General features: G+C 32.7%; 33 protein-coding genes, 1 tRNA gene and 1 pseudogene (1 of these 35 running past the window's edge). 9 read left to right on the top strand and 26 right to left on the bottom strand.

Going from position 1 to position 57,671, the window contains the following annotated elements; translation table 11 throughout:
* The first annotated feature begins 1,549 nt into the window (after positions 1-1,549).
* Positions 1,550-3,052: a signal recognition particle-docking protein FtsY gene (gene ftsY / locus RGRSB_RS01440; protein WP_119259519.1), complete on the top strand. Its 1,503-nt coding sequence runs from the start codon at positions 1,550-1,552 to the stop codon at positions 3,050-3,052.
* A gap of 1,695 nt (positions 3,053-4,747) precedes the next feature.
* Here the strand turns inward: ftsY and RGRSB_RS01445 are convergent.
* The 10 genes from RGRSB_RS01445 to RGRSB_RS01485 all read right to left on the bottom strand — a co-directional run bounded on the left by RGRSB_RS01445 (position 4,748) and on the right by RGRSB_RS01485 (position 14,927).
* Positions 4,748-6,247: an Ig-like domain-containing domain gene (locus RGRSB_RS01445; RefSeq protein WP_119259520.1), complete on the bottom strand. Its 1,500-nt coding sequence runs from the start codon at positions 6,245-6,247 to the stop codon at positions 4,748-4,750.
* Between the two features lie 53 nt (positions 6,248-6,300).
* Entirely contained in the window at positions 6,301-7,119 is an 819-nt protein-coding gene (locus tag RGRSB_RS01450) for a TIGR03943 family putative permease subunit (protein WP_119259521.1), read from the bottom strand.
* 40 nt (positions 7,120-7,159) lie between these two features.
* Positions 7,160-8,200 carry a permease gene (locus RGRSB_RS01455; RefSeq protein WP_119259522.1) on the bottom strand — a complete coding sequence of 347 codons (1,041 nt, stop codon included), beginning with the start codon at positions 8,198-8,200 and terminating at the stop codon, positions 7,160-7,162.
* A 355-nt stretch (positions 8,201-8,555) separates the two neighbouring features.
* Positions 8,556-9,833, bottom strand: a complete 1,278-nt coding sequence (gene cbiE, locus RGRSB_RS01460; RefSeq protein ID WP_119259523.1) for a precorrin-6y C5,15-methyltransferase (decarboxylating) subunit CbiE — start codon at positions 9,831-9,833, stop codon at positions 8,556-8,558.
* Positions 9,834-9,866: 33 nt separating this feature from the next.
* A complete protein-coding gene (locus RGRSB_RS01465) occupies positions 9,867-10,484 on the bottom strand; it encodes a cobalt-precorrin-8X methylmutase (protein ID WP_119259524.1) in 618 nt (205 codons plus the stop codon).
* 392 nt (positions 10,485-10,876) lie between these two features.
* Complete coding sequence (locus RGRSB_RS01470) at positions 10,877-12,049, bottom strand: amino acid ABC transporter permease (protein WP_119259525.1); 1,173 nt, start codon at positions 12,047-12,049, stop codon at positions 10,877-10,879.
* Positions 12,050-12,193: 144 nt separating this feature from the next.
* Positions 12,194-13,261: an amino acid ABC transporter substrate-binding protein gene (locus RGRSB_RS01475; RefSeq protein WP_119260908.1), complete on the bottom strand. Its 1,068-nt coding sequence runs from the start codon at positions 13,259-13,261 to the stop codon at positions 12,194-12,196.
* A 68-nt stretch (positions 13,262-13,329) separates the two neighbouring features.
* Complete coding sequence (locus RGRSB_RS10385) at positions 13,330-13,683, bottom strand: ATP-binding protein (RefSeq protein ID WP_232014547.1); 354 nt, start codon at positions 13,681-13,683, stop codon at positions 13,330-13,332.
* A 24-nt stretch (positions 13,684-13,707) separates the two neighbouring features.
* A complete protein-coding gene (locus RGRSB_RS10390; protein ID WP_232014548.1) occupies positions 13,708-13,857 on the bottom strand; it encodes a hypothetical protein in 150 nt (49 codons plus the stop codon).
* 632 nt (positions 13,858-14,489) lie between these two features.
* A complete protein-coding gene (locus RGRSB_RS01485) occupies positions 14,490-14,927 on the bottom strand; it encodes a DUF4168 domain-containing protein (protein WP_232014549.1) in 438 nt (145 codons plus the stop codon).
* A 208-nt stretch (positions 14,928-15,135) separates the two neighbouring features.
* Here RGRSB_RS01485 and rsmH point away from each other — a divergent pair, with 208 nt between their 5' ends.
* Positions 15,136-16,050 (top strand): 16S rRNA (cytosine(1402)-N(4))-methyltransferase RsmH, encoded by a 915-nt coding sequence (rsmH, locus tag RGRSB_RS01490; RefSeq protein ID WP_119259527.1) that lies wholly within the window; start codon positions 15,136-15,138, stop codon positions 16,048-16,050.
* Between the two features lie 147 nt (positions 16,051-16,197).
* Here the strand turns inward: rsmH and kaiC are convergent, their stop codons facing one another.
* The 3 genes from kaiC to RGRSB_RS01505 form a co-directional block, all read right to left on the bottom strand.
* On the bottom strand, positions 16,198-17,760 hold the full coding sequence (kaiC, locus tag RGRSB_RS01495; protein WP_119259528.1) for a circadian clock protein KaiC: 1,563 nt from the start codon (positions 17,758-17,760) through the stop codon (positions 16,198-16,200).
* Positions 17,761-17,867: 107 nt separating this feature from the next.
* Positions 17,868-18,182 carry a circadian clock protein KaiB gene (kaiB, locus tag RGRSB_RS01500; protein ID WP_119259529.1) on the bottom strand — a complete coding sequence of 105 codons (315 nt, stop codon included), beginning with the start codon at positions 18,180-18,182 and terminating at the stop codon, positions 17,868-17,870.
* Positions 18,183-18,491: 309 nt separating this feature from the next.
* A complete protein-coding gene (locus RGRSB_RS01505) occupies positions 18,492-19,376 on the bottom strand; it encodes a circadian clock protein KaiA (protein WP_119259530.1) in 885 nt (294 codons plus the stop codon).
* Between the two features lie 1,278 nt (positions 19,377-20,654).
* On the opposite strand from RGRSB_RS01505, the gene RGRSB_RS01510 reads away from it, so the two are divergent.
* Entirely contained in the window at positions 20,655-23,240 is a 2,586-nt protein-coding gene (locus tag RGRSB_RS01510) for an ATP-binding protein (protein WP_232014550.1), read from the top strand.
* Positions 23,241-23,562: 322 nt separating this feature from the next.
* On the opposite strand, the gene RGRSB_RS01515 is transcribed toward RGRSB_RS01510, so the two are convergent.
* The 3 genes and pseudogenes from RGRSB_RS01515 to RGRSB_RS01525 form a co-directional block, all read right to left on the bottom strand.
* Positions 23,563-24,213 carry a lysophospholipid acyltransferase family protein gene (locus RGRSB_RS01515; protein ID WP_119259532.1) on the bottom strand — a complete coding sequence of 217 codons (651 nt, stop codon included), beginning with the start codon at positions 24,211-24,213 and terminating at the stop codon, positions 23,563-23,565.
* 195 nt (positions 24,214-24,408) lie between these two features.
* A complete protein-coding gene (locus RGRSB_RS01520; protein WP_119259533.1) occupies positions 24,409-24,837 on the bottom strand; it encodes a hypothetical protein in 429 nt (142 codons plus the stop codon).
* Positions 24,834-25,431: pseudogene (locus RGRSB_RS01525) on the bottom strand (ParA family protein); the annotation flags it as partial. The gene RGRSB_RS01520 and the pseudogene RGRSB_RS01525, both read right to left, overlap by 4 nt.
* Positions 25,432-28,536: 3,105 nt before the next feature.
* Between RGRSB_RS01525 and RGRSB_RS01530 the strand changes: the two are divergent.
* A complete protein-coding gene (locus tag RGRSB_RS01530; protein ID WP_119259534.1) occupies positions 28,537-29,409 on the top strand; it encodes an energy-coupling factor transporter transmembrane component T family protein in 873 nt (290 codons plus the stop codon).
* 1,633 nt (positions 29,410-31,042) lie between these two features.
* Here RGRSB_RS01530 and RGRSB_RS01535 read toward each other — a convergent pair.
* A complete protein-coding gene (locus RGRSB_RS01535; protein ID WP_119259535.1) occupies positions 31,043-32,545 on the bottom strand; it encodes a UDP-N-acetylmuramoyl-L-alanyl-D-glutamate--2,6-diaminopimelate ligase in 1,503 nt (500 codons plus the stop codon).
* An 829-nt stretch (positions 32,546-33,374) separates the two neighbouring features.
* On the bottom strand, positions 33,375-34,451 hold the full coding sequence (locus RGRSB_RS01540) for a fatty acid desaturase (protein WP_119259536.1): 1,077 nt from the start codon (positions 34,449-34,451) through the stop codon (positions 33,375-33,377).
* A gap of 254 nt (positions 34,452-34,705) precedes the next feature.
* On the opposite strand from RGRSB_RS01540, the gene RGRSB_RS01545 reads away from it, so the two are divergent.
* From RGRSB_RS01545 to RGRSB_RS01555, 3 genes are all read left to right on the top strand, one after another.
* Entirely contained in the window at positions 34,706-35,389 is a 684-nt protein-coding gene (locus tag RGRSB_RS01545) for a Crp/Fnr family transcriptional regulator (protein ID WP_119259537.1), read from the top strand.
* Between the two features lie 2 nt (positions 35,390-35,391).
* On the top strand, positions 35,392-37,170 hold the full coding sequence (locus tag RGRSB_RS01550; RefSeq protein ID WP_119259538.1) for a M61 family metallopeptidase: 1,779 nt from the start codon (positions 35,392-35,394) through the stop codon (positions 37,168-37,170).
* 166 nt (positions 37,171-37,336) lie between these two features.
* Positions 37,337-38,248 carry a branched-chain amino acid transaminase gene (locus RGRSB_RS01555; RefSeq protein ID WP_119259539.1) on the top strand — a complete coding sequence of 304 codons (912 nt, stop codon included), beginning with the start codon at positions 37,337-37,339 and terminating at the stop codon, positions 38,246-38,248.
* 164 nt (positions 38,249-38,412) lie between these two features.
* Here the strand turns inward: RGRSB_RS01555 and RGRSB_RS01560 are convergent, their stop codons facing one another.
* Both RGRSB_RS01560 and RGRSB_RS01565 read right to left on the bottom strand, forming a co-directional pair.
* Complete coding sequence (locus tag RGRSB_RS01560) at positions 38,413-39,930, bottom strand: sensor histidine kinase (RefSeq protein ID WP_119259540.1); 1,518 nt, start codon at positions 39,928-39,930, stop codon at positions 38,413-38,415.
* 1,976 nt (positions 39,931-41,906) lie between these two features.
* Positions 41,907-42,341, bottom strand: a complete 435-nt coding sequence (locus tag RGRSB_RS01565; RefSeq protein ID WP_119259541.1) for a ferritin-like domain-containing protein — start codon at positions 42,339-42,341, stop codon at positions 41,907-41,909.
* A 1,521-nt stretch (positions 42,342-43,862) separates the two neighbouring features.
* On the opposite strand from RGRSB_RS01565, the gene RGRSB_RS01570 reads away from it, so the two are divergent.
* Positions 43,863-45,149 (top strand): TldD/PmbA family protein, encoded by a 1,287-nt coding sequence (locus RGRSB_RS01570; RefSeq protein ID WP_119259542.1) that lies wholly within the window; start codon positions 43,863-43,865, stop codon positions 45,147-45,149.
* Between the two features lie 1,769 nt (positions 45,150-46,918).
* Here the strand turns inward: RGRSB_RS01570 and ald are convergent.
* The 5 genes from ald to RGRSB_RS01590 form a co-directional block, all read right to left on the bottom strand.
* On the bottom strand, positions 46,919-48,004 hold the full coding sequence (ald, locus tag RGRSB_RS01575) for an alanine dehydrogenase (RefSeq protein WP_119259543.1): 1,086 nt from the start codon (positions 48,002-48,004) through the stop codon (positions 46,919-46,921).
* A gap of 3,394 nt (positions 48,005-51,398) precedes the next feature.
* A complete protein-coding gene (locus RGRSB_RS01585) occupies positions 51,399-52,427 on the bottom strand; it encodes an AI-2E family transporter (RefSeq protein WP_119259544.1) in 1,029 nt (342 codons plus the stop codon).
* The gene (locus tag RGRSB_RS09945; protein ID WP_172582010.1) at positions 52,424-52,654 is read right to left on the bottom strand and encodes a hypothetical protein; all 231 of its coding nucleotides are present in this window, start codon (positions 52,652-52,654) and stop codon (positions 52,424-52,426) included. Before RGRSB_RS09945 ends, RGRSB_RS01585 begins: the two co-directional genes overlap by 4 nt.
* A 431-nt stretch (positions 52,655-53,085) precedes the next feature.
* A complete protein-coding gene (locus tag RGRSB_RS09950; protein ID WP_172582011.1) occupies positions 53,086-53,226 on the bottom strand; it encodes a hypothetical protein in 141 nt (46 codons plus the stop codon).
* Between the two features lie 191 nt (positions 53,227-53,417).
* Positions 53,418-53,490 (bottom strand) — tRNA-Ala (locus RGRSB_RS01590).
* A 33-nt stretch (positions 53,491-53,523) separates the two neighbouring features.
* Between RGRSB_RS01590 and RGRSB_RS01595 the strand changes: the two genes are divergently transcribed.
* Positions 53,524-53,817: a hypothetical protein gene (locus RGRSB_RS01595; protein ID WP_119259545.1), complete on the top strand. Its 294-nt coding sequence runs from the start codon at positions 53,524-53,526 to the stop codon at positions 53,815-53,817.
* Between the two features lie 1,304 nt (positions 53,818-55,121).
* Here the strand turns inward: RGRSB_RS01595 and leuS are convergent.
* On the bottom strand, positions 55,122-57,671 hold the 3' portion of the coding sequence (gene leuS / locus RGRSB_RS01600) for a leucine--tRNA ligase (RefSeq protein WP_119259546.1). Its footprint extends 15 nt past the window's final position; only the last 2,550 of its 2,565 coding nucleotides appear in the window; its start codon lies off the right edge, out of view; it ends in the stop codon at positions 55,122-55,124.

Raw genomic sequence — 57,671 nt, forward strand, 5'->3', positions numbered from 1 at the left:
ATTGTTTGCTTGAAAACCTTCTTTTTACTTTATAAAAGGAAAAATCTACCTCTCTAACCACATAGAGTATTTTTCCTTTGTTTATTAAGCCTAAAAATATAACTTTAATTAGGTTTTTTTGACTTTTATATTTATCTTTTTAGTCAAATTTTAAGTGTTTGATCAAAAGTAAATAGTAAATTAATTAAATCACTGCTGAAGGGTTATTCACAAATATCATTCCAAAATAGAATCTATAAATTTATCTGCTTTAACTTCCAATTCATTTGTGATTGTTAAAATCCTCCAGACTTCTTATTTTTTGTAATGCTAAGTTTTCGTTTGCAAAATTAGCATTACTTTAATCATTAAAAGTATTTCACTGCATCCACTTGTTTTATAAACTCATTTCAAAACTGATAGACTTGTTTAAAATAGGTGTCATCACTCATCTTTTTTTTAGAAAATTATTAGAATGGGGAACTAGTTTGAGTGTAACTTTTAAGGATATATTTAAAAGCAACTCGAGCTTTGATCTCGTAAGCTTACGAGATGTATAAGATATTTAAACTATTCTCTCTAGAATCCACCGACACTGTTTCAATAATTTATTAATACTTTTTTAGTAACTTATCCCAAACAGTTTCAATAATTTGAACTTCTGAAATTGTGTCAGGTCTCTACTGTCTATTCTACTGTATTGATTGTCTCTGTATCTAGGGCTAGGAAAATTTTTCTTGGTAAGACTTAAACATCAATCACGAAACAGGGTATCATCTCACCTCACCAACCCAGAAACATGTACTTTTAACTCTTTGAGATCTTTTATAGACTTAATTTCTGTTTTAAACTATTTCCTCGTTTTTCCTCTCATTTGTGCCCCGCATTGCGAGTCGAGAAATAAATCACCTCAAAATTAGCATAGAGCCTGTGCATAACTTCAAGTCTATTCACGTAATACAATCAAGAACTGTATTGTTGATAACCTAACTCGAAAGGCATAGATTTCTCAAACCCTAAAACTAGATTGCTGCCTATGTATTTATGTAATGATAGCTTGCTGAGTATCTACGTTACAACGGCATTTTGTTGTACCACATTGAAAACCTATAACCATAGTACAATCTCTTTCCTTCCATAAGCAATAGGCAGCAATGATGAACTGCTTTTTTATCATAGTTAAAACTTAATTGTAAACTGTTTGCGTTTCCTAAAATTGTATGGAGAAACTTATTCCAACTGGTGGCAAATTTCACCAAAGATAAGTTAAGCTATTTCTTGTTACTTCTCCTGAGCTAGATTGAGCATTATTAAGAGTTGATAATCGTAGTATTGGCAGCTTCGAATTCGAAAGTACTAAATAGAACGTTATATAAGGTTTTTCTCACCGAATTATTCTTCAGTTACAGTCATTGACTGTGTCAGTGTTTATCTTAATTTATAAGTATCCTGACCAAATTAAATGAAAGGTTGGTATTGTCTAGCAACAGGTTTTTGTTTATTAACTTATTTTAATCTTTCTGTTAAGATAGACTGAACACATAACTTAACTTTTGTTAAAAATATTCTTATGTTTAATTGGTTTAACCGTAAAGTTGAAACGCCTGCTCAATCTCAAGAATCAAAATCTGTTGAAGAAAAAACTCTTTCTGATTCTTCACAAACCCAAAAACAAATCCCAGAACAAACATCTCAGTCAAGTCAAGAGGATTATCTAACTTTGGCTAAGTTCGCTTATAAAAACATTCAACAACGCGAAGGAAAATCCCAATCGGAAGAAACTCCAGAAACGCTTGAAACTGAAGCCGATTTACAACAAGAAGAAACCATAAAAACTAAGTCCTCAAAGACTCCTAAAACCCCAGTATCAGAAGTCTTTGAGGAACCCGTTCTCACCAGTGCAACCACTACCGTTGAAACTCCTCAATCCTCGGCACAAGAAGTTAGGTATGAACCGGCTTCCGTTGAAGAAAGAACCACACCAGCTTGGATGCAAAAATCTGATCGTCTAGAAATCCTTAAGGAAACAGCGATAGAGACGAAAAAGGTAAAAGAATCAGAATTGGCCTTTGATGAAGAATTTGTCTGGTCAGTCAAAGTTCTTGCAGCTCAAGGCCGTGCACCTAAAGATATTTCTGCCGAAGAGATTAGCTGGTTGAAACGACTGCGTCAAGGACTAGGTAAAACCCGTCGAGGGTTAATTAACAAACTTAAAGCGGTTGTTGGTCAAGGACCCCTCAACCAGGATGCGGTAACAGAAATTGAAGCTTTGTTACTACAGGCGGATGTAGGTTTAGAGGCTACTGACTATATCATTACAAGTTTACAAAGTAGACTTCGCGAAGAGACATTACCCCCCGAACAGGCGATTGCCTATCTTAAAGAAATTCTACGTGATATTCTCGATGCTCCCTTAAAACAGATAAAGAATCCAGGGTTTGCTCCTGAAAAAGGTATTCTCAATATTTGGTTAATGACAGGGGTTAATGGTGCTGGTAAAACAACCACCATTGGAAAACTCGCCCATTTATCCCGACAATCCGGTTATAGCTGTATAATTGCTGCGGCGGATACTTTTCGAGCAGCAGCTGTGGAACAGGTAAAAGTATGGGGACAAAGGAGTAATACTCTAGTCGTCGCTAACCCAGGCAAAAATACTGATCCGGCAGCAGTAGTATTTGATGGCATTGCGGCTGCCCAATCTCGTCAGACAGAACTCTTGTTAGTGGATACGGCAGGACGGTTACAAAATAAAAAGAATCTCATGGAAGAATTGTCTAAGATTAGACGAATTATTGACAAAAAAGCTCCTAATGCCCAAGTTGAAGCTTTACTAGTTCTCGATGCTACTTTAGGACAGAACGGATTACGCCAAGCTGAAGTTTTTTCAAAATCAGCAAACTTAACGGGGGTGGTGTTAACTAAGTTGGATGGAACCGCTAAAGGTGGGATAGCCTTGGCCGTTTCTCAAAAACTTAATTTACCTATTCGCTTTATCAGTGCAGGAGAAGAAATCGAAGATTTACGACCTTTTTCTAGCTACGAATTTGTAGAGGCTTTACTTAATGATTGAAATCTATAATAATTTTAGTTTTTAGGGAAGCATTTTATTTTCATTTATTGAACTTTAGTAATTACTCGCAAGTTGATTGTCTGCACAAAATATTCTAATGCGTTATACAAAAAATAACACTAGTAAACTGGTACTTTTAATTGTAGCTACTTGTAATGTTGAACCTTATTAGTTAAGGTAAGTTGGACTCATATTACTATCTAGGAATGAGTACTTTGATACGCATTTATTTCTTGGATATACAAAATGTAGAAAAATAAGAATTTTGTTAAAATTGCCAGTTGTGATACTTATATGAATGTCTAAACTGGTGATGTTGAATTGAATAGTGAAATGTTAAGTTAAGAAATTTTAGAGTTAAAAATAGACTAAATTTTTAATCTATAAGCTTTCTTTTTAATTGACTTTATTCAATTTATTATTAATATTGTTTACCGTTTTACAAGTTATTTCCTCGTCAGAATAGATAATAAATTCTATAATCCAACGTTTAGACTAATTATTTCACTACGATGAATAAGCTTTTTTACACCAGTTAGCTAAGTTCAGTAATCCTGATATCCAGTCTTAATTTTTGTAAAAAATATTTTTTTATTGAAATTCTCTTGAGAATTTTAATAAAACTCAATCAACTTTTAGGTTTTTCTATGTGGAATTTTTGATCTAATTTTTTTATAATTATTTCTATGGTTTACTCATTCCATTCTTTTTTAGCAGCATTCTTTATGTCACTATTTCAAGTCTTTTAAATAATTTTAATTTTAAATTTTTTAGTATATATTATTTTTTTAAAGAAAATTAACTCTTTTATAAATTTACTTTTAAAAATGATTTATCCACTTTTTAAAAAAACTTAATGAAAGATGTTAAAAACTTTTATTAAGTTACAAGCTACTCAAAAAATTATCCAACTAATTGAAATTAAAACTAGTGATTTGAGGAATATAGGCAGAATCTCAAATAATTTCTTGAAGAAAAACTAACTTTCCTGAAGCGTCAGAGCTATAAATAATCATATACTTATAGGTTTGTTAAACTATTCACAGAAGAAATTTCATGGTATTAAGTCCAAAGAGGGAATATAAAATAGTTAAGTTTAGTTTATAAATATTTGATTAAAATATAGCGTCATCTAAAAATAGTATTATTATAGGATAATATTGTTTAGTTTTGTAGCAAAAGAAGAAAAATAAATTTAGAAATTACTAAAGGATATTTACTGGCTTTCTATTCATAATTAAAGCCAGCATAAAAATTATAGGTGTTAATAGATAAGCCTGGCGTTCATGAGTATTTTGGAACAGTTAATGAAATGGAAGAAGTCTTGCTAAATCGTTGTAATTTCTTCAGGAAAATAAAAAAATAAATTAAAAATATAACTCATTATCATTGGCTAAATTTTTAGTTCCTTTTTCTAGGAGAATGTGTCTGCCGAATTTGGCATCAAACAATAAGTATATAGAATTATAGTCCATTTTGATAATCTACTTGTCCAAGAAATGGTGAAAAAGATCAATCGGACAATCAAATTAATTATAAAGATAATCTTATGGCTGAACTAACTTTAATAGTTTTATAAAAAGAGAAAAATAGTTTTGTTAAACCAGTATTCTCCTATTAACTTGTGACACTTAATCTGGAAAAGCTTTATTTATAAGAATATTCTGAGTTAGACTAAAAGATTAGAGTTAAAAATTAAGGCAACCATTGAGGACGAAATCCAATTAAAGGTAATTCTTTCAGTTCTACTTGAGTATTCGAAGTATTCTGTATTGGTGGAATCAGTAGCCATAATTGTCCACCGACGATTGCTTCTCCTGAATTACTAGTTAATTTATCATTAAAAATAGGATTATCACTAGTTACGACCTGATCAAATAAAAGAGCTAAACCGTCGGGAGCTAAACTGATTTTTATATCTCGATAATCGGATAAGGTCGCCAAAGGAACCATCGCTCCTTTTTTAAGATCAAACTTCGCAAAATAAGGTTGTTCTTTATATTCTTCAGTATTGACCAATTCGGTTAGTAAACAATAAAGAATAGTTCCCTTTAAATTAAACTGACAATCAATGATAGACCCTTCAGTTGTTAGGAGTTCTTTTTGCACTCCCTGATTATTCACATAAAAAAGTGATCGCATGTAACGCAAATTAGCATCATCTGTATTAAAGTCTACCATAGCTGCTGCTGAACCATTAGGAGCAAAATTGAGTAATTGACCGAATTTTGGCAAAAAATCTAAGGGTTCAGCCCGAGGTTCTAAGGGTAAAATTCCAATTCCTTCTCCTCTAGCTACTGCTAACGTTTGGCTATCAGGAGTAATGGAAAACTCTCCCCCCGTTACTTTTAAACGTTCCGGTTTGTTCCCAGATTTCAGCATCCACAGATCAAAATCAGCCGGATTTTGACGGTTAACTCGTTGTATTACAATAATTTTTCCGTTATCTGACAAATCGAATTGGTTATTTTGATAGTCTTCATTATCAAGTATTAGTTCTATTTTCCCTGGTTGGTTAGCTGTAGGGTTATCTACCCCATTATCAACTCCTGTTGTCACTTTATACAGTTGCAATTCTCGTAATCCCTCAATTCCTCGCCCTTGAGGTGCGGCAGAAAAGAGTATGTAATCACCTTGGGGATAAAATTCAAAGTCAATGACAACTAGCTCTCTAGGAGTCAAAATTCGCTTATTTTGTCGGGTTAAATTGTAAAAAACCAGTTTTCCTTCTTCTTCCCCCTGAGTTCCGATGTAAGCTAAAGCGCGATCTCGACTTTGAAACTTTCCCACAAATGGTTCCATTATTTCCCCTGGTTGTCCTTGTTGTCTAAACCTTTCCCTAGCCCCAGAAAGATGGATTTGATAGGTTTGTCCGTAGGGGACTGGATTTTTTAAAGTGTAAGCTAGTCGTCGTCCAGCCCAACTAAATTTACCAGGAACAGGAGGCTTAATCACTAAGTTCTTTTCGACACTAACAGTATCCATCGGGCGATCAAAGGTTAAAATAAATGCTCGATCTTTTGCCCCAATTTGTTTACCTTGCCATGTTAAACTTTTGACTCGAGGTCCTTTTCTTAAAAAACATTGACTTCCACAATTTTTTTCTCCTATGATCAGACCTCCAATTACAACCATTAAAGCTGCCATTATAAATAAAGAAATTCTGTCAATGGGTCGCAATACTAACTTATTCATAAGAATATGGTCAAACAACAATTAATTTCTTCTCAAGAAAGTTGTGTGTAAGTTTAATATTCATAAGGAGAATCAGGAGTTGGAATGGTCTTAATAGACGTAGCTTTTAACACCAACTGACGTTTTTCAGTAGGGGTTTCTTTCATAGTTTGTGTATCAACTTTTAGAGTTTCCGTCATCATTAGTGCTTCTACTTCTAACCAAGTATCAGGAGGATAAGCATTGCGATCACCATCTAATTTTAAAGGCAACCCCACTGGATAAGCATCTACTGCACAACAAGTAATAATAAAACGACTTAGAAAAATGTAATTGTTAGGTAGAATGGGAGAGTGAACGACAAATCCTGTGACTTTAGCTTTCTGTCCTTCATAGGCGTCAGGTTCAGGATAAGCATTCAAAGTACGTATCCATTCTATGAGAGATCTTTCCTCTGGTTTCAAAGTAGCTCTAAAGGTTTGGGTTTGGGTTTGAGTGATGGGTAAAGATTCAGAAATTCCCCTTTGTAGTGCCATTTGACTGTTAAAAATGGTTGGAGGAATCGCTAGTCCGGCGATTGCTGTCACAATTAACAAACCACTGCTCCATCCAGGTGGAAATAGAGTAATATGTTGGACAGACTCAAAATCCACTAGATTAGTGGTTTTTCTGCTTATGTTCTTGATTAATTGCCAGGTTTTGAGCCCGGCTAACACAAAGAGGATAATGCTGGTGACAAAAACCAGCCAAAAGTAATTAGGGTGAATCAATAATTTTAACTGACCGGTTACCCAATATTTAAACAATAAAATCGCCCAAGTCAGCAAAGCTAAAACATCTAACCCTGGTAGGAGACGTTTTAGGAAAGATTGTAATTTCGAAAGAAAAGTCATTATTATAACTAGTATCACCTGATTAGGCACTGTTTTTATTTTAGAAGAAATAACTATGATATAAGGCTAAGATAAAGGTTAATTGAGCAATTAAGACAAATAAATAAATTAGCATTCTGGGTTTGAAGATTGAAAGCATCAGTCCGATTGCTTTAATATCAATCATGGGGCCAAAGACCAAAAACGCGAGCAAAGAACTTGTCGTAAAGGTAGACGCAAAGGAAAGGGCAAAAAAAGAATCTACTGTGGAACAAATAGACACAATTGCCGCTAAGAGCATCATAGCTACGATAGAGCTAATGGTTCCGTGACCTAAGTCAAGAATAATTTCACGGGGAATAAAGACCTGCAAACAAGCGGCAATCGCACTCCCTAAAATCAACATTCCTCCTAATTCTCTTAATTCTTGTATAACATTATCCAAAACTAGTTTCAGTCGTTGAGTTGAGTCTGCGGTCAGATTTGTGGATAAGGCAATAGCAGAAGCAGCCATTCCCTCGATTAATAAGGGTTTTCCTGGTTTGTCAAGTAAAAAAGTTCCTGACTGCAATAATGTTAGGCTATCTTGACGAAAGCCTTTTTGAGTTGACAAATTCTTTTTACTTGTCTGATGGCGTAATCTAGTGACTCGTTGGGCTAAAAATGGTTGTAACAAAGGACGTGGATCTTTTTGGACACTGAAAACACAGCCCATGATTACGGCAATGGTTAAGGAAAATACAATCCGAAAGATGACAATTTCTGGTTGTGCCCGAAAAGCTACCCAGGTTGACCAAACAACAACAGGGTTAATGGTCGGAGCAGCTAATAAAAAACTAATAGCTGCCGAGGTAGGTATTCCCTGCATCAACAGTCGTCGTGCTACTGGAACGTTTCCACATTCACATACAGGAAACAAAAAACCAATACAACTACCGGCCAATGCTCCTAAAAAAGGGTTTTTGGGCAATGTTTCAATTAATCTTCCCTCATCAATTAATAGCAGTAAGCTACTTGATAGCAATACCCCTAATAAAAGAAAGGGAAAAGCTTCTATCAGCAGGCTAAGAAATAATGTGAAGGCGTTATACAGTTGACTCATTATCAGTGATTCGAGGATTTCTTTAGGCTTAACTTATCCTAAACCTTAACGGATATGAGTACCTCGACAAAAATTAAAGTGACTACAATTTTACAAATATCTTCCTTCGGCAGAGGAAACTTCAGATCTGACAACTGGCAATAGTAAAAATTTGACTTTAAATAGAATCTGTTGGAAATGTTTCGTTTACTTTCTCAATCAATAGGTTTAAGCTCTTCGTCTCTTGAAAACAAGTATTTGCGGTGGGTTAACTCCCCGTAAATGCTTGTCAGTATTCTCTGTTATCTGTTCCCTTGATTGGTTGACTAGAGAAGCTGGTACCGTACGATCCCATAGTTTCAGTGTTAGTAGTATATTAATACCCTAGGTTTCCTACTCTATCGAGTTTTATTGAGTCTGCCCGTAATAGCATAATAGGATTTAAAGGAGAAAAGCGGGTAAAATTACCGGCAGAGGCAGAACGGGAAACTTGTAGGTTTAATAACTGATAATCCCAGGAGCTTCTTTTAAACCAGTCTATAGCAATGGCTAAGTTTTCCAATGTTGCTAATGCTATAACTAAGATTCCATCCTCAGCTAACTTATCTTTACAAACTTCTAAAATTGGAATAATGTTTCCCCCGCTTCCTCCCATAAAAATGCGATGCGGTTGGGGTAGATTAGCTAGAATATTAGGGGCTTTTCCATGGATGGGAACAACATTAAAAGCTTGAAGACGCTGGCAGTTTTTTTGAATCAATGCAATTCCGACTGCTGTTTTTTCTAGGGCATAGATTTTGGAATTAGGACATAATCTGGCAATTTCAATAGATACAGACCCTGTTCCTGCTCCAATATCCCAAACAACTTGTTTGTTTTGTAGGGATAATTCTCCCAGAATGCTAATGCGAATTTCTCGTTTTGTAATTAATCCTGGTCGATCTTTAAAGGTAGAAAATAAGTGATCCGGTAAGCCAAATAAAGGTAATTCATTAAAATCAATGTCTAAAGAGTTATTTAAAGGTTTTTGTGAAACAACAACGATATTAAGAGAGGCAAATACATCAGGATTTTTTTCCGATAATTCCTTGGCAGAAAAAGACTGTATCTTTTCAGTATGACCTCCTAAGTTTTCACAAACCCAAAATTCATAATGATAAGGTAAATTCAAACTAAGATAAAGACGAGCAATTACTGATGGATTATTATTGTGATCTGTTAAAATAGCAATTTTGTTAACTCCCTGTCTAAATAAAGGAATTAAGTTATCTATCTCTCGACCATGACCGCTAACAATTTCAGTGTCTTGCCAGGGTATTTTTAGACGATTAAATGCCAATTGTATACTATTTATATGAGGATAAAAAAATAAATCTTTTACCGAAAAATACTCTATTAATAATCGTCCTAAACCAAAAAAAAATGGGTCACCACTCACCAAGATAACAATACAATTATGATTGTCTTTTTCTTGATTGATCTTTTCGATAGCTTCAAGTAAATCACTCATAACTATTATTTTAGCAGGATGGTTAGGAAAGTAGCTTAAGTGCCGTTTACTGCCAACTAATAATGTAGCTTTATTGACAATTTCTTGGACTAAGTTAGTTAGTCCCATTGCTCCGTCTAAACCAATTCCTATTACTTTAATCATAATTAAATTAGAAAATAGAGGTCATAATATTTATTAACCATTTTGGTTATATGCCAAGATTAATAAAGTATTGAGAATAGCAGAAGCAACTGTTGATCCTCCTTTACGACCTTCGACTCTAATCTGAGAAATGTTAGTTTTAGCTAATATTTTTTTTGAGTGAATTACAGAAACAAAACCAACAGGGCAACCAATAATAAAGGCTGGTTGAACTTTAGAAGTGATTGACTTTTTACACAAAGCAATTAAAGCAGTAGGGGCATTTCCAATGACATAAATAGCTTGAGGATATTGGTTAAAACAATGTAATAATCCAGTTTCGGCACGAGTTTTTCCAGGCAAAGCATTGCTGACTTGTTCTATAGCAGCAATAATAGGATTTTGAAATGTCTTATTAACTAGAGTGGAAATTCCCTGTCTAACCATTGTAACATCAGTTACGATGGTTTCTCTTTGAGACAAAGATTTGATAGCTTTAGTAATCGCATCAGGACTAAATTTAAGTAAATCAATAAAATCGAAATCTGCCGTAGAATGGATAACACGACGAGCGATCTCGTACTCGAATTTATTCAGATTATGATCTCCAATTTCACGATCAATAATCGCAAAACTCTTTTCAACAATTGGATGATTAAATTGTTGACTCATTTTTAATAAAAACCTCCATCAAAGGATAAAAAATAAGAGATTTATCATAAATTATTTGGGAGTACTATAGCACATTACTATTATGGATAGATTGATAAAAAGGCTACCAGAAAAGGCTTAATAAATATTTATAAAAGAAAGAAAAATTCGTTTCCCTGATACTGAAAAAGGTTAATGGAGAAATAGACTTTTTTCGTCCTCTATTCTTCGGTAATGGAAACAAAATTTTAGATCATCTATTATGTGTCAGTGTTTTTTACTCCTGATACCTATGTTGTTATGGCTAAAACTAAGTACGTTCCCGTCAATTATCTCACAATACAGAGAACTCCTCATATATGCATCTATAGCGCAGTCGCTCAACCTAACTAGCTTCTGAATAAGAATAATTTTTAACGTTCTTTAAGCTGTACGATTGCGTTAAATTGGTTCATCATTGTAGATATAATCAAATTAAAAACCAGATAAGTTATCATGACAACCAACAACATTTCTACTGCCCTTCCAGTTTGATTCGAAACAGTATTAGCGACAGCATAAATGTCATTGTACCCAATAGCAACCGCTAAACTAGAATTTTTAGCTAAATTAAGAAATTCACTTGTTAATGGCGGAATCATAACTCGTAATGCTTGGGGAAAAATTACTAAACGCATTACTAAACCTGGATTAAGCCCTAATGCTGTAGCTGCTTCCCATTGTCCTTTAGACACTGATTGAACACCGGCCCTAACGATTTCAGCAATAAAGGCTGCCGTATAAATGGTTAATCCTAATAACAATGTAGTAAATTCAGGGGATAAATTTAATCCTCCTTGAATGAGATTAATGTCACTGTTATATTGAGGCAATTGCCAATCAATGCCAAAGATAAAACTTAATAAAACAAAGATTGATATCCCTAACAGTAGTCCTTGATAAGTTCGTTCTTTTTTTTTCGACTGAACTATCATTTGATTCTGTTTACGCCAAACTAATCCAACAAGCAAAACACTGAAAACAATCAATCCCAAAACTAAGAAAGTTTGTAAATTACCTAAAGGACGAGGAAGATAAATTCCTTGATTAGAGAAGAAAATTAAACCCCAAAAACTACCAGGATCATAAATTTTAGGAAATTTTAAAAAAACAGCAAAGTACCAAAAGAATAACTGTAATAGTAAAGGAGTGTTTCGTAATATTTCTACATAAATTGAAGCTATTTTACGGACTAACCAATTATCAGAGAGTCTTCCTAATCCGACAGTAATACCGACAATAAAAGCTAAAACAATACCAATAATCATTACTCTTAGAGAATTGAGTAATCCCACTAGAACTGCTCTGCCGTAGGAATCAGTAGAACTGTAAGGAATCAGAGAGTCAGAAATACTGAAAGATGCCGTGCGATCAGAATCAACTAAAAAAAATAATCCAAAATTCAATCCTAATCGTTGAAAATTGTTAATTAAATTATTACTCAAAGTTAATATAACTAGCCCTAAAATTAGGACAACAAATACCTGAAGTAAAATTTTGAGAAAACGAGAGTCTCGCCATAATGGTATTTTTTCTTTATCAATCATTTTAGTTAGTGATCAGTAATTAATAGTGAATAGTTTTAAAATTACTAATAGCTTTCAAGCATAGTACTTCATATTTAGGAAGTTAACAATAAAACAGCTTCGACATCGTCTATTAAGTATTGATCTTTAACTATACACAACACCCTATCGAAACGGTGGAGAATAAAGCAAACCGCCATCAGTCCAAAGTTTATTAAGTCCTCGATCTAATTTTAATGGTTGACCAATGTTGCGTTCATAAATTTCGCCATAATTACCGACATGCTTAATAATACGGAAAGCAAAATTATTAGGTAATCCCATGTCCTCACCTAATTTATCATCCAATCCTAAAAACCTTCTGATATTAGGATCTTCACTAGATTCAAAAGTTCCTATATTTTCGGACATAAGGCCGAATTCTTCTGCTTGCATAGTAGCGAAAGTAATCCATTTCACTGCATCAAACCAATTGGAATCTCCATCAGCGACAACTGGACTGAGTGGTTCTTTAGACATAAAGACCCCCAGTATAACATGGTCATCTTTTTGAGGAAAAACAGAACGACGGGCTACTAATTGAGACCTATCCGAAGTAACCGCCTCGCAGCGACCCTCTTGATAGGCAGCATAAAGGGCGTCTACATCATCAGAAATAACGGAATTATAGTTTTCTACTCCACGTCTACGCATCTGATCAGCTAAGTTTTGTTCCGTGGTAGTTCCAGCTAAAACGCAAATTGATTTAGCTTCCAAATCTTCTAATTTAGTTGCCCCACTTGCTTTAGTTACCATGATGCCTTGGCCATCATAAAACACTATAGGGGCAAATGCCACACCTACTGAGGTATCTCGACTTACTGTCCAGCTGGTATTACGATTGAGAACATCCACTTCCCCTGCCTGGACAGCTGTAAAGCGCTCATGTGCGCTAAGCTTACGGTATTCAACTTTGGCTGGATCATCAAACAAAGCTGCTGCGATCGCTCGACAGATGTCCACATCCAAACCAGAATATTGTCCATTTTCGTCGACAAAACTAAACCCTGGAACTTCCCCATTGATGCCACAAATTAGGTTTCCTCGTTCTTTAACTATTGCTAGACGACTTCCATTAAAGTCTGTTTTTCCTTTCTCGATAGTGGTTTGAGTAGTCCTTTGACTGCCTCCACAAGCTGTTAATGGAACCACTGAACATAGAGTTGCTAAAACTAAGGACAGCCATTTAGCCATAAACCGGGTTTGCTCAGACATTTGTTACTTCTAAGATTAATGTGATGTATTGATACGTAAGTTATCCCTTAAAAGGATTTTAAAAACCTTCCGCTTTGCACTAAATCAGATTTAGAGTAATTTAAAGGCGATGTCACAGTAAAAATTGTTCTTTGATTCAAGCTACTGTTTATGGTGTTCTGTCTTTGATAATTTTTGACAATCGCCTCAGCAATAGCTAATTCTAAACTAGATTCTTCTGAACTTTGATGAATACGAGACTGATTAAGACAATAGAAACGGTCGAACAGATAACTTTTAGTGGTTTCTAGAATACCTTTACCATTATTTTTAATAGTAACTTTTAGATGAACAAGGCGGTTACGCCTCATTAATTGGAGTCTCACTTTTATTGATACTTTGGTTTCCTTGAGATTGGTCATATCTTTTCTTTTATCTAGGTCGCACTAAAAAAGATCATTGACCAGATTCCCTAACTGTTGAGTCAAGTATCCTAAGTATCCTACTACTTTGAGCTGCCGCTGTTGAGGATCTACTTCAGAATAAGCTAATGTCATCTGTACACTAGTTTGAATGATGGGGACGGGGCTTCTCAATTTATGAGAAGTATCGGCAGCAGGTTAAAATTATTCAGGACTTTGGGCAGAATTTCCAGATGGGTTTTGCAGCCAGTCCCAATTAAGAACTTAAACAATAGCCCCCATAATCATAATCGATACTCAGTTGCAGGACATATCCGATTACCCTAAACTAGGGATAATCTAACGTTAGACATTCTAATACATAGCGATTATGGTTAGTCTTTATGAGTAATTTATTCTGAAGATGTGCTCGCCTCCCATTAAGTTTTTTAGGATATTGTCAATACGGTCCACTAGATAGATTCTAACGCAGAAAAAGACTATTGTTGCAAATAGTAACAATATGATGGCTGTCATAGCAGAAAATCAGATCGCTAAACAAATGATGTAATATACATGAATTTTGTAAGACTTTTAAATAATTAAACAAACGCGGACTTTTTAGTCAGGCTGTGACAAAATCACAATAAAAAAAGCTAAATTTATAACTTTACAATGTTTTTAATATCTCAAGTACTTGACCTTTTAATAGTTTTAAAATCCATTATTAGCCAATTTATCGCACCCAGTTTAGAAGAGCCCTAATTGTTTAATTAGGGATGGGTAATCAAATTTCATTATAATATTTTTCAAATAAAATTATTTCTTTAGTTTTCTTGCTGTATCTTAACCATAGCGTTTTGAATTTGTTGTTTTAAGGTTTCATCTCCTTGTGCTTTTCGAGTCATGCTATTAAACTTACTCGCGGTCAATCCGCGTTCTTCAGCAATATTTTTAGAACTGTTACAAAAATCAACTGCAATCTTTTGCACTTCGTTAGGTAACTTTCTAAAACTCTTAGGGCTATCGCAAACAATTTCCGGGGGAGGATCATCAATAATATCTTCAATTTTTTGATATGCGATTTGACGTTGAGATTCTATAGTTAACACAGTTCTAGCATAATTAATAATATCGCTATCAGTGATCTCCGAAGTTGACGACGGATCTTGTCGAGAAAAGGTAGGGAAAATATTACATCCGTGGAGGATACCGATAAGTGCTAGTAAACTAGCCATTAAAGAACGAGTCAATGTTCTGTTCAAATTCAATAGGGAACAGTGAATAAACACCATGCGCGCTAACCGTCAAGTATATAATACTATTGAAATCTCCGCCCGAGTTTCTTCTTTGTTTTGAATTATTTTAAGCATTATAAGTTCCTGTGATCTCCAAAAGGAACTTAGACTACATTGTTCATAATTTCTCCTGTTTCTAGCCATCTGTGTGATTCTCAATTATTTATCCTTTTCTATGACTTACTTAAATAATCCTGCTTCAACAACTTTTACCAATATTCAAGAGACCTCATTTATCCATATTCCTGTTTTATCGCAAGAAGTCATTACCGGATTAAAAATTTGTCCTGGAGGACATTATCTGGACGCAACAGTGGGAAGTGGTGGCCATAGCTTCTTAATTTTAAATACCTTTCAAGATGTACGTATAACTGCTATTGATCGCGATCAACAGGCGATTGCCGCAGCTACTGCCAAATTAAAAAAATTTGGTCGAGAACGAGTTCGATTGTGGCAAGGAAACTTTGCTGATTATCCAGGAAAAAAAGCAGAGTTTTCGGGGATTATCACTGACTTAGGGGTCAGTTCTCCTCAGTTTGACATTCCTGAACGAGGGTTTAGTTTTCGTCATGAAGCTTCTCTGGATATGCGGATGGATCAAAACCAGCTCCTGACAGCAGCTGAAATTATTAATCATTGGAACGAAAAGTCTCTAGTTGAGCTTTTTTTTCATTATGGAGAAGAACGGCGATCACGACTTATTGCTAAGCGCATCGTAGAGCAAAGGCCATTTCATACCACTACCCAACTAGCTCAAGCTATTGCTCACACAGTTCCTCTTAAATATCGTTATGGACGTATTCATCCTGCTACTCGCATTTTTCAAGCGTTACGAATCGCAGTGAATGAGGAACTTGTATCTTTAGAAAAGTTTTTAGAGCGGGTCCCCCAGTGGCTACAACCTGGAGGACGGCTCGGAATTATTAGTTTTCATAGTCTCGAAGATCGTATTGTAAAGCATCGTTTTCGTGACTCTTTAACGCTGACAGTAGTTAATAAAAAACCCATTACTTCTCATCCCCAAGAAAAAGCTAGAAATCCTCGTTCCCGTTCAGCTAAACTCCGATTTTCTCAACGGGTAAAAGATTAAGTAGATAGAGAGAAAAATTAAGCTGTTCGTTATTTAAAATTTATAATTTTGACTGTGATAGAACTTTAGATCCGGAAATAAAAATACAGAATACCTGTACTTAAATATCCAATAAGCGATTCAAATGCACAACAATTTAACCACTAACTACTCATCAAGGGATTTATCTTTAACTCCGCGAACAATACGGGAAAATTCATTTTTTTCATCAATGGTAATTCGAGTGGGAGAACCACTAATAATGCCTTCGTAATTACGGAATGAACCCTGAATTCTTGGACCACCTTGATCAATGGTGTATTCCCGAATACCTTTATCATGCCAAGATCCTCGCATTTTAAAGACATTAATCGCTCTGGACATTTCCCCTCGAATTTCTACGTATTGCAGCATAAGAATGGTATCAGTGATAGTAGAAATATGAGATTCCGTAATAGAATTAGAACCCATAAATTGATCAGTTGTGTTGGTGAAAAAACCTGTGATTTCTTCTTGTTTTGCGTAACCTGTTACCCCAATCACAAACTGACGAAAGGTGTTATTGGTAACTCCTCTTGCTAATGCTGAAAGAGAATCAATAGCAATTCGTGACGGTTTAAATTCAGAAATTTCTGATTTAATGATCTGTAAATGATCTTCTAGTCCTGCAGATTCGGGATAGCTACATAATAATTTTAGTAGTCCCTTCTGTTCCATTTCTTCAAAATCAATTCCCCAGGAAAAAGCATTTCGAGACAATTGAGCACGAGACTCTTCATAAGCAAATAAAATTGATCTTTCTCCTTGACGACAACCTTCTTCTAAAAACTTACTTACTAACAAAGTTTTACCAGTTCCTGTTGCTCCAGTCGCCAGAATAATTGAGTCTTTAAAAAAGCCTCCTCCACACATTTCATCAAGAGTTTCAATCCCAGAAGAAGCTCGAGTATTTGAAGAACGCTGAGTAAGTCGCATAGCTCCTAACGGAAAAATATTAATTCCATCATTAGTAATGGTGAAAGGATACTCTCCTTTCATATGGGTTGTTCCGCGCAGTTTAAGGATTTCAGCTGTTCTTCGACGACGTTCTCCTTCTAAAACATTTCGTAAAATAACCACATTATCAGAAACGAATTCTTCTACCCCAAAACGAGCGATCTGCCCGTATTCTTCCACCCGTTCTGTAGTCATAATTGAAGTAACCCCTAGGAGTTTTAACCGTGCTACTAAACGGAAAATTTCTCGACGTACCACGGAGGCTGCATCGTATTGTTGAAAAACTGCTGTTACTGAGTCAATAGAAACGAGTTTTGCTTTATACTTGTAAATTGCATATTGAATACGTTCAATTAGGGCCGATAAATCAAAACTTCCCACCACTTCTTGTCCATCAGGGTCAGGGGAAGCATCAAGAATAAAGAGTTGACCCTTATCAATAATTTCTTGTAAATCCCAACCAAAACTATAGGCATTTTGAATAACGTCTGCTGGCGATTCCTCAAAAGTCACAAATAATCCCGGATAATCAAAGTATTTAATCCCATGATAGAGAAATTGAATTGCTAGTAATGTTTTACCAGTTCCTGATGTTCCACTCACCAAGGTGGTTCTTCCAATAGGAAGTCCGCCATGGCTAATTTCATCAAACCCTTCAATCATAGTCCGAATCTTACGGACTCCTTTGGTGGGTAGTTTTTCTGATGTTTGCCTGTTAGGAAGCGGTTCATTCATTGTTGATTTATTGATTTTTCTTATTCAAGATTAACGATAACTTAATTTAAGATGTAAAGATATGCAAGTTTGTCTTAATATGTTAGCAAACAACATGGAAATTCCTGTTACGAATTATCTTCTCTTTCTTTGATTTCTTCATAAAGAAGATCTAGTCCAATAAGAACTTTTTCTCTATCTGAAAGATCGCCTATAATCTTGCGAACAGGGGGAGGTAGAATTTTAGCTAGGGTTGGGGTTGCTGAAATTTTATCTTCCTCAGCTAATCGAGGGTTTTTTAGGACATCAATAACTTTGAGGGCATAAACTCCTCTAAATTCATCTTCGAGAATATTTTTAAGCATTTTTAAAGCTTTGACAGAGTTGGTGGTATTGCCTGCCACGTAAAGTTTAAGAACATAGGTTTTTTTGAAGTTCATCATCGGCTAGAGCTTAAGATATTTTGAGATAAAGAATATTGTTTGAAAGTATTTTTCGGACTTTTGTAGCCCAGCTGCAATAAAACTATAATGAACAAAAACTTGATATCTTGATTTGCAAGTCCTCCAATACCTCAAAGACTTGTTATTTATAAAAAACAGAGTTTTTATTGTTACAGAGTACAGTTAGGATAAAAATTTTAGAAGTTATTAGCCACCAATTTATCATACTTATATCTAGAAGAGCCAATTTTTTTATTTCTCAAAAAATCTGAGATGGTAACAATGCCTTAATCTGTTTTGTAAAGTTAATCAAACATAAAGATTTTCCCTTGGAACTGAACGACGATACATTTCTCCTAAATGCGCTAAAATATCGATGATGGTTAAGCGGTAATCTAAAAGAATTTCATCACTGCGGCCTTCTATTTTAAGCTGTTGAGAAAATTCGTCGATTAACTCCATATGAATTTCTAAAATTTTAGAAATTGCAATATCAGCAAAAAAAGCTTTATTGACAAACTGATCAATAAACTGGTTAATTTCGGTCTCATTACTAAAGTAATTAAGAATGATTTTTCGATATTCTTCAGTTAAATGCTTAATGAGTTCTTCTTGCTGTATTTTAGAAATATTTCGAAAAAAATGTTTAGGATTTCTCTTATAAAATACCCCTAAATAGCCCAGTCTTTCCTTAAGCTTTTCCGCCAATCGACGTTGTTGCAAAAGCAGAAAACTTAACTGTTTATCAGGAACTAAAGCTTCAGGTAAGGAAACTGGACTTTTCACTAAAGAACAACTTGGTCCCAAACGCAAAAACTGCGCAATGGCTAGCTCAAGAGATTTGTCTATATCATCCAAGGTAGTTACTAGCTGTCGTACCTCCGCACTATGATAGAGGCACGTTAGAGTTCCAACTTTTTCTAGAAGAACCTCTGAATCTAACTCTGGTTCAATAATAACCACCGGAAGTAGGGTTCCTTGCTCGTAAAGTTGATTAAATAAAGGAGAGACTGTAGTATCTCGGAAAATAACGAGACAATCAATTTGTACGTCATGACTGTTTACTAAGTCGAGTAACTCCTGAGAAGAGTAAACTAGTTGAATAGAATAGGATTTATTGCTCAGAATACTCGTCAAATCCTGGGCAATGTGGTGATTACTGATATAGAGACAAATCGATAATCTAGATTGCAAGGTTTTAATATTAAGAACTAGGTTGCTAGAGAATTATTAAAGAAAAAACTGAAGAGTATTAACAACTCCCTCTCATAAAGGTTAACACAAATACTTTCAGATTATATAATTTAGGATTTTTGACTAAACTCTCCCAAGAAAAATTAAGCGCTTACTCCCTAGTTGACTATTGTTAATTCTTCGTTTTTAAAATAGCTCTGCTTTTTATAGCAGGTAAGTTTAAATAAACTCACTACTAAAAAAGTAGTTAATACTAGTAATTGCTAAATACTTTTTTTTTAAAAAAAAGTTAAAAAAAATAAAAGATTAAGAATTTCAAAAATAAACTAATCACGAAAAATACCCCAAAATAAGGTAAATATCCAAAATCTTATATGTAAATTCTAAGAAATAGAAAGTTAATAAAATTGCAGGCTAGGTGAGACTTTTAAAAAATAATTTATAGACAAATTATTTAAGTAAAAAAAAGATTATGATTTTCTCTGAAAAATATAAGAAAGACAACTTGGAGTGAAGAGGAGATTGAATATCTTGAAGAGCTTTTATCAAAAAATAAAAAGACTTATTATAGCCAACAATTATCTAATTGTCTTTAAAAAAAATAATTGTTGAATTAACTTTTAAAAGAATCTGTAAATATTTTTTAGAAAAGCCTAGAAATAAACAATATATTAAAAAATAATGCTGTTAATAAATAGTTAAAAATAAATATTATTATACTAATATAATTGATATTTGCTCCAAGCAACTACTATAATTAGAGTGATAAAAAAATATGCAATTCTACTTAAATAAAAAATAATTAGCTTTAAACTAATTACTTAATTGCTAATTATTAAATAATAATTTAATTTACTTTCAACTCTCTGATCGCTATGTATAGCGTATATAAATTAATAAATAAATTTGGTGTTTTTTATTAATTAAAACTAACTTTGATTTTGAATATAAAAACTTTGGTAATTGTTGAATATAAATCTCCATAAATAGAGAATATTTCTAGTTAAGTAGATGAGTATTATTAAATATACTAAATTATTAGATAATAACTTCTGAGACTCTTATTTTAACTGTGTTGTGCAACTCAAAAAACTTTATCTCTATAAGCATTAAGTTTTTAATATCTTGAAAATTTTGCAAAGCAAAACTTCATAGTTGATTTAGATGAGCCATAAGTCTTTGTACGAACAAATATTTGTAAACTTATTCTAAGAATTGTAATCATTTGTAATTTCTAAGCCTTTAAAGACCACTAATCAAGGCAAGATCAAGATTAGAATGAAGGACAGAGATACCTGTCTTGATTTGGACAGAATCACCCCCGTTAGGCCGATGCTGACCATAAAACAATTCCTGCACCCTGTCCCTATTTGTCAATCTTCTATCACCATTCAAGAGATTACTGCCCTATTTTGCTCAGGAAACTATGAGGGGGTAGTGGTGGTAGATTGTGACCAAAAGCCATTAGGTCTGATCTCTAGCCATTATTTTCTTTCACTACTCCTACAACAGCCTTTTGAGGCTATGCTTTCATCATCTAGGTTTTCTAAGAAAAATAGTCAAGTATCTCAATCGTTGAAACTAGATGATCTAGAAAACTTGTTAACTCCTTTAGTACTTATTCCTTATGACTTAAAAGTAATAGACTTTTCTGCCTATTTACGAGACAAGAATATTGACTCAAGAACTTCTCCTACTTATGGACTTGTGAATAACAGTGGAAATTTTCAGGGGCTTCTCGATAGCCGAAAAATGCTACAAGCTTTTTTGACTCAAACCCTTCCTATTGCCCCTCAATCGTCTTCATTATTCACCTCAGGATCGTTCCTGATTGAATTGTTGGAGCAATTTCCCCTACCTGCTATGTTACAAACAAAACAGGGAAATGTGATACTACAAAATCACATTTGGCGTGAGCAAATTGGAGAAAATCAACTCTCCAATGATGCTAGTGTTTGCTCCTTATCGAGCCCAAAAACACAATCTTTCTCGGATCAAGTCGTTGCAGTTGCCCAAACTCCTACTTTCCACTTTCTTGCTCCCTACTACTTAGCAGACTGTTCTTCTTTAACAACTCACCCTTCTTATTCTCAATGGTTTCAATCTGTTTCTGAGAAGCTTAAACCTCAAGATTCTCTAACCAATACCAATTCGTTACATCCTTTTTTGTCTTCTCCTAGCTCATTAATAAACTATAATCTGGGCAAAGAAAGAGTTTGGAAATTTGTTAGATGTCCCCTAAACACGAAAGATGGAGGAATTTCTCTAGTCTTAGCTGCTGATGTCACAGAACAGCAAAGGCTGTGTCAAGAATTAGCGGCAAAAAATGCTGATTTAGTTCAGCTCAATCGTCTCAAAGATGAATTCCTCGCTTGTATTAGCCACGAGTTAAAATCTCCCCTCACAGCAGTGGTAGGATTGTCGAGTCTTTTGAGGGAACAAAAAGTCGGTGAACTTAATTCTCGTCAAGTCCATTATGCCCAGTCAATTTACCGCAGTGGACGTCAATTGATGACTATAGTGAATGATTTGCTCGATCTCACTCACTTAGAAACAGGGGAGCTTAAGTTAACCTTTATTTCACTTAACATCCAAAGTGTCTGTGAACGAGCTTACAATGCCATCTCTGAAAAATACCAGGATAAAATTGATAACTCCATATCGTTTTCCCTAGAAATAGAACCAGGATTAAAGTTTTTACTAGCCGATGAACTGCGTTTACATCAGATGTTAGTACATCTGTTGGATAATGCTATGAAATTTAGTCAATCAGGTGGAGCAATTGGCATCAAAGTAAATTACTGGGAGAATTGGGTTGCGTTTAACGTTTGGGATACAGGCATTGGCATTCCTGAAGAGTCTCAACACTTGATATTTCAGAAATTCCAACAATTAGAAAACCCGTTGACTCGTAAATTCGAAGGGACTGGCTTGGGACTGGTACTAACCCAGCGCTTAGCAAGAGCTCATGGGGGTGAGATTTCTTTTATTTCTAAAGCAGGACAGGGAAGTCAGTTTACACTACTGTTGCCCCCTGATGCTAAATTTCAGGGTAGGAAATATCATCATCAATCTTCTCTAACGCCTTATCCCCTGGTGTTGATTGTCGAAGCCATTCCTCAATGTATAGAAAATTTGATGGGTAAGCTGAATGAATTAGGCTATAGAGTGGTTATTGCCCGTACTGGCACAGAAGCAGTGGAAAAAGCACGACGATTACGTCCCTATGCTATTTTGCTAAATCCTTTATTGCCCTTACTATCAGGGTGGGATGTGTTGACATTAATCAAATCTGACCCCCAGACTCGGAAAATTCGCGTCTTTATGACAACCACTGAGAATCGCCAACCCTTAAAAGAACCAAATCAAGCGGACGGCTTTGTATCTGTTCCTCTCGATTCATCAGTGCTAAAAACAATTTTGGGGAAAGTTAATCCTCTAAAAAAGATTTCTGATCGTGCTTTGACTCTATTAAGTCTTTGTCCCAACTGTCCTGATAGCAAAACTAAGTTTGTTCTATGCTCTCCTCTAGACTGGACTTCAACGGATTTGCCCTCTCAATTTAATCATCGTATTCTCGAGGGCGACAATCTCGAACAAGCACAAATATTAGCCAATATTTGGCAGGTCGATGTAGTAGTCTTAGATGGCCGTTGTCTTGATGATCCAACCGATTACGTGCAATCACTTTCTGAACAACCCAGATTAGCTGAGTTACCCTTAGTTACCTTAGACTTAAAAACAACCGAAGCAGCCAATCAAGTCAAAAATTTATCTGTTTTTCCTTGCTTGATTCCTCGAAATAAGCAAAATACTCAGCAATTATGGCAGGTTATTTCTATTGCTGCCTCAAGTACACTCTAAGATTCCTAGATAATAATGTACGGTGGTTAATCAACGCCTTCGATGAATTCCCAAAGGATTAATCGAGTCTTTAGCTCCCAAGCGAGGACTTCATGCTATAAATAAAAGGATAAGCGTCGAACCGTAGAGTAATTCCGCAAGATCTTAGGTCCGAGATAAAAACGCGCTCAAAATTTGACAACTAAAATTGGTGCTGCTAACTGTGAAGGTATCTGGATAGGGTAGGTGAATAGGAGGATTTTTTATCTAGAAGATATAGGTGAAGTAACAGGGTTTTATTGCGAGGGACAAGAATACTGCGCTTATCAAAACTGTCAATAGTCTAACGCCCTAAATCATGCATTTTGTTAATGGCCATAGCACATTGTTGGGTAACGGCTGTAAGTTCGGTACGTTTAACTGATGCAGGGGGATCAATTAAGGTGCCAACGCGTAAAGTAATAGGAACAGGAAGGGGAATACGAACTCCTTTGGGGAGAATTTTATGAGTTCCCCATAAACAGACTGGAAGTAAGGGAAGTTGAGCTTTGGCAGCAATCATAGCTGCTCCCAATTTGGGTTCATGAATACGACCATCTGTTGTGCGAGTTCCTTCAAGAAAAATACCTACAATCCATCCTTCTTTGAGAGCATTCAAAGCCGCTCGAATTGCCCCACGATCACCTGAACTTCGTTTGACAGGGTAAGCTCCATATAACTTAATTCCCTCCTTAAGAAGGGGAATCTCAAATAACTCTTGTTTAGCCATAAATGCTACAGGACGACCAACTCCACTGCCCAAAATAGGAGGATCAAAGTAACTAGCGTGGTTACTAACAATAATTAAAGGATTTTTTAGCGGAACATTTTCAAGTCCATAAATCTTTCCTCGGAAATAAGTATGGAAGATTGGAGCAATAATAATTCCCTTAAATAAATAATAAAGAATTAAATTTTTAAGAGTTTCTCGTTCACGAAATTCACTGTTAGGCATGGTGATTACTTATTTTTTCTTAATTTTTTTCCACCTAATCAAATTACCCCATATTCTCATCAGTTAGTTCTTCACTAGATAACAAAGGTGTAACATAATGTCCAAATGTCGCAGTGGGTGACTTGTCTGAGATTCCTTAGTTTTTAGAACCATTGTCGCCTAAGACTTAGGAAAAAATTTAGGGAAATATGATTTTTAGATTACTTCAGCTTTGAGTTTATCAATCACTTGTTGTTCAGCTAATTTAATAGCCATCTCTTCCTTTTTTTTGAGCTGCTTATAAAGCTTTTCAACTAATTGTTTTTGTTCTTCTAATTCTATCTGGCATCGATTCACTTTTTGTGTATCCAGCTTAAGCGTTGTGACCAATATTTTTCCTTCTTCTAAGCTCATTTTCATTTGTAGATTATTAACTTGTTGATTAGTTTTATCTAAAATTTCGGTTAATTTCCTTACTTTAACTTCGAGTTCAGCTTTAGTCATGCGACTTAACCTAGGATTGGTAGTGGATTGCAATGAAGGAAGAGCCTGAAAACTTTTTTCTTTAGTTGTGTCGGAAATATTTCCAAGAGCATCCGGGAAAGCTTCTTCTCTCAAGAAATCAGGTAAGCTTTTCTTTGTCATAATTTACTCCAATCTCGTTGTAACTCTTCTGTTACCCTACAGTAATCCGCCTTAGCTGTTTTGGTATTTTCCCTCGTTGTTCTCTAACAGGAGCTCCTTCTAATACTGCTCGTTCATGGGCTTTATACTGACAAATAAAAGTATGGCAAGTAGGAAGTTTCAATTCTAGGAGGGTATTTTGTGCCTCTGAAATCTCTTTGAGACTACGAGAATCTACCTTAGTTAACAAAACCCGGTAAGCAGTTCTAAGCAGTACTACCATGATGCATACTGTCTCAATTAAAGTTGTGAAATCCATCGGAGTTGGTGGGGTAGGCAGAATTAAATAATCAGCAGATATAATCACAGCTTTTAGAGATTCTGAACGCAATGCTGGAGGTATATCCACAATAGCAAGTCCATAATCGCTAGTTTGATAGATTTTTTCTAAAAATTTAGGATTATCTTCTACCTTCAAATTAAGATCCATATTTTCTTTACCACGTCCTGTCTACCAGGTTACAGACTTCTGAGGATCAGAATCTACTAACAAAACTTCCTATTTTTGTCCGCTACAGTCGCCAAATTGACGGCTGTAGTGGTTTTATATACACCCCTTTACTATTAACGAGGGTGAGTCGTTTTTGACAAAGACGATGCTAAGGAAGACTTTCCCTGGCTCATAGTTCGTTTTTGCCATATCGATAATCCTTCTTACCATATCATGGTGGCTAACTTTTGGTCATTAATTGTCATTAAGCTAAATTAAATGAGAGTGTCTCACTATTACTTAGATAATTCCTCTCTAGGAGGATTCTCTAAGTGAGCAATTGCCGCTTCACATCCAGTATGAGTAAGTGAGTTTAGATAAATCTAAAAATAGAAAAGTAGTTAAAGAAGAGCAATCTTTTAGATATTAACCTGTCTGAAAATTAAGCTAACAGAATTAAAATGGCAAACACTATATAAAGTTGACTAGCGATCTAAAAATCCTCTTCAGAACGAGAACAAGATTGGAAATCTTATATTTAAATTAAAGAGTATGGAAAACTAAAGAAATAGTAGGTCAAATAAATCTGCCAATAAATATTATTTATAGAATATTTAGAGAAATAATTTCTAGATAGATTATTCAATGAAGAGAATAACTAAGGAAGTTTTAGAAAAGTAAAAGAATAATTTAAAACAAGCAAAATATTAAATATCTTTAATAAATTTTAGGAGAATGTCAAAGAACTCATCATATCAGGTAATTGTTTAAAACATTAAAAATATAGAAAAGTAAAGTTAATTATTATTTAATATTTTACAAATTTTAAATAATAATTATGAATGAAAAAAACAAAATATAAAACTACAATTACAACTATAACTAATCTGTACCAGAGACAACCCATTTCCGTAAAAAAATTAAAAAATTTTGTAAAAACAAAATAATAATTTTAGTAACTACTAAGAATAGTTATTTGTTGTATATACGTAGTTTAGTTAAAGTTAAATTAAAAGAATAAAAAGCAAAAGAAGGATATCCATTCCCTTTCGTTAACTTATAGTCCATAAAGAAATCTAATATTTCATATATTTAATTAAATAAAATCTATGAAATCACTGGAAAAATATACAAAAATAAATATAATAACATCCACACATTCTTCAACTGTTTAAAATTTAAATATCATTTGTTTGATTAAAGTTTTACAATTAATTGTTAATTTTGTTTAAATCTAGAAAATAAGGTAATAAACCTGTAGTTTATATCTGGATTTTTTATTTTTTTTTTAAATTTTTATTGTAAATTATTTTAGTTAATGAAATAACTAACTTCTCTTTTTATTTCTAGATTTCATAGTGTATTGTTTTTATTTTCTGTAATTATAAACATATAAATATTTTTTTATTATCATATATAAATTTATTTAAATACTCCTTTCTATTTTAGTTTAATTCTTATATTTACACCTCCATTTTTTTATTTTACAAAATAATTTATATTATATTAATCAATATTAATTCCTGCAATTGAGGTGTTCTTATTTGGATTATATCGGTATATTACTTAATAAGTAATATTAACTTTTATTTATTTCAACCTTACTGTATTTTCTTTGTTTATTAACAAATGTTTATTCTTATAAATTTTGACTATTTTTAACCGTGAATTTAAAATAACTTAACTAAGTTAAAATAACCATTATTTCTTATTTTTTTATTGTTAATAATATAATTAATGGTGCCAATTTGACTATTTAATTACTTATTTTATTAGTAAAAGAAATTAAAAAAATTTTATGTTGTGTTATTTTTATTTAGTTACTATAAATATAGTAAAAATACAGATTGATAATGTAAGTAAGTACATTTTACTGGTTTATTCAAGTGTTAAAGCTATTTGTTAGTAAATTTATACTAACAAATAGCTTTAATAAAAAAATTGTAAAAATAAATTTTTGTTATTAATAACAGACTTGCAAAGGATTCTAATATAGATAGCTTATACTAAATGTAGTAAATAAACTAATTAATTATCTCTAAATTGTTTATTTAGTTAATCGGTTTGTTTAATTTTCTAAAAAAATAAAATTATCGAAATAATCAATATTTTTTATTTCTAATAAACAGTTATCGATAAAGTTTAAGTCAAGATAAAAAAGTAATAAAAATATATTTTTTTATAAAATTTGTTATTTTCTGATTTTTATAACTTTATGAGCTGGTCAATTATTTATAACTAGACAAACTTCTAGCTATAGGGTTAATACTTCTATTTTTTTTAAAAAAAATAGAAGTATTAATTTATTATTCAAAAGTAAAATAAGTAAAAAATAATGTAGTAAGCGCTCCAATTAACATAATTATTTCTCCTTAATTTTTAGAAAAATTTTTATAGGCTCGTCTTCCTTCCGTTACTCAGGTACAATAAGGAATCATAGCTAAATAAACTCAGATTTTCTAAAAATAAACTAGGTTTTAGAGTTTAAGTTGTCCTAACATGGTCAAATATTTATGTCTCGGAAAAAGTATTCTTCCGGTAAAGTTTAATTTTTAAACTAAATGATACATAGCAGGAATATTAACGATAATATCTATTTTTTATATAAGCAAGTACTTAGTTTGTATAGAATAGCAGCGCTATTTAGTTCTAGTAATAATTCTATAAAATTAAGCTTTTCTATCTTAATTAAAGGCATTTTTTTTAAGCCATTAGATAAAGTTTTATCTTTTGTACTATTTTATAAAATTTAAGGAAAAGATTGACAAAACTATAACTGAGTTGACGATTCACTGCTAATTGTCGAGTCAATTGATTTTTCTGATTTATTAGTTTTTATAACTTTAATGAGAATATTTTATATAGTACAACCGCGTTAATAAATCTCACTGGAAAGGTTGAAACTATTAAATATCTGTTTATTTTTGATAGAAAAAATCTTTAAATTATTCAAATTAAAATTGAAGTATTTAACAATTTATACAAAAAAAATAGTCTCGTCAAAAATATTCTTGTAATGTCACTAATTAGTACAAAGTCTTGAGTAAAAAAGATTAATCATTTAAGGTTGTGCCCTAAATTTTAAGAAAATTACTCAAGAAATTAATTAGCTATGATAGGATGGGACTATGTAGAATAAAATAACCTTGTTCATATTTACATTAACTGTTATTTTTTTACATTAACTATTATTTTTTTGAGGTTGAAGATAATAGTCTAAATTGTTTACTATGGACTTACTGCGCTCACTTCCCATTGGACTCTATCTAGAAAAACCTATCACTTGGTTACATCAACTCGATCCTAGAGTAAAACTAGTTTGGTTAATGACTTTTCTTGCTTCCCCGATTTTAGCTCACCCCTTCTGGCAACTTGGAGTAGTTGGAATTCTGATATTATTGACCATAGCAGCTAGGATTCCAATAAGAGTCTGGAGACAACAAATGGGCTGGTTAATTGTTCTCTCAATTCTCACATTTATGATTACAGCAATTGCCCCTGATGGTTTGGCGGTCAATGCCCAACCTCGACTCTTGGATGGTGACTTATCTTTGCCGCAGCCTACTGATTATGACTATATTTTATTTGATAAAGGGCGGTTGATTACCCGTCGGTCTGTTGAGTTAGGAATTCGTATCAGTACCCTAATTTTCATTCTTATTTATAGCACTAACCTTTATCTTTTAACTACCGCTCCAGAAGAAATTACTGCTGGGTTAGAAGATTTACTAGAACCTTTGCGTCATCTGAAACTCCCCATTACAGAAATTATGTTAACTCTAACGCTTTCTTTACGGTTTATTCCCCTGGTGCTAGAAGAGTTACAAAATTTAGCTAGATCGATTCGTACTAGGGCAATTAATTGGAAAAAATTAGGAATTAAACGAACTTTACAGGTATGGTTAGTTGTAGTAGAAAAATTATTAGAAAATTTGTTGATGCGGGCTGAAGAGATTGCCGTTGCCATGGAAGTTAGAGGGTTTACTAACCCTAATGAACATCGAGTTCAATGGTATCAATTACGCTTAATTCAGTGGGATTGGGTCGCTTTAGCAATTTTAATTCCTTTTTGGTGGGCACGGTTTATTTGGGGAAGAATGTGATATGAACTTTCTGTATTTTAAGGAAAAAATCGGCGTTGACTAGCAGTGAATCGTCAACTCAGTTATAGTTTTGTCAATCTTTTCCTTAAATTTTATAAAATAGTACAAAAGATAAAACTTTATCTAATGGCTTAAAAAAAATGCCTTTAATTAAGATAGAAAAGCTTAATTTTATAGAATTATTACTAGAACTAAATAGCGCTGCTATTCTATACAAACTAAGTACTTGCTTATATAAAAAATAGATATTATCGTTAATATTCCTGCTATGTATCATTTAGTTTAAAAATTAAACTTTACCGGAAGAATACTTTTTCCGAGACATAAATATTTGACCATGTTAGGACAACTTAAACTCTAAAACCTAGTTTATTTTTAGAAAATCTGAGTTTATTTAGCTATGATTCCTTATTGTACCTGAGTAACGGAAGGAAGACGAGCCTATAAAAATTTTTCTAAAAATTAAGGAGAAATAATTATGTTAATTGGAGCGCTTACTACATTATTTTTTACTTATTTTACTTTTGAATAATAAATTAATACTTCTATTTTTTTTAAAAAAAATAGAAGTATTAACCCTATAGCTAGAAGTTTGTCTAGTTATAAATAATTGACCAGCTCATAAAGTTATAAAAATCAGAAAATAACAAATTTTATAAAAAAATATATTTTTATTACTTTTTTATCTTGACTTAAACTTTATCGATAACTGTTTATTAGAAATAAAAAATATTGATTTGCAAACCCAATAATTTCATAACTCTATGATTCTCAATCAAGCGATTGATTAAGCAACTGATAAAAACATAACTAGCCAGTTTCCTCAGTTCGGTTATTATGAGTTATCTAATTCAAAACCACTATCAATGCATACAAGTAGTTTAGCTAAAGTCAAATTAAAATAATAGATAAGAATAAATAATATTTTTTGTATAAAATCACAGTCCGTAATTTTTCTTAAAATAAAGAGGTATAGCATCAAATGAAAATCATAAAATTGTCATGAATATATCTATCTTTAGATATATTTTAGCTAAGGCAATTAAATTGGTTATTGCTAAAAGACATCATCATAAAATGATATAAATAAAAGCGATATAAATTTCACTTGAATTACTTCAATATAAAGATACAAAATAATTAGCGTTATCAACATTTATTTAAAGTCATTTATTTAACGTTAAAGTTAATGTCGCCGATTAACTTTTTGCCATCTTTGATCCTACCACTTACCGTCTTCCCCTTGTTAATTCTAAATCGGCGGAAACTCTTTAATTATTCTATTTATAGATACAGCGAGGTTTATAAATAAACTTACCCCGTCATTAGTCAATGCTTTTCAGGCTAATCCACTCCAGGGAAAGAAAGTCACTGAAGTGGATGCCCTTCTTTGTTTGACTAGTCTCGCCTAACGTGGGAAATTTTAAGTTGAATCGGTTATGATGATTTTTGGAAAGATGTCCCTAACCCTTAAGTCGATGTTGTCGACGTTTAACACAATTGATTAGATGAAAAGTACATTTTCGAACAGACTAAGGCTAAACATTCCTAAGCTGTGTTAATTTACGTGAGTAGGCAGTTTGAGTTAGAAACTAAACCAAAAGCTATGGCATTTGGTTTAGTTTCTGCAGATTCAGATACTTTGGTCTAATTTTGCAGCTAAAGCTTTTCTAGCTTGTTCACGATCATCAAAGTGTATTTTTTCTGTTCCTAAAATTTGATAATCTTCGTGACCTTTTCCGGCAATTAAGACTCCATCTCCTGGTTTTGCTCGTTGAATAGCTTGATTAATAGCCTCAGCACGATCACTAATAACAACGGGGTTCACTGAATCGGGAATCCCCTCTAAAATATCAGCCAAGATCCTCTCGGGATCCTCAGTGCGGGGGTTATCAGAGGTAACAATGCATATGTCCGCTAATTGGCCAGAAATTCGACCCATTAGGGGACGTTTAGTACGATCACGATCACCGCCACACCCGAAAACGCAAATCATCTTGCCCTGAATGAAGGGACGAGAAGCATTGAGCAAATTTTCTAGACTATCAGGAGTATGAGCATAATCGACAATGACGCTAATATCCTGTTTATCACTAATTTTTACCCGTTCCATTCGCCCTGGAACTCCTGTAAATTTAGGTAACTTAGCAACAATTTCGTCTAAATCTAGCCTAAAACATAAGACTGTTGCGACTGCTGCTAAAAGGTTGGACAGATTGAATTGTCCGACCAATGGGGAAGTAAAGGAAACAGTTCCCTGAGGCGTATGTAAAGCTCCTGACACTCCCGCTGCTTCGTAAGTGAGATTGCTTGTATAGAAGTCTGCTGTCTCACTACTGACGCTATAACTCCATACCTTATCAGAACCTAATCTTTCAATTAGCCGTTCTCCGTAGATATCATCTAGGTTAACAATTGCCCGTCCTGTAAGGTATTCTGATCCAAATAAAAGACTTTTGGCGAGGAAATAATGTTCCATATCTTTATGAAAGTCCAGGTGATCTTGGGTTAAATTGGTAAAAACTCCTACCTTAAATTGGCATTCTTTAACCCTTTCTTGGGCTAAGGCGTGGGAACTCACTTCCATGACACAATACTGGTTTTGAGCCGCTACTGCTTCTGCCAGTCGTCCTTGTAATTCTGCGGCAAAGGGAGTGGTATGAGTAGCCGTTTGTTGAAATCCCTGCCAACGGGTATATAGAGTGCCAAATAATGCGGTGGGGTATTTTCCTTGAGTCAAAAAAAATTCAATTAAGTGGGCAGTGGTGGTTTTTCCATTAGTTCCGGTGATCCCAATCATGTTCAACTTTTGACTTGGATAATTGTAAAATGCTGTGGCTACTTGGGCACAGACTGTCACCATGTCCTCTGCCGTAAGAATGCAAACGTCAGGGGGAGGGGGAAATTGGGCAGCTGCTTGAGGGGTAATAATAGCTGCTATCGCTCCTGCTTCTATGGCACTTTGCCAAAATTGGCCACCGTCAACACGGGTTCCTGGCATTCCGATAAATAAATCCCCCGGTTTACAAGCATGGGAATTAGTGCAAATACCTTTAATTTGGCGATCAAGAAGATTATTAGTACAAAAATCTCCGAAAATGGAAACTTTTTTTAGTAAATCTCGTATTTTTACCATAAAAATTCTTTGTTTTTTATAAATTGGGGTTAGATTTTATAATCTCTTGTGAGTGATGTTAGCAAAATTCTTTAATAAGTTCCCTTAGTAAAGATAAAAACTAAATGTACTAATAATACACATGTTTTAGAGTAATCAATAAAGCTCTGAAATAACTATTTTATTTCATAAAAAATTTTTTTTTGTATAATCGAGATAAGATTCGTTTTTTTATGTAAAAAATTGCAAAATTTTGCCATAATTCTGTAGAGTAGTACAACTTAAATAAGTGTATAGATTAGTGATTTAATCATCTTTATTTTAACTTTTAAAACTAATAATTTTCCCCTTTTAATTTTGTATTAAATTATTTTAATTTTATCTAAAATTGAAGTAGTAAAAACGTCTGATTATTTTTTTCTAAACTATAGATAGCTAGTTTTTCTTAACCAGATATTTTCTAAAAAAATACTAAGTTAAATGACCTACATCCAATTGCTGCAACCACTTTTTATTTTAAATAATAACAGTTATTTATAGCCATCTATAAATTATAGACTTCATCTTTTTATTGACTTCATCTTTTTTTATTCTACATTAGACTTTATCTACAATTTTTTAAACTATAATATAAAATTATGATGATTTTCGTCTCTTAAAGTAAAAAAATATTTCTTAGGATTATCTTTAAAGTGTTGTTACTTATTTTTCTGATGAAGAAAGGTTAAAATAGGAATTCATAACACTACCTTGTAAAAGAATAGTCAAGCCAAAGTAGAGACGCCATGTACAGCGTCTCTACTTTGGCAATTTTCCTAAATTTAGGAAAATTTTAGGACGACATCCCCCATTAACTCAGGAAAGAAATATTAGTATTTTTTGATTTTTCGTGGTAGTAATTCTTAAAAGATTGGTAATTAGACTCGAGGTGATACAGATGGCACTGAGTTGTAATCTTCTTTATTAAAGACCAAGAAAACCTGTATTCACAAAGATAATTTCCCCAATTCTCCTTTAAACTTTGATGGGCTTGGCGTAAATTATAACTGGGAATTCCAGGAGAAATATGGTGAGGAATATGAACATTGATATCATGGCAAAGAATTTCTATCCAATGGGGATAGTCACAATGAACCGTCCCACTTAATTGGGCCTGGGCCTCATTCCATTGGTCAGCCTTTTTAAAAGCAATATTTGGGACTGTGTGATGTACTAGAGTAAAGGTGCTCATCCAGAAGTGAAAGACTAACCAAGGTAACAACCAAAATTTAACAAAACCCCATACTCCTAGAGTCGTTAATAAAATCGGAAAACCAATAACTGCACTAATAATCACAACTAAGACAGAAAAACGAACTTGCTCTCGTTCTCTTCCGGTAAACGTCGTCCAGTCAAAGTGAATCTTAGCCCAATGAACAACAGAAGCAAACCACCAAAATCGTCCTCGAAGTTGACGATAACCCCATTTAGCAAATGGAGAAAAACTTTCATAAAACTCTGTAGTGATGGGATTCCAGGCGTTATCCACATCAAGCTTGTTTGTATGTTTATGATGGTAATCATGGAGAATACGCCAACTATGGAAAGGATAGATAATCGGTAAAAAAGCTAAATGTCCTACCCAATTATTAACCCAAGTACTGTTAGAAAAGGAACGATGGCCACAGTCATGACCAATCACAAAAAATCCAGTTAAAGCAGTTCCTGTAAATACCCAAAGAATAGGCAGTAAATACCAAGGAGTGGTCGCTAAAGCTCCCATACCTAAAGCCACCATAAAGATACTTAGAAGTATCTTAAACCATGCTTTACGCGGATCTTTAGTAAATACGTTTGAGGGAAGGGTATTGATAATATCCCGTAAACGCACTGCGGGGTCAAGTTGTGATAGGGTTTTGCGTTGAGTAGGACTAGTCAGTGTTGTCATGAACGATGAATAATATTGAAATGGTGAATCCGGAGTAATTAAAAAGCCAAATTAACATAGAGAAACCAATTTATCCTAGCGGGGAAGTAACATATGTCCTTCACGAATAAAAATCTCTTAGGTTGAGCCTTAATAGTTATATCACAATCTATGAGTCACCCTATCTTAGTTGACAAACAGTATGGTGTAATGGAATGGTAGATCTCTTGTGATTTCCTAACCCGTTATTTCAGTGAAACACTGACACACTTTGCATGGAGACTCAATCAATTAGCGAGCTGTTTCCCCTGTTCCATACAGCTAATTCAGAGACATTAGAATGGTTTTTATCAGTTGTAGACCAAGAGGACTATCCCCCTGATATTAAAGTTGTGAGGGAGGATGATTGGGGAAAAGCGGTTTACTTTGTCGTTTCTGGTTGGGTTAAACTCCGCTCCCATTACCAGGGTTCCGAAACAACCCTAGAAATTCTCAGTCGAGGAGATTTTTTTGGAGAAATGGAGGTTCTTGAGGAATCCCTTAGGTCAATTGAGGTTATATCTTTGTCTGAGTTGCAATTATTGAGTATTTCGGCTCAACGCTTCCTACAAATGTTGTTTAAAGATCCTCAGTTACATCATCGAATGTTACAGTTACAAGTCCGGCGAGTTCGTCAACTTTATCGTCGTCTTCAATTGCGCCAACAGTCTCCTAAAGTTAGGTTAGCTAAAACCTTAATTAAGTTAGCAGAAACCTACGGTAAGTCTACTGAAAAAGGAACAGAAATTTGGTATTTTCCTGGGCAAGATTTAGCGGACATCGCTGATGTTTCTTTAGAAGAATTACAGTCAGCAATAACCCAGTTGCAAAGTCAAGGTTGTCTAGAAATAGACCTAGTTGGTCATAATTTATATTTAAGTAATCTTAAGCAAATTCACCATTTTTCCCAACAACTTTAAGCATGACTAGAGCAACAAGAACCGATAGCTCAGATATTCCTAAAACTTCTCCGATTATTGCTTACACTGTAGCTATGCCTCAACCAAGTTCCCATATTTTTGAGGTGAAGTTACAAGTTAGCCAATGGCAAGAGTCTATTCTAGAATTAGGAATGCCTGTGTGGACTCCCGGTTCATACTTAGTTCGGGAATACGCTAGACATATTCAGTATTTTTATGCATCTTCTAGCCAAGATAAAACAAAATTATTAAGTCAGAAAATTAGTAAAAACCATTGGATAATTGAAACAGGAAATGTTAACGATATTACGATACATTATCAAGTTTATGCCAATGAACTAACCGTCAGGACAAATCATTTAGATAAAACTCATGGCTATTTTAATGGAGCCGCCTTATTCTATTTTATTACAGGGTTAGAAAAACAGTCCATTACTGTACAAATAATCCCCCCAGTTACTCAATGGAAAGTTAGCACAACCCTACCCAAAATTCCTGGAAAAATCAATTTATTTCAAGCAAATGATTATGACACATTAGTAGACAGTCCTTTTGAAATTGGTACCCATAATATTTATACTTTTGAAGTTTTAAAAAAATCCCATCAGTTAGTCATTTGGGGACATGGTAATATTCAGCCTATTTCTCTAATTAGGGATGTTAAAAAAATTATTGAAATAGAAGCTAAATTATATAGAGAACTTCCGTATGATCACTATCTATTTATCCTACATCTATCGGGAAGTTGCTTCGGTGGATTAGAACATAAAAGCTCTTGTTCTCTAATTTATCCTCGTTTTGGCTTTCGAGCTAAGGACAAATATAATCGTTTTATTCAGTTAGTTGCACATGAATTTTTTCATCTGTGGAATGCTAAACGCATTCGACCAAAAGCCCTAGAAACTTTTGATTATGAGCGAGAAAATTACACTAAATCTCTCTGGTTTTTAGAAGGAACGACTAGCTATTATGACATGATAATGCCCCTGAGAGCAGGAATTTACGATATCGATAGTTTTTTCGAGATTCTAAGCAATGATATCACTCAATATTTGAACACACCAGGACGCAAAATTCACTCTTTAAGTGAATCGAGTTTTGATGCTTGGATTAAATTGTATCGCAGTGATACTCATAGTGATAATGTTCAGATTTCCTATTATTTAAAGGGGGAATTAGTCTCGTTACTTCTGGATTTATTGATTCGATCACGTCATAATAATCAGCGATCACTCGATAATGTTATGAGTCAGATGTGGCAAAAATTTGGAAAACCAGAAATTGGCTTCACTCACCAACAACTACAAGACGTGATTGAGTCGGTGGCTGGAATTCAGTTACAAAACTTCTTCACACATTACCTCGATGCCACTGAAGATTTACCTTTTGATGACTATCTAGAACCCTTTGGATTGAAGCTAAAACCTATCCTAGACTCCGAAACTATTCCCTTTCTGGGAATACGAATTAAATCGGAAAACAGCAAAGAAGTTATTAAGTTTGTTGAAGCTGGATCACCGGCTGAGATAGGAGGAATCGATACAAACGACGAGTTATTAGCTATTGATGGAATTCGTGTTAATCCAAACCAATTGAGCGAGCGTTTAAAAGACTACCAAAGCGGTGATATCATTTCAATGACAGTCTTTCATCAGGATCAACTGAGAACTCTTCCTGTCACTTTAGCAGAGCCCCAACCTAGTCGCTATGAGGTAACTCGCATTGATCATCCATCCACTAGCCAAAAGCAAAATCTGATGGATTGGTTAGGAAAAGAATAAGGATATCGTTTTCGGTTTTAGGGGATATACTTTTTCTCTAAAATCTTCAATCAGCAAACTATAACCTAATACCTAGAAAAATGGCTGATCTGTGCCTATAATTAGGACATATCTTGAGTAATAAAAATATTTAGGGTATTAGACCCAATAAGTCATATAAACAGTGATGCATCAATTTCTTCCTATTGCTTACTTTCAAAATCAATTTATTCCCTTCGAAAATGCGAACATTTCCATTGCTACTCACGGGCTACATTACGGGACAGCAGCTTTCGGAGGAATGCGAGGAATTCCTGATCCTGAAAATTCTTCACAAATCTTGTTATTTCGTTTAGATCGTCACTGTCAGCGTTTAAGTCAAAGTGCGAAATTCTTAAACTATGAATTGTCAGCACAAAAAATTGAACAGATTATTATTGACTTTGTGAGAAAGAATAGGCCATCAACTTCTTTTTATATTAGACCCTTAGTCTATACTTCAGGATTAGGAATTGCTCCCAGACTTCATAAGATTGAAAAAGATTTTTTTGTTTATGGCTTAGAGATGGGCGATTATTTATCCTCAGATGGAATTAGTTGTCGTATTAGTTCTTGGTATCGTCAAGAGGATCGCAGTTTTCCTTTACGGGGGAAGATTAGTGCTGCTTATATTACTTCAGCTTTAGCCAAAACAGAAGCAGTAGAATCAGGTTTCGATGAAGCTATTTTAATAAACTCTCAAGGTAAAGTTTGTGAAGCAACAGGAATGAACATTTTTTTTGTGAGAAATGGTAAATTAATTACTCCTGGACCCGACCAAGATATACTAGAAGGAATCACCAGAGATAGTGTTTTAAACATAGCTGAAGTCTTAGGAATCGAGACTATTGAAAGACCTGTTGATAAATCAGAATTGTTTATTGCTGATGAAGTCTTTTTATGTGGAACCGCCGCAAAAATCATTCCTGTTAAACAAATTGAGACTTTTAGGTTATCAGAAGAACGTCCCATTATGGAAAAATTGCGAGATAAATTATTTGCCATTACAGAAAATAAAGATTCAGATTATCAAGACTGGGTATATCCTATTACTATTTAAAATTTCTCAAAATATAGAAGAGGGACATTTTTTTGTTAAAAATATTCGGAAAAAAGGTACCCTCTTCATTTAAGAACGGGTGAAGTTATGATTTTATTGACAACAGTATTTTTAAATCTTGTTGAACTTAACATGTCTTGACTCAAACCCTTTTTTAGCTATCTCTACCTAATTTTTTGCTGATAAAGAGGATGTAAATCATGGTTACTGGAATCCTGACTTAAAGGAAGGAAAATGGTGAAAACTTGTTTATATTGCGATCGTTGACGCACAATCAACTTACCTCCTAGGACATGAAACATATGTTTCGTTACATCTAAATTGAGACTTAAACCTCCAGTATTGGGATGAAACATCAATAACTGGCCCAAAGCTTTTAAAGGGTTATGAGGACAAGAAGATTCTGTGCGAAATTGCAATTTCAGCTGATGGCCTGCAGTGGTAACTTGAACGCGAATATTTCCACCTTCAGAGAAACTACGGGTAAACTTCTCGATCAATCCCATTAACACCTGATTAAGTATCGCCGGATCACTGACGACTTGGGGTAATTTTTGGGGAACCACTATGTCAAGAATAACATTGCGTCGTTGAGCTTGTTTTTTCCAACGAGGAATACTTTCATTTAAGACATTTTCTAACGATGTGTACACCAATCTAACTGACTTCTGTTTTTTGGAAGTGATTTTAAGTTCAGCCGCACTAAAAATTAACTCCATACGATTAATCTGTTCCGTACATTCTTGATCAATTCCTTCGAGCAATTTAGTCATTTGGGAAGTTAATCCTTTGTTGCGTAACAACAACTGTGTCATAGTGTGAATGGTAGTTAAAGGTGTGCGGATTTCATGTGTTAATGCCTGGAGTAGGGCTACGTCTGGGGCATTACTGAAAAGTTCTAAGGACGATTTTTCTTTATCCTGAGATTCCCAATGAACTGAGCGGCGCTGTCCTGAATGAACGACGGAGATTTCAGGTAAATGGTATAATAATAATTGACTGAAGTGTGTAACTAAGCGATAGTCAGGGTTTGGAGGGGAAAAATGTCGTACTAAAGCATCAAAATGAGATAATTTGGGATAATTGGCAGCAATTAGCCGAGCTCGTAAAGCCAACCATCCTTGGTTGATCACTTCTGGGTCAAAGGAAAAAAGAAAAGCAGGAAGTCTTTGAGAATCTTCTCCTAAAACCGCAATTAACCCGAAATAGGGAGTCAACACTAAGTAGAACTGTTCAGTAGCGATAGGATCTTGAGGAAACAAAGGAAGTTCAGCTACTGTTGCTATAGTGCGTGACTCAGTCTCACGAGCAGCCGGAAGTTGAGATCGCATTGAGGTCAACTTCTGCCCTGTTTGGGGTGTAAATACCCCTGTTTGGAATTGATAATTGAGGGATTGATGGCAAAGGATTGTGGTAGGAGCTGATAAAACTAATCCTCGACAAGTGACATCGTCCGTCTTCGTCTCGTTAACTTGAGACAGTAAAATTTCTTCTAAAGTAGCGATAGCTCCAAACCATTGTCTTTGGGCTTTTGACTTGGCTCGGTTAATTTTGTCTGAGGTATGATCGATGTCTTTGACAATCGCTGATACAGTTGGCGACAGACAAGTATCAACTGCCATGGCTGCGTGACGATTGATAATATCACTTAATTTCATCAATAATCCCTTAGACACAACTATTTACTTTCCTAAAAATTAATATCAGTATAGTTTACCCTTTACCTCCACAATAGTAATTGTACTTAGGGGTCAAATGCAGTAGTAGAACCGAACAAATCAGTCGCAATCTCCGACATATATGTAGGACTTTGAGTCTCTTAGATTATTTTTTATATTTTAATCTTGATTAAGCTTTTCAAGTTAACAAGCCGCACAAACTTTTACATAGACTACTTTTTAGTAATTTTTTAGTAGAGATAATAAACAAATTTTAAGATTATATTGGAGGAGTATTCTTAGGTTTAAGATTTAATAAATATTAAATCTTAAACCTAAAGCTAATCAATGGACTTGTCTCTAACAGAGTAAGTGATTAAGTAACTGCTCTAGAAAAATTATCTATCTAAAAACTACCCAATTATTTCTAAGAAAAAAATTGTAGTATTAGCTTCTTTGATGATTTTTATTATGCTTTATTTATAATTATGTTAGCTGAATTTTTAGATAGACTGAATAGCAAATACTTTTTTAAGCTACTTTTATATGTTAGCTTTATTTAAGTTTATCTACTTAAATAAAGCTAACATATAATTTGGATTTTCCAAAAAGTGTTTAGTAAAAAAGATACGATAGTTGTTTAAGCCATATTGATGAAATGTGATTATATCATCAATACGGCTTAAACAAACAAGACATAAGTAGTGCTTAATTTAATAATTAACTAGCCTATTTAACTCTGTAATCTTAGATTTTATTATTATTTACTTATGTTTCAACATTTAAGCCATTACTACTTTTTTAAATCTATTTAAAAATAAAATTAGAGCAACTTTAATAGTGAATCAAAAACATCATAGTTTACTTTTTAATCCCATTAAACAGAATTATATTATAAATATTTAAGAAAATTACTTAAGTTAATTTATACTTTTTTATATTTAAAATTCCAGAAGAATATCTAATCAAATCAGGTATTGTATAGGATTCCATTAAATCTTCTTTATTTAAATAAATTCTTAAAAGATAAGAATTTAAAAAGCACTATTTTAAGAGTTTTTTACTAAATTTTTCTGATTTTTATAAATCAAAAAAAGATATAATTAACAATGAAAGAATGGGGGTATTTGTCCTTCTTTTAAACTATATTTTTTTGAGATAATTTAAAAAAAAACAATTATTCTGGCTCAATTCCTGTTAGGAAACTAACAGGAGTCTCCATCTGAGTGTCAATAATTTTAGCAATTGTTCTAGAATATTAAGTCGTGATGCTACTATACGAGAACTAAGGACTCGCTTACACAGAAATAGTAAGTGTGACAGTTAGTATATCTACCATATGTTATTCAGTCTAAAAATTTTACTTAACCCGAAAAAATACTTTATGCCTTGGAGCTTTACAAAGATATAGTTCAGAGCTTGACATAGGAACATTGACGATACTGAGACAGCTAAAACTTTTACACCTAGTTTTTTTATAGAAAAAACCAGAGTTTATCGAATCATAATTCCTTACCTTACAAGAACAGCTAAAGGAGAACACGTTTATGGAAAAAATCCCAATAATCGTATGTTAATAGGAGCAATCGCTGTATTAGGCTTTTTGCCCCTTGTATTTGTGAACAATGAACAAATAAAAGAAATTTTTCTTAACTTCTGAAACAGAATTGCTGACACCACAGATCAGGCTAGGAGCTTATACAATCATGGACAACTTACCGGCTCGTGAAACAGCAAAAGTTAAGAAAATTAATTGAATCTTATAGGATAATTGAATTTATAGGAGCACAGGTCGTATTTTTACTTTTTTATACCCAAAGTTTTGAGCATTTTATTATCCCTTTTTTACAATCGCTTAGTACAAGCCATAACTTCCTAAAATATTTTTTAAACTCCAACATAGAGAAGTTTATCCTCAGCTAAAACGGCATTCCCTTTAAAGACAGGGGTTTAATTAAATTAAGCCCCTTACTGATTTTTTTATCAACTAGACATTAGAATCAGACGTAATCTCGTAACATTTTCTTTAGTTCAATATTATGAAGTTCTTCTTGTCCAATCATCCCGCGAGCGAACTCCTCGATATAGATACTCCCATCCTCTACGACTTCCAATAATTCCTTATACAAATCCAAGGCCTTCTTCTCATGGTTAAGACTTTCCGTTAGAATTGCGCGCAAGTCATGTTCATTAGTTTCCTCCATAGAAGCAATTGATAAACTAGGATGACCTTCTAATCCGGTTAAAATCTCTCCCACTTGTTGAGCGTGAAGAAGAGATTCAGTGGCCTGTTGTTGAAAAAACTGCACTATGGGAATACGATGAGGTCCTGTGACCATTAAACTATAGTGAGTGTAGCGGACGACCCCGGCCAGTTCATACTCCATGATCAAGTTTAGGAGTTTATTTGTTCTTTCGCGATCAAGTTCTCGCATTTTAATACCTACGACAAAGGAGAGTTCTATGCCAATAGAAACATTTTTGATAGTAGTCTGTCAAGGTAAATTGAAGTATTTGTTAGTAGACAATCATTATTTAGAAATTAGCTTTTATTTTTTATGTATTCTTTGTATCTCAAACTACTATAATTATAGTCATTTTTTTTAAAAAAATTTTTTGGTCACTATTTTTACAGAAATTTTGTGCTTATCTCTATTTATTAAAAGTTGAGTTAGTCTTTTGATAGCAAATGAACTGTTAATTTATTCTAAATAAAGATGAAAAAAATTTTAGCATAAGAAGTTTAAATAAAACTTGGAACTGATAAAAATGTTGTCCAAATATTTTTTGATTTTGTTTATTCTACATAAGTTTGACACCAATTTTTTAAAAAATAGCTATCAATAATATTTTTTTTGCTGCTAAACTATCTATTTTTAAATAAAATTTAATATTTATTTTTATTACTATTTTTAATCTATATTCAGAAAATTTACTTGCTAATTTATATGATTTTATAGTTTTCTATTTGGTTTTAATAACATCGAATACTGAATAAATAATTAGGTAATAAAAAGATGTACATGCTCTGTTTATTTGATATTTTCTATTACATTCTTATTTTCGAGACTCTTTAAAGCTATCCCATATCCAAATCTTTATTCACTTTTACTGAATCTGTTCGATTTTTTTGTTATGGTTTTTTAGATTAACTATTAGTTACAGGCTATCAGAGATTAAAACCTAATTTGCATAGATATTTTTAACTTACTCTCTTACCGCTTAGCGTAACATTTTATGAAGTCCATTAATCTAAGTTAATCACATAAAAAAATATGCGCTTTTGTTCTCAGAGAAACTTTTGAAGCTTTCCTTAACTCAAATTAAGATGTTCCCTACTTCTACTTTAGAAATTTCCTTAAATTAGGAGATGACATTAATTAATCAGAGTTCTTATGACTAAACCTATTAATGTATTTTGGGAACTGTTTGTGACGATAAAATATTATCCTAACATAATGCTGCTTATTTGTACATAACTACTTATTAATTTATTATTTGTAATTTAACCGAATACTGGTAAGATTATCATTATCACCAATAATCTTAATTAGAAGATAAATCGTAATAGATTATTTTTTCTATTGAGTTTAACAGGGAATTACTTCAGGTATAAAAATAATACTTGCGTTTTTATATAAAAACCTAAATAAACGAAAAATATGGTTGGAACTATATCATCAATATACCTATTATAATCACTGGCTTATCTATGATAATCTAACTATTAGAATTTGATTTTTTGTAAAAAAAGTAAAGTAGATTAATTCCGATAATTGAGGTAGTATAAATTTCAAAAAAATCATGTTTTTTTGAAAAAAATTAAAACAATTGCAATCAACCTAAAAAATTAATTTAACTAAACTTAATTGAGAGCAGGTAAACTTTTTTTAAAATTAGTGTTTATATTGTTTTATATTGTTAAATTGAAGTTTAAGTATTTAGTTATTAACCTTATGACAATCTATCCTCAAAAAATCATTGATCTAGCCCTAAAATACGATGTGTCAGAAGCAGAAGTTTATCAGTTAAGTTCCTTATCTCATCCAGTCTTTTTTGAAGCTAACCGTCTTAAACAACTACAAAGCAAACAGTCCCAAGGAACTGCACTACGTTTATGGAAACAAGGACGTCCAGGATTAGCAGTGGCCTACGGTTTTATTGATTCTCAGGAATTAGTAGAGAAAGCAATCGCTCTGTCTCAATTAAATCCCCCCAAAACCATGGATTTGAGTGAACCCCGCATTGCTATTTATCCTGAAACTGGATCTTCCATCTCGGTTGAAACCCTAATTTCAACGGGAAAAACCGCGATCAATCAACTTCGAGATACTTATCCTGAGGCTATTTGTAGCGGTGAATTTAGTTGTGAACAACATACGACTTTATTAATGAATTCTCAAGGACTCCATTGTCAATATCAAGAAACATCTATCAACTATTATTTAGGATTGGAATGGGTCAGGGGAGAAAATTTTCTAGGCATTTATGACGGTGAATTAACCAGAAATCAACTGAATCCAGATAAAGTCATTAAATGGATTTTACAAAGGTTACAATGGGCTAACAAAAACGTAAGTCCTCCCACAGGAAAAATTCCTATTATGTTCACTCCCGATGCAGTTACTATGTTATGGGAAACAGTTGCTGATGCAATCAATGGAAAGCGAGTCCTAGAAAACTCTTCCCCTTGGAATGGAAAATTAGGCGAAGTAGTTATGTCCCCAAAAATTACCTTATTTCAAGATCCTCAGCGTTATCCCTATACCCTCCCTTTTGATGATGAAGGAACTCCTACTCAACTCTTACCCTTAATTACCGAAGGACAATTAAAATACTTTTATAGTGATCACACTATTGCCAGGAAGTTAGGTCAAAAGAGTACAGGGAATGGCTTTCGACTAGGATTAGAACATTATCCAACTCCTAGTTTAGTAAATATGATCATTGAGTCAGGAACTCAGTCTTTTGAGGAATTAATTAGTCAGTTAGATAATGCCTTAATTGTCGATCAAATGTTGGGAGGTGGGGCAGATATCTCGGGAGAATTTTCCATTAATGTTGATCTAGGATATCGGATTGAAAAAGGAGAAATTACAGGTAGAGTTAAAGATACTATGGTAGCTGGGAATATTTATACTGCCCTTAAACAGGTGATCGGATTAGGAAATGATTCTCGATGGAATGGTTCTTGTTATACTCCATCATTATTAGTAGAAGGATTGTCAGTTATCGGTAAATAAATTTATATTTATGATTCTACTAAATCTGTCATGTAAAATCATTAATGCTATTGAAAGCTTTATTATTGAATTAGTTTGGTATCTAAAAGTTTGTTCTATATTAGCATACTTACCAAGTAAGACTTTCTTAGAACTTAGCTTATTTTCAGCATTTTAAAGTTAAATATAGCCATATTTATTGGCTTTAAATAGTCAACAAATATGGTTATAGTTAAAAAACTTAGAAGAAAGTCTCTTCTCATAAGTTAAATAAGACGGTAATTAGCTATAGTAGTTTATCTAGATTGTAAGATTTTAGATACTATTTTTTACCCCAAAAAATTCCTAATATTATCTAATAGTTAGCTAAATAGCTTTTCAATATAAATAAATAACTGTACATAGATATGTTCTACTAGATGATTTAAACTATGATGAACATGATTATAAACACGAATATATTATCAATTATTTCAACGTATAAATTTTTATATTTATAATTTTTTACCTAAATCTTTAAGTTTTGTTTCTATTTTTTATTGACCTATTTCATTTATTTTAGCTATAATATTAATATTACTATTTTAAGATATCTTAAATAATTTTTATTTTAAATATTTCAGGATATTTTCATTTCTTTTTTTAAGAAATTGACTATTCTATATATGTGTTTTACCTTAATGATATATCGTTTAACAACGCTCTCTAGAGAGATAGATGGGTTTCTTTAACTAAGAAAAATATCTTATAGTTAATTCATTATTTTAATCAATTTTTTTGGTGTCAGAACCACAATCAATATAAGTTGCTGTCGAGTCTATTTTTTTTTAAAAATTGAACTATTCTTATCTTATTTAAGATCTGATGATGGATAATAGTGAGTTTTTCTAAATTTAGAATCTCGTTCATTAGACTAAATTGAGTATTTGATGTCATAGGTATAAATTAAGTTAAGGTATTGAGTTGAGCATAATTTTATTCAGAAATAAACCCCACAATAATACCATTTATATAAAAAAATTATTTTTTATAAGCCTATGACTAATAATCAAACCTTGTCTTTATATTTTTAATTTTTACATAGCAGGTTCAGCATAACTATGAAAACCTCATGCTCGATCATCATTATAAAGTAAAATATCCAGTTCTTGGTTTATATTAAGTTCGTAAAAAATAATTTAAGTTTAAATACCTCATTTTTATCACTTACTAGAAGGCTCCAAATAGAAGTTATAAATATGTTTACTTTATTAAAGTAATTCAATTGCGCACACCTATATCAAAGATATAAAAGATATAGGTGTGCGCAATTGAATTATTAGTTTTCTAAATATTTTTATAAAATTCTATTTTTTGCAAAATTACTATCTAAATAGTATCGCAAAAATTAGAATTATTTAGATTAATAATAATTGATTTTCAATATCTACTGAATCTATCTAAACATTCCTGAACACTTTTTTATCTTAACGATTTTCTAAAAAATACCTTCTCAATTAAGCATTGTTCATTGTACTAAAATCAATTTTATTTATCAAAACACTCTCTCATTTAGTACAGTTTCAGACCATAAATATTCATTATTTTCAGCTAAAACCCAAAATATATAGATTTTGAGTCTGCCGATTAATACAAACCAAATAGATTAGTTGAAACACCATAAATATTAACTGATAGCTAACATGATATCAACTTTCTAATTACTCCTTGATAGGTATCTTAGCTATTTTTTGCTTGATTGTTTTCTTAAAAAATTGTGGAAGCTAATAAAAGTACACTGTTTTCAGTATTTACCTTAAATCAGGAAAAACATCTAAAATAGCTGGATGCACTACACGATTTCCTTTAACATTTAAGCCTTTCCCTAAAGCAACATCTTTGTCCAACACATCTAAACTGTGATCAGCTAATTTCATTACATATGGCAAGGTACTATGGTTGAGAGCTTGGGTAGCTGTCCAAGGAACTGCCCCAGGCATATTAGGAACTCCAAAATGAATGACTCCTTCCTCAAGATAGGTCGGGTCAGTATGGGATGTAGTTCGTGAAGTTTCAATACAACCCCCCTGATCTACCGCTACATCAATAATAACTGAACCTGGGTTCATTGTGCTTACTAATCCTCGTGAAACTAAAATAGGGGCACGTTTTCCTAAAAGTAATACCGCTCCGATTAATAAGTCCGCTTGGGGAACAATCGACTCAATATTATGTGTATTGCTGTGAAGTAATTCAACTCTCGATCCGAAAAGAGTTTCTAGGTAAAACAAGCGGTCAATATTAATATCGAGAATTTGTACTTGTGCACCCATTCCTACAGCAATCTTAGCCGCTTCAGTTCCGACGACACCACCTCCTAGGATAGTAACACGACCTGAACGCACTCCGGGAATTCCCCCTAACAGAACTCCTCGTCCTCCTTCTTGTTTCCCTAGGTATCTTGCGCCAAATTGTACCGCTAACCTCCCAGCAATGATACTCATAGGAGTCAATAAAGGAAGTTTGCCATCAGGTAATTCTACAGTTTCATAAGCGATAGCAGTAATTCCTGAGTCCATCAATGTTTCAGTTAAATAACGGTCGGCTGCTAGGTGAAGATAAGTAAATAATAATTGGGGTTTATCTAAATAAGGATATTCTTCGAGGAGAGGTTCTTTAACTTTGACCACTAATTCTCTGTCCCAAGCACTGATTGCGGTGGGAACAATATTTGCTCCTGCTCTTTGGTAGTCCATATCGGAGAATCCTGCACCCATTCCTGCATTAGTTTCGATAAAGACAAGATGACCATGCTCATGCAATATCCTAACACTACTGGGACTCAACCCTACACGAAATTCTTGGTCTTTAATTTCCTTAGGAACGCCTATCTCCATTGTTGTCCTCATTCTAAATAAATGTTATTTATCATAATGTAACGAGAATTAAAGCTGATGGGATCATTTATAGAAGTAATAATCACTGAGTCTAAGTGATTCAGAAAGAACAAATAGATTGATGTTGTCAATAACAACCTTCAGAACACTTAAAAAACTGACAGTTGACCAACAGTTTTTATAGATAAACGGATATTTCCTTTGTTAAGTCCTCTGGTGTCATCATAGCGTGCTCGATTGCTTTGAAAAAGGCAATCGAGCACGCATAGGCATTGAAATGTTTAAGCTAATCTAAAGATACTTTAAACACTCAGTCGTATAGTCATAAAATCTAACATTTTTTAAAGCTTATTCTGGTATGTTTCTAATGTCTGCTAAAAGTAGATTGATAATTCTTTAATCTTTTATTGTTGAAGCATAGATATTAAACCATAGATTTTTACGTATTCTCTTATATGTTTTTATGCTTTTTAAGCAGATAATTTAGTTAATTTAAAAAAATTATATTTCTATCTTTCTATATTTACTTTTCAATAAATAATTAGATTAAGATTAAAGATTAAGGAAAAATTATTTTTCTATAATTTCTTTGAAATGTGTGTTATCGTAGCAAACGTCATTTTTTTATTTAAGTTGTTCTTTCCATGAAACTAAATTCACAAAAAATAGCAACTTTATTAGCAATATTTACGATAACTTTTCCCCGTCAGATACTAGCTTAAAACCTGTCAGCTGAGACTTATCAGCCTGGCTATTGGCAACCTGTAGATATATTTGATATTAAATGTTAGGTGGAAGTTTTATTAAAAAATAAAACATAAATACCCTTAGAATATGATTTAACTGATCTAAAATTAACCAATCCTTAAGCCCTTAAAGCTGGAGGATTAGGAACCTTAAAAAATTTTGGTCAATCTGCTTATATTGTTGTTTATCCAACTATTTCTGTTGATCCTAATAATCCCTTAACTCTTAGATTCAATGTGGAAGTAGAAAAAGATAATAAAATCATCGTCATTATTAAAAGAGACATAATCAGTAGAAAGGATTTGAGCTTTTTAGGACATCGAGCCATTAATTTACAAGAAAATGGGGGGATTTATTTGTACTAAATTTTATTCTATTGATTCTGAATATTTTAGACTAAAAATACTAAACTAATAGCCAAAAAATTCTAAACCTCTTATTCTAAACGGTATTCTGTAACTTCATAAACTCGGCTTCTGCAATCGTAAAAAGATTGCAAGGTAAACATTTCAAACCTTTTTACGACTATCTAGATTTCTAAGTTTCAGGAAAACCAAGAGGAATAACACTTAACAAAATTAAACGATATGGAGGATCATGATTTAAGTTTCGATTATTATAGATCCTCACTTTGCTATGATGATTAATTCCATCATAGACCATTGTTGATATTTATTCTCGTTCAGAATAGAGCTCTTTGTTGAAGACCAAAACGGGCAATTATCTCAAATAGTTCTCAATTTGAAGAAGTCTTATTTCAGTGGATTGAAAGATAAGTATGACGCCAATTATTCTCCACTTGATGGGATAAAACAACGGGGAAATCACAACCACGCTCTAAGTAATTGTTTCGTATTTAAAATATTTCTCATTTGTAGATTAAGATATATATTCCAAAGAGCTCTTTTAGCGTGAGTGTGGAGTTTTCTGATGATAACTTCTTTTCTCATAGTGCTAGTGAAACCAACACTTAGTTTTACTGCGACCATAAAATAACAGACCATATGCACTTATTTTGAAAAGGTATGATTATTTTTTAATAATTCTTCTTGTTACACTACTTTGATAGAAATTGAAGTTTATTTTTACTCTAATAGATAATTAGAAATATTTCTTGTTATTGGATCAATTTTAAGACGGACAAAAAAGTTCTTTTGGGTTTAAGTAAGACAAATGATCTAATCCAACAGTTTCTAATCGGAAGGAATAATAACTTAGCTTTAAAAGCTAAAATTAAGGTTTTAGCTAGATTTCCAATTTTCTTTCAATTTTTATAGAACAATCCCGAGGAGACGATAGCATAATTAGGACATAAAAATTAGTTAATTTAGGTTTCTTGTTGATATATTCTAGTTTGAATAGAACGATATGTCGCTGTTACATTTTTCTAGTTTACATGTATTGCTACAATAGCACCATCTTTATCTAAAACTAGTAGATGACTATTTTTACTTCTCATTTTAGTCTTACTAGTTTATTACGATAGAGTATTTTCTTGAGTCTACGAGGGAAGGGTTTTCTTGATAGAATAGGCAAAGATTGTAAAAAGCATTCTTGAACTATTTGAGTTATTTTAGGCTAGTTGGGTGATTAATTTTTACTGAGCTAGTATTGAATTTAATGATTAAAAATATCGTATTTTTGTGGTCAAGATCGTAATTTAAATTATGCGAATAAAAATAATTTTAACTTATCGGTTTTTTTTGATCGTCGATTACTACAATACTTTTGACATTTTAAGGGAAATAATTAGTAATTTAATTTTAATTTTTCCTAAAATTATTCTTATATTACGACAAACTAATTTTGCGCTAAACAATTATTAACTTTGTTAAAATAGTGATTGAATTAGCTTCAACTAAAGCTGAACAATTAATAGTATAGTTGTTTTGATAAAATTTATTAATAGAAAATTAATCCAGTGTAAATTTTAACTTCTTTTATATTCTGAATTATTTTGAATATAGAAAAATATTGAATCATCAAAAATAACAAATAATTAATTTTACTTATCTATTTATTTTTTAAAAAGCTATCTTTACCTCAAGTTTTAAAAGATTAATTTTAATTCCTAAATCTATTTAAAATTGGAAAAAAATAGTTAAGCGGAGTTGAATTAAACAATATCAACATAACTAAAGTTTATAGTTTTATTACAAGTATTAGTATTGATAATATAATTTTCATTGAGATTGTTTAGTTTGTCAATTATCTTAGTTTTTTAAAACTACCTTATCAGAGCTATAACTAACTTTTCTATGTGAATTATATTAAGAGTTTTTTGAATACTCTCTGAGTAAAATAGTTAACGCTACAGTTTTATTTAGTAACGATCACTCTAGTTTGTTAATAGAAATAATAAGAATTAGTGATTTCTAAAAAAATAGATTTTTATCAGTTATGTTATCCTCAAAAAAAAGTAATATTTATTGCTATTAATAGTTAATTTTTTTTATTAACTTATTTAAGCCCTCAAGAAAAGTACTTACTTGGAGAATAAATAACCCGTTCTTTCGTAGCCTTATTAAGTTAAATATAACTGAACTATATAACTATTTCATAACTAAAGATAAACCTATAATTTTATAGTCTAGAGTTCTATGGACTTAAGAATAAGTTGTTGATAAATATCAAACTATACTCTTATTTATGATTTGTCTTGCCAAACATCTAAAATATCTGTTACTAGTATTTCCTGCACCCAAACTTTACTAACTACTGCTAGAGGCAAAGCAAGAAAAAATCCTAAAATACCGAAAATAATTGTAAAAAATAGTTGGGATAATAGAATAAATGCTGGGAGTAAAGATGCTTTTCTACGTATAACTAAGGAATTTAAAAAGTGAATTTGTATTTGGTATATTGAAACATATAAAATAATTACAATAATCGATTTCCAGGGACTTTCTAAAAGAGCAATAGCCACAGGAGGAACAACACTTAAAACAAAACCTATATTAGGTATAAAAGCAAGAATTCCTGCCAACATAGCTTGAGATAGTGCTAAAGGAATTCCTAATATTAATAATCCCAGAAAACTTAATAAAGCAATCACTAAAATATCAAATAAAACGCCAATTAACCATCCTTGTAATGCTTCATCACATTGACACAAAATACTATCAATTTTTTTTCTGTAAAATGATGGAAATAATCTAATAAATCCCTGGCGATAAGGTTGAGGATTAGTCAATAACATCAGGGTTAATGCTAATAATAAAAGTGAACTTAGTGGAATGGCAAGAGTATTGTAAAATACAGACAAGCCCTGTCCAGCAATTTGACTAACTAAAGGTCGTAATTGTTGAGTTAATTCTTGTGTATTGGGAAAATTAGGAATCCATTCTGGATCAAGTTCAGAAATAAATTTTCTTAGGCTGACGATTAACTGTTCAATACCTTGAGAAACTAACTGAATTAACTCTGGAAATTGATTAATAAAAGGAGGAACAATAACCCAAAAAAAACCAACTATAGTAGCTATTAATATTCCCGTAGAAAGTAAAACTCCATAGCTCCGTCTTATGCCCTTCTCTTGGAACCATTTAACTAAATGATTCAATCCATTAGCAATCACAACAGCTGCAAAAAATAACGATAATAGTTGGCGGATTTGCCATAAAATATGAAGAGCAATAGCTATAACTATAAATCCAAGCCATTGAGAAAAATTCATCTGATTGAATCCTTATCAATAGATAGATTGATTGAGGGTTGATTTCTCAGTCTACACACTAGGACACAAATTATCGACAGAGGAGTAATGTCAATTCGCATTGTTACTTTGAATGAGGTGAGAGCAATCGCTACCTGTTCTTTTCTATACTTAGTGGCAATCAAAAGAACGATCAAAAATCCCAAAACTTTTACTATAAAGCAAATTTGATGATCAATTATATTCATGGTTTTGTCTACATTAGTTAAATTTCACTAAAATTCAATCTTTATTACTTTTTGCCTTAATAGGCTCTTTTCTCAAATACAAAAATCCTAAGAGTCTTTACTGAAAAATATAAGTCTAAGTTTAATAACTAATCATCAATATAGTCAAGCTCTAAATGAACAGTATCGTTAAAATCTTTCATATCTAAAAGTAAAGATAAAAAAAAAAGATTTTATTATTTCTGAAAAAAATTTTACTAATCATAAAGATTGTTAACAGCTTTAAACCCAAAATACATATAAGTTGATACAATTATCCATAAGTAAAAAAAGATTAAAGTAATGATCACAAACGCCCAAAATAAACTAAGTATTCTTAGCCAAGTCCACTAAAATAACGCAAACAGAATGAGAGATTAAAATTAATTTTAATAACAAGTAGTTGGCCAATCTTACACTGGAGGTATTAGGTCACTTGGGGGTAGAATTAAAATTCGATATTTGTATTGATTAGCTGGATTTAACCACCGTTTATAATGAGAAGTGCGAATATAAGTTGACCATTGATAAGTATAAGGTTTAAGATTTTTCATAATCACTAGGAAAAGTCTCCGGCTTAAGTGGACCAAGTATTGTCTTTTATGAAAAAAAATACAAAAATTTACGAAAATAACTATTTAAGAAATTAGATGTTAGAAGTTTAAAACTCTAATCTAGACCCTACGATAATATATTAAATCTTGTGACAAAATTAGTTCCAGTTATTTATAATTGTTGTTTAAAATGGAGAATAGGGGAGTCGAACCCCTGGCCTCTGCGGTGCGATCGCAACACTCTACCAACTGAGCTAATTCCCCATAAGGTTTCACAGCTTATTATCATAACATTGAATGCTCATATTTGTTGTTGTCTGTAATTTTCTGCTAACAATTCTTAATTTTTATATTGCTTTCCGCCTCTGGAAAGTTAACCGTATCCTTGTTAAAATTACTAAAATCTCGACAAAGATTGAACGAAATACCAATTATATTCTCGAGCAAGTCTCTGTCGTGATTATGAGTAGACAACTCCAAACTTATCAAATTAGACAACTCTATCAAGAACTAACTTGGAAACTTCAAAAACTGCAACAAAGTATACAGTTGATTAATCTAGGATTATATGTTTGGAAACGTTATTTTTGAATAGTAATAGATAACATTCTAATATTCATCTAGTATCAAATCTTGAATTAGTTAATTGATTTGTAATTTACCTATTAAGTACTTCTAACAGATTGCTCTAAACTCTATATAATGTAATGTCTATATTCATAGTTTATCTTTGATAAAAGAGTAATTATTGAATTACTATTGTATAGTCTGCTAATTTTAGTTTTTCACTAGTTATTTACTACCTTATCTTGATATACTAAAAATTATTGTGAGTTAGATTAAAATAATGATTATTATCATTATTAAACTACTTATTCTTTTGCCATATAAATTCCATAAACATTCGATTTTACAATTTAACTGTTTCTAATTAATTATTCAATATTAATAATTTAGTTTTCTATATTTAGATTTAACAATAATTAAAAAATATAAGTACTATGTAAACTATAAATAGTAATTTTTTTGTCTATCTTTTGTATTTTTACAATTAATAAATTTTGTCTATTAATTTAGAATCAACAATATGATTATATTCCAGTTTTTCAAATAAAAAACTGGATTTTCTGAAGAAACAGCAAATATCGCCAAAGTTAAATTTTATAAGCTTTTCTTCCTATACTATTTATATAAATTAGGATTCCTTGAATCTTTACTTTTATTGAAATTATTTTGTAGTATTTAAATCAACTTCTTATGGTACCTGATTTCTCCTTATTAAGGAGAGTTAATTTTATTAATATTTACAAATACATTATTGTCTTAATATGCAATAATTTTAAGTTAAAAAGCTAAAGATAAAGAATGGGATAAGAAATGGAGATTTTAAATAAAAATTACTCAATAATCTGTATTCATTCTTATCATAACTGCCTCCTATTTTATAGGGTTAATTAGTTGATAACTATGTTTAGTTATTTCTGTTTTACTTTTATATCTAAAATTTAAAAAAACTGTAACATGATGTTGTAATATTGTAACTAATTTTTAGTAAATAGCTACTTAGTTAGCATATTTATAATTTTGTATATTAGATTAATGTTTATAACAACTATTAAAAATATTAATTAGATCGAGTTAATCATAATTAATTTTATATTCATAAATAGTGAATATAAATATATTTACTAACAAATAAATTTACATTTTACTTTTTTTAAAAAATCTTAATTACTAGTGTTATCATTAACAATCAATTATAATTGACTCATGTAAAGTTATAGGTATAAAACTCTAAATATAGATTTTTTATTATTTAGCTTTGGATTATTATATTTTCTTTATTTACATTAAAATCTTCAACAAAGTGGACAATAATTGTCCACTTTGTAATATTATTTACTAACCACAAAATTAACTAATTTTCCGGGAACAACAATAATTTTTGTTACTTCTTTTCCGTCTAAATAGCGTTGCGCAATTTCTGACTTATAAGCCAGTTCTTTCAACTTATCTTTGGTTGCAGTTGGTGATACTTGAATAGTTCCCCTTGTTTTACCCATGACTTGAATAACGAGGGTAGTTTCATCTATGATTAAAGCATCAGAATCCAGTTTTGGCCAACTTTCTAAATGAATAGAGTTTTTATGACCTAAATTATGCCACAATTCCTCAGCAATATGGGGAGCAAACGGTGCAAGCAAAAGCAATAAAGTTTCTATTCCTTCTTGATATACTTCAGAATCTAAACATCTTTCTTCATTAAGTGCATTACTCAATTTCATCAGTTCTGACACAGCAGTATTAAATTGATAGTCTCCTTTCAAATCTTCAGATACTTCTTTAATTGCTATATGGATTGCCCGTCGTAAGTCCTTTTCAATTTTAGTTAGTTCATTAGTTTTTCTAACTGTTTTAGATTTATGGTTCACATAGTTAGCAACTAACCGCCAAACTCGATTTAAAAACCTAAATTGTCCTTCAACATCTGCATCATTCCATTCTAAATCTTTTTCCGGGGGTGCTTTAAATAAAATAAACATTCGTGCTGTATCTATTCCATATTTTTTAATCACTTTTTCTGGATCAACCCCATTATATTTAGACTTTGACATCTTTTCATAAAAGACTTCTAATTTATCTCCTGTACTAGGGTCTTTAGGATCATCAGAGTTTACTTGATCTGAGGGAATATATTTGCCTGTTTTGGGATTTTTGTAAGTTATTGCTTGTACCATTCCTTGAGTTAAGAGACAATTAAAAGGTTCATCTACATTAATTAACCCTCTATCTCGTAAAACTTTAGTAAAGAAACGAGAATATAAAAGGTGTAAAATGGCATGTTCAATACCTCCTACATATTGATCAATGGCCATCCAATCATTAACTTTTTCTAAGTTAAAAACTTCCTCCTTATTGTTTGCATCGGTGTAGCGCAAATAATACCAAGAAGAGTCAATGAAAGTGTCCATGGTATCGGTTTCCCGTTTTGCCGGTTCTCCACAATTGGGACAAGCAACATTGATCCAACCTTCCAATTTTGCCAAAGGAGATGCACCTATTCCTGTAATTTTGATATTTTTTGGTAATTTTACAGGTAGATCTTCATCAGGAACCGCAACTGCACCGCAACTAGGACAATGAATAACAGGAATAGGACACCCCCAATAACGCTGACGAGAAATCAACCAATCCCGCAGACGATACTGTATCTTAGCCTTGCCATAGCCTTCTCTTTCTGCATATTCAACAATTGCTGTTTTAGCTTCTGTAGACTTCATTTTATTAAACTTACCTGAATTAACCATAATTCCAGGTTCTGTATATGCTTCTGTTAGAATGGGGCTAGTATCCTTTGAGTTTTCGGGAATAATAACTACTTTAATAGGTAACTTCTTCTGGATTGCAAACTTAAAGTCACGTATGTCATGTGCAGGAACTCCCATCACTGCACCTGTACCATATCCATAAAGGACATAATCTGCAATTAAAATGGGTATTTCTTGATTATTAAAAGGGTTTATGGCAATTCCTCCCGTTAAAACCCCGCGTTTTGGTTTATCCTCTGTAGTTCGTTCTATTTCACTTTCATTAGCGACTGTCTTCGTAAATAAGTCTACTGCTATTTCTTGTTCTTTTGTGGTAACTTTAGTGGTTAAGGGATGTTCTGGTGCTAAAACCACGTAGGTTGCACCATAGACAGTATCAGGACGAGTCGTAAAGACAGCTATCTTCTCTTGACTTCCTTTAACAGGAAATTCTAAATATGCACCCAAAGATCTGCCGATCCAGTTTTCTTGCATTAATTTAACGCGCTCAGGCCATCCAGGGAGTTTGTCGAGATCGTTTAATAATTGTTCCGCATAATCAGTAATTTTAAAGAACCACTGACACAATTGTCTCCGTTCTACTTTAGCACCTGACCTCCAGGAATAACCTTCACTATCCACCTGTTCATTCGCTAACACGGTTTGATCGATGGGGTCCCAATTAACCGCCGCTTCCTTCTGATAAGCTAACCCTGCTTGATAAAATTGTAAAAATAGCCATTGTGTCCATTTATAATAATCAGAAGAACAAGTGACAAGCTCCATGTCCCAGTCGATAGACAATCCTAAAGTTTGCAATTGTTGCTTCATTTGGGCGATGTTTTTATATGTCCACTCTGCAGGGGGAATACCGCGCTCGATGGCTGCATTTTCAGCTGGAAGTCCAAACGCATCCCACCCCATTGGGTGTAAGACACGGTATCCTTGCAGTCGCTTAAGACGGGCGATAACATCAGTAATAACATAGTTGCGAACATGACCCATGTGTAGGTTTCCCGAAGGATAGGGAAACATAGATAGGGCATAAAATTTGGGTTTATTTCTGTCTTCTAGGGTTTTGTTTAATCCCCGTTTAACCCAGTCTTCTTGCCATTTATGTTCGATTGCTGCTGCCTT

Origin of the sequence: cyanobacterium endosymbiont of Rhopalodia gibberula (assembly GCF_003574135.1) — a bacterium.
Classification (GTDB): Bacteria; Cyanobacteriota; Cyanobacteriia; order Cyanobacteriales; family Microcystaceae; genus Rippkaea.

Excerpts from the sequence above, each read along its gene's own strand:
- kaiC (WP_119259528.1), bottom strand. The coding sequence starts at position 17,760 with ATGAATGAACCGCTTCCTAACAGGCAAACATCAGAAAAACTACCCACC.
- RGRSB_RS01555 (WP_119259539.1), top strand. The coding sequence starts at position 37,337 with ATGCATCAATTTCTTCCTATTGCTTACTTTCAAAATCAATTTATTCCC.
- RGRSB_RS01565 (WP_119259541.1), bottom strand. The coding sequence starts at position 42,341 with ATGCGAGAACTTGATCGCGAAAGAACAAATAAACTCCTAAACTTGATC.
- RGRSB_RS01570 (WP_119259542.1), top strand. The coding sequence starts at position 43,863 with ATGACAATCTATCCTCAAAAAATCATTGATCTAGCCCTAAAATACGAT.
- RGRSB_RS01540 (WP_119259536.1), bottom strand. The coding sequence starts at position 34,451 with ATGACAACACTGACTAGTCCTACTCAACGCAAAACCCTATCACAACTT.
- RGRSB_RS01445 (WP_119259520.1), bottom strand. The coding sequence starts at position 6,247 with ATGAATAAGTTAGTATTGCGACCCATTGACAGAATTTCTTTATTTATA.
- RGRSB_RS01520 (WP_119259533.1), bottom strand. The coding sequence starts at position 24,837 with ATGACAAAGAAAAGCTTACCTGATTTCTTGAGAGAAGAAGCTTTCCCG.
- RGRSB_RS01450 (WP_119259521.1), bottom strand. The coding sequence starts at position 7,119 with ATGACTTTTCTTTCGAAATTACAATCTTTCCTAAAACGTCTCCTACCA.
- ftsY (WP_119259519.1), top strand. The coding sequence starts at position 1,550 with ATGTTTAATTGGTTTAACCGTAAAGTTGAAACGCCTGCTCAATCTCAA.
- RGRSB_RS09950 (WP_172582011.1), bottom strand. The coding sequence starts at position 53,226 with ATGAAAAATCTTAAACCTTATACTTATCAATGGTCAACTTATATTCGC.
- RGRSB_RS01475 (WP_119260908.1), bottom strand. The coding sequence starts at position 13,261 with ATGGCTAAATGGCTGTCCTTAGTTTTAGCAACTCTATGTTCAGTGGTT.
- RGRSB_RS09945 (WP_172582010.1), bottom strand. The coding sequence starts at position 52,654 with ATGAATATAATTGATCATCAAATTTGCTTTATAGTAAAAGTTTTGGGA.
- RGRSB_RS01550 (WP_119259538.1), top strand. The coding sequence starts at position 35,392 with ATGACTAGAGCAACAAGAACCGATAGCTCAGATATTCCTAAAACTTCT.
- RGRSB_RS01585 (WP_119259544.1), bottom strand. The coding sequence starts at position 52,427 with ATGAATTTTTCTCAATGGCTTGGATTTATAGTTATAGCTATTGCTCTT.
- RGRSB_RS01470 (WP_119259525.1), bottom strand. The coding sequence starts at position 12,049 with ATGATTGATAAAGAAAAAATACCATTATGGCGAGACTCTCGTTTTCTC.
- RGRSB_RS01465 (WP_119259524.1), bottom strand. The coding sequence starts at position 10,484 with ATGAGTCAACAATTTAATCATCCAATTGTTGAAAAGAGTTTTGCGATT.
- RGRSB_RS01455 (WP_119259522.1), bottom strand. The coding sequence starts at position 8,200 with ATGAGTCAACTGTATAACGCCTTCACATTATTTCTTAGCCTGCTGATA.
- kaiB (WP_119259529.1), bottom strand. The coding sequence starts at position 18,182 with ATGATGAACTTCAAAAAAACCTATGTTCTTAAACTTTACGTGGCAGGC.
- RGRSB_RS10385 (WP_232014547.1), bottom strand. The coding sequence starts at position 13,683 with ATGACCAATCTCAAGGAAACCAAAGTATCAATAAAAGTGAGACTCCAA.
- RGRSB_RS01535 (WP_119259535.1), bottom strand. The coding sequence starts at position 32,545 with ATGGTAAAAATACGAGATTTACTAAAAAAAGTTTCCATTTTCGGAGAT.
- RGRSB_RS01515 (WP_119259532.1), bottom strand. The coding sequence starts at position 24,213 with ATGCCTAACAGTGAATTTCGTGAACGAGAAACTCTTAAAAATTTAATT.
- RGRSB_RS01595 (WP_119259545.1), top strand. The coding sequence starts at position 53,524 with ATGCTCATATTTGTTGTTGTCTGTAATTTTCTGCTAACAATTCTTAAT.
- ald (WP_119259543.1), bottom strand. The coding sequence starts at position 48,004 with ATGGAGATAGGCGTTCCTAAGGAAATTAAAGACCAAGAATTTCGTGTA.
- cbiE (WP_119259523.1), bottom strand. The coding sequence starts at position 9,833 with ATGATTAAAGTAATAGGAATTGGTTTAGACGGAGCAATGGGACTAACT.
- RGRSB_RS01545 (WP_119259537.1), top strand. The coding sequence starts at position 34,706 with ATGGAGACTCAATCAATTAGCGAGCTGTTTCCCCTGTTCCATACAGCT.
- rsmH (WP_119259527.1), top strand. The coding sequence starts at position 15,136 with ATGACTTACTTAAATAATCCTGCTTCAACAACTTTTACCAATATTCAA.
- RGRSB_RS01510 (WP_232014550.1), top strand. The coding sequence starts at position 20,655 with ATGAAGGACAGAGATACCTGTCTTGATTTGGACAGAATCACCCCCGTT.
- RGRSB_RS01530 (WP_119259534.1), top strand. The coding sequence starts at position 28,537 with ATGGACTTACTGCGCTCACTTCCCATTGGACTCTATCTAGAAAAACCT.